Genomic DNA, 56,882 nt, shown 5'->3' on the forward strand with positions numbered 1-56,882 from the left:
CCGTTCTTGTTCTGGGCTGGCCTTGTCGCCGTGCTGTACACCATGTTCGCCTGGTGGTCCGAGGTTGTGGCTGAAAGCCGCGCTGGTGATCACACGCCGGTGGTACGCATAGGTTTGCGTTACGGGTTCATCCTGTTTGTGATGTCCGAGGTGATGTTCTTCTTTGCCTGGTTCTGGTCGTTCTTCAAACACCGCATGTACCCGATGTACGATTATGCCGGTACGGAATACATCCAGCCGGATATCCACGCGGTCGACCCGTTCCACCTGCCTCTGATCAACACGCTGGTTCTGCTGCTGTCGGGCTGTGCAATCACCTGGGCACACCACGCGCTGGTCCATGACAATGACCGCAAGGCGTTGATCAACGGTCTGGCCATCGGCATCGTGCTGGGTATCGCGTTTACCTTCCTGCAGGCGTTTGAATACTATGAACTGCTTGCCCACGAAGGTTGGGAGTTTGGAGGCGATCAATTCTATTCGAATTTCTTCATGGCGACCGGTTTTCACGGTGCACACGTGATCATCGGAACGATCTTCCTGAGCGTCTGTCTGATCCGAGCACTGCGCGGAGACTTCACTCCTGAAAAGCATGTCGGATTTGAAGCAGCGGCATGGTACTGGCACTTTGTTGATGTCGTCTGGCTGTTCCTTTTCTTCGCCGTCTACATCTGGGGTCAGGCCCCGCTGATGTAACGCCAGTCAGGCTATTAAATTGCAAAAGCCGCCCGCGGGGGCGGCTTTTTCTCTATCCGGGGCGCAAGATTGCGCCCCATACAATTGCATGGTTGCAATTGCGCCTGTGCAGCCCTTAACAAGACGCCGGTTCTGATCCCTTTTGTGCAACGAAACTTGGTTCTGACATGCGCCGTATCCTGTTCCTGCTGATTTTCGGAGTTGCCGGTCTGGCTATCCTGTTGTCGCTGGGCGTGTGGCAGGTAAATCGGCTGTCGTGGAAAGAGGGTTTGCTGGCTGATATTGACGGCCGTATTGCCGGAGATCCCATGCCGCTGCCTGCGGAGCCCGACCGTGAAGTTGACAGATATCTGCCCGTTACGATCTCGGGGCAGATGCTGCCGGGCGAAGTTCACGTCTTGGTCTCGGTCAAACAGGTCGGCCCCGGCTATCGCATCATTGCACCTTTTCAAACGGGTGATCGCACCATTTTGGTGGATCGTGGGTTCGTGCCCACTACGGCCAAAGCCGCGGAACGTCGAATTGGAGCGATGGACGTGACGGGTAACCTTCATTGGCCAGAAGAGATTGATGGCTATACGCCCGAGGCCGATTTGGACGACAACATCTGGTTCGCCCGGGATGTACCCGCATTGGCTGCCGCGTTGAATACGGAACCTGCGATGCTGATCGCGCGATCGCGCACCGACGCGGAAATTACCCCTCTGCCTGTTGACTCCGCAGGCATTCCGAATGACCACCTGCAATATGCAGTGACCTGGTTTGGTCTGGCTCTGGTCTGGGCCGCGATGACCGTTTACTTCCTGTGGCGCAGCCGCGCCCCTTCAAAGAGTGAAGCGCAATGAAATACATCTCGACACGTGGCCAAGCGCCGGAACTGACATTTGAAGAGGCGATGCTGACCGGGCTGGCCCGAGATGGTGGTCTGTACCTGCCCGCCGAGATCCCGGTGATGAGCCAGGATGAGATCGCGGCGCTGGCAGGATTGCCTTATGAGGAAATCGCCTTTCGGGTGATGTGGCCCTATGTCAGTGGGTCCTTTGCCGAAGATGAGTTCAAGGCGATTATCGCTCGCGCGTATGAGGGATTTGGTCATGATGCCCGCGCTCCGCTGAAGCAACTGAACGAGAACCACTTCCTGCTGGAGCTGTTTCACGGTCCAACGCTGGCCTTTAAGGACTTTGCCATGCAACTGATCGGTCAGTTGTTCCAGGTGGCGCTGAAGCGACGTGGAGACCGCGTGACCATCGTGGGTGCCACCAGTGGAGATACCGGCTCGGCAGCTATCGAAGCGTTTCGTGGGCTCGACGCCGTAGACGTGTTCATCCTGTTCCCCCATGGTCGCGTGTCCGAGGTGCAGCGCCGCCAAATGACCACGCCTGCTGACAGCAATGTGCATGCCTTGGCCGTTGATGGTGACTTCGATGATTGTCAGGCCGCCGTGAAGGACATGTTCAACGATTTCGACTTTCGCGATGGGGTGAAACTGGCGGGTGTGAACTCGATCAACTTTGCTCGGGTTCTGGCGCAGGTTGTTTACTATTTCTCGGCGGCGACCAACCTGGGGGCGCCGCATCGCAAGGTCAGCTTCACCGTGCCGACCGGCAATTTCGGAGACATTTTCGCGGGCTACATTGCCAAGTGCATGGGTCTGCCTATTGATCGTCTGGTTGTGGCGACCAACCAGAACGACATCCTGCACCGCTGCCTGTCCGGCGAAGGGTACTTCAAGGGCGACACCATCCCCTCGATCAGCCCGTCGATGGATATTCAGGTCAGCTCGAATTTTGAGCGCGCGCTGTACTATGCCTATGGCGAGGATGGTGCTGTCGTGGCGCAATTGATGGATGAGCTCAAGAATGGCGGCTTCAACGTCAGCCAGGGCGCGACGGAAACGCTGCGCGAGAATTTCGACTCGGGCCGCGTGTCCGAGGGTGAAACTCTGGCCACGATCAAGGCTACGCTAACCCATAGTGCCGAGTTGGTTTGCCCGCATACCGCCGTGGGCATCAAAGTTGCCGAAGATCACTGCGCGGCGGATGTCCCGATGATTACACTGGCCACCGCACATCCGGCAAAATTCCCGGCTGCGGTCGAGAAGGCAAGCGACGTGCATCCGCCTCTTCCATCCCGCATGTCAGATCTGTATGAACGTCCGGAACGGGTGACCCGCATCGCCAATGATCTGGGCGCCATCGAGGATCATATTAAAAGGCATATTGCTGAGTGACTGTCAGACAAGACCAACTGAAGAACGGATTTCGTATCGTCAGTGAGCACATGCCGGGGCTGCAATCGGCGGCCATCGGCATCTGGGTAACCGCCGGTGGGCGGCATGAGCGGATCGAGCAGAACGGTATTGCGCATTTCCTTGAGCACATGGCCTTCAAGGGAACCGAGCGCCGGACCGCGCTGCAGATCGCCGAAGCGATCGAGGATGTGGGCGGGTATATCAACGCCTATACGTCGCGCGAAGTGACGGCCTATTACGCGCGCGTTCTGAAAGACGATGTGGCACTGGCGATGGACGTGATTGGTGACATCGTTCTAAACCCGGTCTTCGATCCGCGCGAGATCGAGGTTGAGCGCGGTGTGATCCTGCAGGAAATCGGTCAGGCATATGACACACCGGACGACGTGATTTTCGACTGGTTGCAAGAGCAGAGCTATCACGATCAGCCCTTGGGTCGCACTATCCTTGGCCCGACCGAGCGAGTCAGCGCCTTTTCGCGAGAGGATCTTTCGGGTTTCGTGGCCGAGCATTACGGGCCGGAACAGATGATCTTGTCTGCGGCTGGCGCCGTGGATCATGATGCGCTGATGAATATGGCCGAAGAGATGTTTGGTCATCTTCAACCACGCAAGGGGCTGATCCCCGAGACAGCGCGGTTCACTGGTGGCGAAGCGCGGCAGGAAAAAGAACTGGAACAGGCTCATTTCGCGCTGGCGCTGGAAAGCCCCGGTTATCGCGACGATGCGATCTACACGGCGCAGATCTATTCGACAGCTTTGGGCGGGGGCATGTCCTCGCGCCTGTTCCAAGAAGTGCGGGAAACGCGCGGGCTTTGCTATATGATCTTTGCCCAGACAGGGGCCTATGCCGATACGGGCACGACCACGATCTATGCCGGAACTTCGGCGGATCAGGTGGGCGAACTGGCCACAATCACCATAGATGAGATGAAGCGTGCCGCCGAAGATATGAGCCCGCAGGAGGTCGCCCGCGCGCGTGCCCAGATGAAGGCCGGGATGCTGATGGGTCTGGAAAGCCCCTCGAACCGCGCTGAACGTCTGGCGCGGCTGGTACAGATTTGGGGACGTGTACCCTCGCTTGAAGATACGGTCGCCAAAATTGATGCGGTTAGCACTGCGGATGTGCGAAGCTTTGCCGAACAGATGGCAGTGAAAGCGCCCGCTGCGCTGGCGCTATATGGCCCGGTGTCGGGCGCGCCGACGCTGGCTGAATTGCAGGAGAGGCGTGCGGCGTGATGCTGTTGGGCAGACGCAAGCTGAAACTCGAGACCGAGCGCCTGAGCCTGCGCCCGCCCGTCCATTCTGACTTCAACGATTGGGCGGCGCTGCGGCGAGCGTCCAAAGAATACCTCACCCCGTGGGAGCCGATCTGGGCCAAGGATCATCTTACGCGCAAGTCTTTCACCAACCGGGTGTATTGGGCGCAGCGTTCAGTGGCCAGTGGCACGGCAATTCCATTGTTCCTGTTTCGCCGCTCCGATGATGTTTTGATCGGGGCGATCACGCTGGACAACGTGCGCCGGGGTCCAGCACAGGCAGGAACGCTTGGCTATTGGACCGGTCAGGCCTTTGCCCGCAATGGGTATATGCGCGAGGCGATTGGGGCGGTTGTCCACTATGCCTTCACCCGTCTGGATCTTAGCCGGATCGAGGCCGCCTGCCTGCCGGAAAACAAACCCTCGCGTGGGTTGCTGGAAAGCTCGGGCTTTAAGTACGAAGGCGTGGCACAATCTTATCTGCAGATCAACGGGCGGTGGCGAACCCATGTTCTGTATGCCAGCCTACGGTCGGACCGGCGCGGCAAGACCGACGCGGGCTAGGGGCTTTGCCCCCGGCGAGGCAAGCCACGCCTCCCTCGGGGTATTTTTGGCCAGATGAACAAGGGGCATGACTTGTTTGCGTTCTGCGCTACACTACTCCCATGCGCTGGATTGTTGCGGCATTGATGGTGATCTCGGGCGGGGCTGCAGCGCAGGAGCGGCAGCCGAGCCATTGTATCGCCATCGCGGATGCCGCGCCGGGGATTGAATATATTCACAAGGCGGCGTGGCAAGACCCAATCCCGGAATACTCTGTGCGGATCAGCTATATCGCCCACGCCTCTTTTCTGATCCAGACCCAAGGTGGGTTGAATGCGGTAACGGATTTTACCGGCTTCATCGGCAGCGCCGATCTGATTCCGGATGTAGTTACCATGAACCATGCCCACAGCACCCATTGGACGGCTCATCCCGATCCGGCGATCCCGCATGTTTTGCCGGGGTGGGGAGAGTTCGGGCAGGGGATAGAACACTACCTCGATCTGGGCGAAATGCTCGTTCGCAATGTCTCGACCGATATCCGATCTGCGTATGGTGGCGTCGAAGAGCGTGGCAATTCAATTTTTGTGTTCGAGGTCGAAGGGCTGTGCATCGGCCATTTGGGCCATCTGCACCATATCCCTTCAGACGAACAATTCGCGGCGCTAGGGCGGTTGGACGTTGTAATGGCGGCCGTGGATGGGGGAACGACGATGCCTCTGCCCGAAATGATTTCGGTACTGAAACGGCTGGAAAGCTCGGTCATCATTCCGATGCACTGGTTCTCGGGCTTTTCGCTGGACCGGTTTCTGGTCGATATCCGCAATGATTTTCCGGTCGAACGCAAGGGAGTGACCGAGATCACCGTGTCGCTGCGCACTCTGCCAAGCCAGCCGACTGTGGTCGTGTTGGAGCCACGCCACCTGATTGATCTGGAATAGGGGTTGTCGGGACGCACCTGCTTGGGCGATGAAGTGGCATGACACTGAATCCTGCCGATGAGAATCTGGCCCGTCTGATCCGGGCTGATCTGGGCGATCACATTCTGCGCCCGGTTGCGGAACGTTATCTGGAAGAGCCGCGTCGGCGTTTTGCCGGACATGTGGGTTTGTTAGCCTTACCGCGCACGGTTGACGAAGTGTCGACATTGGTGCGTCTGGCCGCAGACATGCGGGTGCCGGTGGTACCTTATGGCGGCGGCACAGGGTTGGTGGGCGGTCAGGTGATGCCGGACGGGCCTGCGCCTCTTGTGATCTCACTGGAACGGATGACGGCCATTCGGGCGGTGTACCCGACCGAGAATATTCTGATTGCCGAGGCGGGTGCCATTCTGGCTGATGTACAGGCCGCAGCGGAAGAGGCCAACCGGCTTTTCCCCTTGGCCCTTGCGGCGCAAGGATCGTGCCGGATCGGGGGCAACCTTGCCACCAATGCGGGTGGGGTCAACGTGCTGCGCTATGGCAATGCGCGCGACCTCTGTCTGGGGTTGGAAGCGGTTTTGCCCAGCGGTGAAATCTGGCACGGGCTCAGCCGGTTGCGCAAGGACAACACCGGCTATGACCTGCGTAATCTGCTGGTCGGGGCCGAGGGCACGTTGGGGATCATAACAGCAGCTTCGTTGAAGCTGTACCCGCAGCCAGAGGCGGTAGGGACCGCGATGCTGCAGGTTGCCTCAGCTCAAGCGGCGATTGATCTGCTGTCGTTGGCCCACGATCAACTGGGCGATGGGGTCAGTACATTTGAGCTGATCCACAGACAGGGATTGCAATTCCTGACCGAGGTTCTGCCGGATGTGCGCCAGCCGTTTGCTACGCAGCCCGAATGGTGCGTTCTGATCGAACTTGGATTGTTTGCGGGGCATTCGACTTCGGAGGCGCTGGAAAAGCTTTATGTCGCTGCAGACGATGCTGGCCTTGTCGGCGATGCGGTCATTGCGCAGAATGAGGCACAGCGTAGGGACCTGTGGGCCGTTCGCGAACGTATTCCTGAAGCCAACCGACTGATTGGGTCGGTATCCAGCCACGATATCTCGGTCCCGATATCACGAATTCCCGAATTCATTCAGCAGGGCGCCGAGGTGGTGGCCGCGCTTGGGCCATTCCGTATCAACTGCTTTGGGCACGTTGGCGATGGCAACCTGCACTACAACGTGTTTCCGCCCTCGGGACACAATCGTTCGGAATTTGATGACGAAAGGCAGGCTGTCAAACACGCCGTACATGATCTGGTAGATGTGTTTGGCGGCTCGGTAAGTGCCGAGCACGGGGTAGGACGTTTGAAAGCCGATGATCTTGAAAGGTATGGCGACGCGACAAAGCTGTCTACAATGCGCGCCATCAAAACCGCGCTGGACCCGCAGGGGATCATGAATCCAGGCGCGGTTTTGAGGTCTTAGACACGGCCCGGCATCACCCAGGCCGTGCCGGGGCATTTACGAGTTCGGCAGGATGACCTTGTCAATCACGTGGATCACACCGTTTGACGTCTCGATGTCGGCTTGTACGACATTGGCATCATTCACCATCACACCGTTGTCCAGATCAATGGTTATGTCTCCGCCCTGTACGGTCGCGGCGGTCATGTCATCAGACAGATCGCCCGACATCACCTTGCCCGGAACCACGTGATAGGTCAGGACCGCGACGAGCTGATCTTTGTTTTCAGGCTTCAGCAGCGTCTCGACGGTGCCTTCTGGAAGGGCGGCAAATGCCTCATCCGTGGGTGCGAAGACGGTGAATGGGCCTTCACCCTTCAGCGTATCCACCAACTCGGCGGCTTGAACGGCGGCGACGAGAGTTTCAAAGCTGCCGGCGCCGACGGCGGTGTCAACGATATCCTTTGAGTGACCATCTGCGTGTGCCGACGTGCTAACGAGCAGGCCGACAACTCCGGCGATAGCGAGTTTGCGAAACATGTTACAATTCCCTTGTTGGAATGCCTTCGACGGCATCAACAAAGGTACGGCTGATCTTAGCAATAAGATCAATGAATGTGTCTATGAGATTGGGTTGAACTTGGGCGGTGCCGCGCTAAGCCCGTGTCTGTTCAGAAGTCTATTCACGATTTTGTGAGATTGAGCGTTTAAAGCCCCTCGAATTCGCACAAAATATGCACGTCCATGCCCATGTCCTCTAGCAGTTTGCGGCCGCCCAGTTCCGGTAGATCAATGATGAAGGAACACGAGACAATCTCCCCCCCCAGTCGTTCAATCAGTTTGATCCCGGCCGCGGCGGTGCCGCCGGTGGCCAGGAGGTCGTCGACGACCAGGATTTTCTCACCCGGCAGAATGGCGTCATCATGTATTTCAACAATGGCCTCACCATATTCCAGTTTGTAGTCCTGGCTGATGGTGGTGCCGGGCAGCTTGCCTTTTTTGCGGATCGGTACAAATCCAACGCTCAGCTGGTGGGCGATGGCGCCGCCCAGAATGAAACCGCGCGCCTCAAGGCCAACCACCTTGTCAATTCGTTCACCTGCGTAAGGGTGCAACATCTGGTCGATTGCCATGCGGAAGCCACGTGGGTCGGCAAACAGGGTAGTGACGTCCCGGAACATGATTCCCTCATGCGGGAAATCGACGATGGTTCGGATGTAATCCTTGACCGACTTGTTTCTGGACATGGCCAACCTCTCTGGCGTCAAAACACGCGGGCGTGTTTGGCCGATTGGGGGCAGCCTTGCAAGAAAAGATTGCCGCCGTCTTACTTGCGACGGTCCGGATTGGCCTTTGGCAGTCCGTAATACCGATACAGTGCCGTGGGCAACCACGACAGATGTGGTTTACGCCAATTGCGTTGGTCTCGCAAAAGAAATGCCTGAGCAGCATGAAGGTTCATTGCCATAATCCTTTTTTATTGTTAGGTGCTCGATAACTACAATTTCTATGCGATGTATATACAATGCATCTCAAATAGAATCAAGAGTTGGACGGGGAAAAGACGGATGGCGAAGAAAGACGGTAAAGGGTCTAACAAGAAAAACAGTCAGTTAGTCCTGCGTCTGGATAAGGATGAACGGGACGCGTTTGTGGAATTGTGCAGGGAATTGGATACGTCAGCCGCGCGCGAAATACGGCGGTTCATCCGTGGGTTCATGAAGGAACACGAAGCGAGTTGAACCCTCAGGCCGGGCGACGCAGCACCGCTGTCGCAACCCCCATTCCGATCAAAGTCAGTCCTCCGAACCGGGTCATTGCGGTGATGACTCCGGCGCGTCCGATCATCCGGCGGAGCCGATCCGCCAGCAGCGCATAGGCCAGCGCGTTAAGCCAGGCTAGGCCCACAAACGTGGCAATCAAGATGGCGAACTGTGGGCCCAAGGGGTCCGACGGGCGCAGGAATTGCGGCACGAAGGCAATGAAAAATGCAATGGACTTAGGGTTCAGCGCCGTAACGGCGGCGGCATGACCGAAGACGCTGTGGGCAGTAACATTTCGTCCAGTGTCTGGTGTTTCCAAACCGCCTGAAGGCGCGCTGCGCAACAGCTTGATACCCAGCCAGACAAGATAGGCCGCGCCCACCCATTTCAGTACTGAAAACAGCGTGGCCGAGGCCAATACCAACGCCCCCAATCCCAGCAGCGAGGCAGTCATCGCCACCAGATCCCCGACCGCGACACCGGTAGCCGAAGCTACGGCGACGCTGCGCCCCTTGGACAGGGCATAGCTGAGCACCAGCAACACGGTCGGGCCGGGGATCAGCAGCAAAGCGGTCGATGCGGCCACGAAGGTTAGCCAAAGGTCGAGGGACATGGGGTTTCCTGTTTTGATGTTGCCCTCACCAAGCCCCGACGCGACGGCGAGGTCAAGCCTTTCGTGGCTCGGTCGCGCGACGCATCAACGCCTCAAGCGGTCCGCGCTTGAACCGGCGGAACCACAAAAGGGCGAATGCCGAGGATAAGACGCAGAATCCAAGCGCATAGCCCACGATCTGCGGCGGGCTGAGCGAGCCATTCAGCAAGCCCAGCTCATCCAGTATCCCCATCCCGATCAGGATATGCGCCACGTACAATGTCAGGCTCTGCCGCCCCGGTGCAGTCAGGGCAGGACCAAGGCGCAATGTTTTGATCCTGCGCCACAGCTTCAACAACAGCCCGATCACCACGCAGGCCGATCCGGTACCGGATAGGATATAAAATGGCCCCGGCGGAATTGATGCGGTGCCTAGATAAGCAACCAGTTCTGGGTCAGAAACCATTCTTTGCGGAAACAGGGCCAGCACTGCGGCGCCAAAACCCCACATGATCAGACGATGCTGAATGCAGAGCGTGTGTAGCTCCGATCGCCCAATCGCCATGCCGATCAAAAGGAAGGCGGCCCAAGGCAAGACCGGGTGCCAGCCGTTGAACAGCGCATTGCGCAGAAAACCGGGCAGGGTCCAGAGGTCAGCATAGCTGAGCGTGGCCCAGTCCCAGCCACGTTCATAATCAAAAATCAGATTGGCAAGAACAGCCAGTGTAACGATCCCCAGCGCCCCCAGCCACAGCATACGATCCGAAGCCGTAAGAAACGCCGCCCCGACCACAAAATACAGCGCGTAGAAATGCAGAATATCGGCGTCGAACACGGTCATGTTTATTAGGCCAAGCCCAAACAGAAAGACCGCGCGTCGCAACAACACACCCGACGGGATTTTCGAAAGCCCTAACCCGATCCCCGCCAGAACGACGAATAGGGCGGCGGCCCGCCCCTCTAGTACGTCGATTAGGCCCGAGGCCCAGCCATTGCTCGGAGCAACCTGCGCGGCGATGCGGAAGTTCACCAGAACCATGCCGCAGAATGCTAAAAACCGGGCGGCGTCCAAGGCTTCGAGTCGTTTCATGATGCTCCTTTGTTTCGGGGTGTACTGACCTGTATTTGTGGCACAATTGCGTTTAACGGACTGTTCTGGATAAACATTTTGCGAGAATTAATGCTGCCTAACCAACCTTATGGGGTGTTTCTTGCCCGGTTTGCGCAACTTAAAGATTGCGTTAAAGCGTGCGTATCGTCCTTGAAACACCGGTCTGGTCCTCCAACCTTGGGCGTATCACAGGATTGGAGGCGAAGGTGACGCAGACACATCCCGACTATTCGAAGTCGTTCAAAGATATGTCCCGCTCAAATGACGGGCGGTTGAAACGTGTGTTGATCCTGTTGATCCTGATCAGCGTGGTGATTTACGCTGGGATCGTAGGGTACATGTACGCCAATCAAGACTCGCTTTTGTACAAACCTTCCGGAGAGTTGACCGACCCCAAAGAGGTCGGGCTGGCCGATGTTGACGTAATCTCTTTGCCGATGTCCGATGGGGTGGTGTTGACGGTATGGTCTGCTCCTCCGGCTACGGAGGGTGCTCCGACGGTTCTTTTTTTTCACGGTCAAAGCGGCAATCTGGGTGATCGTGCTGACCGGCTGCGGGAAATCCTGAACAGTGGTTTTGGCCTGCTCGCCCCCAGCTATCGCGGTTTTCCGGGTAGTGAAGGCGAACCCTCGGAACTGGCGCTGATCTCGGACGGGATTGAGATGTTCGACCGGTTGGATGCTGAGGGTGCGTCGGTTGTCCTGCACGGCCAAAGTCTTGGAACCGGCGTGGCGGCTGCAGTTGCCGAGGAACGCCCCAATGCGCAGCTTCTGGTGCTTGAGGCACCATTCACAGCGACTGTGGATGTGGCGGCCGAGCGGTATCCGTTTCTGCCGGTCTCGGCCTTAATGAAGGATCAGTTCGCGACACGAGACTTTATTGCCGACGTTACGGTGCCCACGCTGATCTTCCACGGTACCGAGGATGAAACCGTTCCGGTACATCACGGCCAAGCGCTGGCGGCGATGTCGGGCGACACCGCCGAGCTTTACGTCATCCCTAACGGCACCCATAACGACCTGTGGTCGCATGGGTTGTGGGACGAGGTTCAGAGCAAGCTTGCGCAGTAACGTGCGTTAAAGAATCCGCCCGGCAACCGCATCCAGCTTAGCCAGCAGCGCTGGATCACGTTTCTCGGGTGCGGTCAGGATCGCGTATTCCAACGCCCGATCGCATCCATGCGGGCAAGGCGCGCGTTCGGCCCCCAGCAGGTTGGGTAGACCTTTGACCAGCGCCCGGCCTTTTTCTGCATTCCCGGTCAGTGTGGCGATGATGGCAGAAACGTCGACCTCTCCGTGATCGGGATGCCAACTATCGTAATCGGTGACCATGGCGATCGAGGCATAGCAAAGCTCGGCCTCGCGGGCGAGTTTCGCCTCGGGCATGTTGGTCATGCCGATGACGTCACAGCCCCATTGCTCGCGATACATCTTGGATTCGGCCAGTGAAGAGAACTGCGGTCCCTCCATCGCCAAATAAGTGCCGCCGCGATGGATGGTAATGCCTGCGGCCTTGCCTGCAGTCTCACAAGCGTCCGACAGGCGGGGGCATGTGGGATGGGCGAGGCTGACATGGGCAACGCAGCCAGTGCCGAAAAAGCTTTTCTCGCGCGCAAAGGTCCGGTCGATGAACTGGTCGACGATCACGAAGTCTCCCGGTGCCATATGCTCGCGGAAGGACCCGCAGGCAGAAACCGAGATTACGTCCGTTACTCCCAACCGTTTAAGCGCGTCGATATTGGCGCGGTAGGGCACCTCGGTCGGTGAATGCACATGACCGCGCCCGTGGCGCGGCAGAAAGGCCATTTCGACGCCGCTCAGAGACCCGGTCAGGATCTGGTCCGAGGGGGCGCCCCACGGCGTTTCAACCGTAACCCATTCCGCGTTTTCCAGCCCGTCAATATCGTAGATACCTGATCCGCCGATGATTGCGATTTTCGTCTGGGTCATGGCTGTGCTCCAATTGGAAAAATACGTTGCAAACTGTCTGAGGTGCAGCAAAGGATTTGGCAAGTGGGTTCAACGGTTTGTGTTGATTGATGGTCCGGTATGCGTTTGGCGCATATCTGGGTCCCGCCTGACGCGGTATCTCAGGCAGGGTTTGCCCGCTAAAAGGCCCCTTTCGCGCGAACACAAAAGACCAACAGGACCGTCCCATGCCCCGAGCCATGCTGGCAAGCTTTGCCAATCGTATCGCCAAACCCGATCTTCGCTGGGTGCCGGACGAAGGCTTGACCGCCTCGCGTCTGCGGATCGAGCTGCTGTCCGGTTTGACCGTGGCACTGGCACTGGTGCCCGAAGCGGTGGCCTTTGCCTTTGTGGCCGGTGTGCACCCGCTGGTTGGTCTGTACGCGGCCTTTATGGTTGGTCTGATCACTGCGCTGATCGGAGGCCGTCCGGGCATGATTTCTGGCGCGACTGGGGCGCTGGCCGTTGTGATGGTGGCGCTGGTGGCGGAACACGGGGTTGAATATCTGTTCGCGACCGTTGTGTTGATGGGAATTCTGCAGGTGATCGCCGGCGCGATGCACTGGGGCCGGTTCATCCGACTGGTGCCGCACCCGGTGATGCTGGGCTTTGTAAATGGTCTGGCGATCGTGATCTTTCTGGCGCAGTTGGGCCAGTTCAAAGTGCCAGGCACCATGCAAAACACCGGCCATGGCGTTGGTGGCGGTGAATGGCTTTCGGGTCTGCAGCTTTACACCATGTTGGGGCTGGTCGCGCTGACCATGGCGGTGATCTGGGTGATGCCGCGTATCACGCGCATCATCCCTGCACCGCTGGCGGGTATTCTGGTTGTCGCAGCGCTGGTGATCGGCTTTGGTCTGGACGTTCCACGCGTCGGCGATCTGGCTTCTATCGAGGGTGGTTTACCGCCGTTCCACATCCCGATGGTGCCGCTGAACTGGGAAACCTTTGAAATCATACTGCCCTATGCCGTCATTCTTGCCGCCATCGGCCTGATTGAATCCCTGCTGACGCTGAACCTTGTGGGTGAAATCACCGGCAAGCGCGGCGGGGCCTCGCAGGAATGTATCGCACAGGGTGTTGCGAACGTGGCCACCGGGTTCTTTGGTGGCATGGGTGGTTGTGCGATGATCGGTCAGTCGATGATCAACGTGAAATCCGGCGGACGGACCCGCATCGCCGGGATCGCGGCGGCGCTGTTCCTGCTGGTGTTCATCCTGTTTGCGTCCCCCTTGATTGAACAAATCCCGCTGGCCGCGTTGGTCGGGGTGATGTTCATGGTAGTGATCGGAACCTTTGCCTGGAATTCGTTCAAGATCATGCGCAAGGTTCCGTTGATGGACGCATTCGTGATTGTTCTGGTGACCGTCGTGACGGTGATGGAAGACCTCGCGGTTGCAGTTGTGGTCGGTGTGATTGTTTCGGCGTTGGCCTATGCGTGGAACAACGCAAAACGCATCCATGCGATTACGCGTGAATCTGAAACCGAAAAAGGCGCAAAAGTCTACGAAATCCAAGGACCTCTGTTCTTTGGCTCATCAGAGGGGTTTGTCGAACTGTTTGATGTGCCGAGCGATCCGAACACGGTTATCGTAGACTTCGCTGAAAGCCGGGTTGTGGATCAATCGGCGCTGCAGGCCATCGAAAACGTTGCCGCAAAATATGAGGCCGCTGGCAAACGAGTTATGCTGCGCCACCTCAGCCGCGATTGCCACAAGCTGCTGAACAAAGCAGGGCATCTGATGGTCGATAGCGACGATGATCCCGATTACCAGCTGGCTGTGGATTATTCAGTTCGTACTGGAATCTTGGGCGGCCACTAAGCATTTTACGATGTGTAGTATCTCTAAGGATATCGATTGAGAGGCGGCGGGGGTAACTCCCTCGTCTTTCAGTCGTCCGGGCGGTTGAGAGAAAACAATTCAGTGACGACAGAATAGTCCCGATACCCAAGCCGGGCGAGCGGGTTGAAGGTGGTCACATCAAAAATTCCGTCCTTGAGGCAATCGTCACGCAGGTGAATACCGGTTACCTCACCGAACACGACCCGATTGGCTTCGCCCGGCAGAGCGACAATCTTGGTCAGTTTGCATTCCAGAGCTGCCGGGGCACCTTCGACCCGAGCACAGGGAATGGTCTCGCACTCAATCGGTGTCAGGCCAGCATGTTCGAATTCGTCGTGATGTTTGGGCAGGCCCGCTGAACTGGCGTTCATTGCATCGCGGTGTGCGTGTGCCACCACGTTCACGCAGAATACGCCGGTCGCTTCGATGTTCGAGACGCTGTCCTTGCCGCCGTCCTGATCGTGCTTGGTGCCCGTTGACGCGAACATCACCTGCGGAGGTGTGTAGGCGACCCCGTTGAAAAAGGAATAAGGTGCCAGGTTGTTGATCCCATCCGGGCCGCGGCTGGAAATCCAGCCGATCGGGCGGGGCGTTATGACGGCGTTAAAGGGGTTGTGCGGCAGGCCGTGGCCGTCTTCGGGTCGATAGAACATCTTTACTCCAAGCGTTTGCCCAAGGCGTAGCGAAGTGCTAGGGCGAATGCCAGCAAGGAAAAGAGGGCCGGGGTGCAGCAGTTCGGGATCAGGCCGGAAGAGCCGGATGATTGGTGGGAGGTCGAGGCCCTCTATGACCTGTGCTTTGCGCCCGGGCGCGAGGCGCTGTCTTCCTATCGTCTGCGTGATAGCGTGCCGCCGGTTGCGGGCTTGTCTCTGGTCGCGCGTGACGGGCAGGGCATTCTGGCGGGGGCTATCCGGTTCTGGCCGGTGCATGTGGGTGATCACGACGCCCTGTTGCTGGGGCCGGTGGCCGTACACCCCACCCATCAGGGCGAAGGGTTGGGTGGTTTTTTGATTCATGAAGGTATCCAAGCCGGTCGAGCATTGGGCTGGGATCGGGTCATGCTAGTTGGCGACGCGCCTTATTATGCCCGGTTCGGGTTTTCCCGTCTGAGCGGGGTTGAGATGCCGCCTCCGACCAACCCAGATCGCGTTTTGGGGCTGGAAGTATCCCCGGGTGTCTGGGATGGGGTCAGCGGTCTTGTCACCCGCTGGACTCGCTGAGCTATTGAAACCTTGATCATAAATCCCGATGTCTTAAGGGCAGGAGGATGTTTATGCAGGACGTGGTTCTTGTTGAAAAACTGGATGCCGAGGCGGAGCTGGACCGACTGGCCGGGTATTACCGGACGGCCGGAGGGCCGGGTGTCAAGCTGTTGAATGGTCTCGGCGGTTCAGCTGAATCCTTGCTGGAACAATTGCCCGAGCCAATCAGGCAGGGCCTGACAGGGGCGACGGAACAGGCGCTGTGGCTGGCAATGCACGCCGCCGAAGGATCACGGCGCGCGGTGCCAGATCAACACCCATGGGTGAACACCGCAGTGACTACGGCCATGGGCGCGGCCGGAGGGCTGGGCGGCATATCCACTGCCTTGATGGAATTACCCGCGACCACCGCGATGCTGCTACGCGCCATTCAAGGGGCGGCTGCTCGGGAAGGGTTTGATCCGTCAGAAGATGGTGTGAAATTCGATTGCGTGCGCGTCCTGTCCGCCGCCGGGCCTTTGTCCAATGACGATGGCGCCGATCTGGGGTTCTTCTCGGTCAGGTTGACCCTTACAGGGCCTGCCATGCAGAAACTGATCGCAGCGGTCGCTCCGCGGTTGTCGGTTGTGTTGGGGCAGAAATTGGCAGCGCAATCCGTGCCCGTGTTGGGGGCCATCGCCGGAGGCGGCACCAACTACGTCTACACGCGGTATTACCAGCAGATTGCCCGAGTGCATTTCGGCCTGCGCCGTTTGGCTGTTGACGCCGATATTCCACACGATGAACTGGTGCGCAAACTCGCCGCCCGAATGTGATTTTTCTTCAAAGGCTTGGAGAAAAACGCCTCATATGGTATTGATCGTCCGAGTGCCCGCTAAATAAGCGAAAACAACGCGGGCAAACAGGCAAAATTCATATGAAAGGCGGCTCGGCGTGATTGACGCAAGGCTTTCGCCGCATGATTCCGAAAAGGTCCGGCACCTGCCAGTGCTGCCGCAGTCGGCTGCTCTGTGCTACCGGGTTGTGCAGGGCCAACCCGAGGTATTGTTGATCACTACCCGCAAATCTGGTCGATGGATCATCCCCAAAGGGTGGCTGATAGATGGGCTCACCGCGTCGCAGACCGCACGGCAGGAGGCGTGGGAAGAAGCGGGTATACAAGGTGAATGCGATCCGCACCCGATCGGGCGGTTTTGTTACCGCAAACGCCATCAAAAAAAGGGTGCCGTGATGTGTGTCGTGGATGTATTCCCGCTTTTGGTGACTTCGGTCGCAACTCGGTTTCCAGAATTCAAGCAGCGGCAGAGACAGTGGTTTGCGCCTAAAAAGGCCGCCTTTCGCGTCAATTTCCCTGAACTCGGGCAAATGTTACAGAAACTTGAGCCGATTGGACATTAAGATACACTTGGCGGGGCTTGATATTGCTATGCCTCTCGGTATCAATTCGGCAACCGACATTTGGACAGATCATGATTCAATACGCATTGAAATGCACTAACGGCCATACATTTGACAGTTGGTTTCAATCGGCAGCCGCTTACGACAAACTGGCATCCTCAGGGATGGTAACATGCGCGGTGTGCGGGTGTTCTGATGTTGAAAAGGCAATCATGACGCCGCGCGTCCGCCCTGCCCGCAATACTGTGACACAAGCCACGGCCCCTATGCCCGAGGCCGAAACAATAGATGTGGCCGCCCCGGCTCCTGACGTTGAAAAGGTACTGACCGAGCTGCGCCGCAAGGTCGAAGAGAACTCAGATTACGTCGGCAAGGAATTCGCCAACGAGGCGCGGAAAATTCACCTGGGCGATGCGCCCGAGCGTGCGATCTATGGCGAGGCCAAGCCAGAAGAGGCGCAGGCCCTTATCGACGATGGGGTGCCGGTAGCGCCTTTGCCTTTCGTTCCCAGCCGAAAGACCAATTAAGCCGTGCATGTTGTTATTACCGGGGTCAATCGAGGCATTGGCCGAACGCTGGCTAAAAACTATCGGACTCGCGGGGATAAATTGACTGGCACTGCTCGGGATGGCAGCGCGCAGGTGGTTCTGGATGTCACCAACCCTGCGCAGTATTCTGATGTGGCCACGCATCTGGCTGACCAGCCTGTCGATCTGCTGATCTGTAATGCTGGGGTTTATTTGGAAAAAGGTCAGAGCATTGATGGCTATCCCGCCGACATGTGGGCGCAGAGCTTTGCCATCAATGTGACCGGCGTGTTTCTGACCGTGCAAGCCTTGCTGCCGAACCTGCGTGCCGCGCGGGGGAAAGTTGCGATTATTTCGTCGACAATGGCCTCGCATACCCGCGCACCTGGGGGCAGCTATATCTATCGCGCGTCAAAGGCGGCAGCCTTGAATCTGGGGCGCAACCTGGCCACCGATATGCGCGATGACGGGATCGCCGTTGGTATTTATCATCCCGGCTGGGTGCTGACCGATATGGGCGGGCCCGAGGCTGAGATCACCCTGGATCAGGCCGCAGAGGGCCTGATCGAACGGTTCGATGCACTGTCACTGGAAACAACGGGTTGTTTCGAAAACTGGGACGGTCGCCCCCACGCTTACTGACGTTTCAGCGCTGCAGTGGGGATTTCGTAGACCTCATCCGGATCGATGAATATTACTGTCAGGTCGCCACGTGTCTCATGGCTGATTTTGGCGGGCGAACTGCTGGAGTTGGGCACTCCGTCGGTGAAATAGATGCTGCGCACCTCGCCACCGCCCAATGACACAGCCAGTGTCGTGGTGCCGTCGTCATGGTGGCGCAACTCGGCATGGCAGCTGTCAAGCGGCGCTCCGCCCGTGGCGCAGGGAACCGTGCCCAAAGCATTTTTGCCGTCGGTTGCGGCCAGCGTGGAAACCTGTGCAAGGGCGGGGGAAGTCAGCAGAGCAGCTGCGACGGCAAGGCGGAACATGGAAAACCTCATGAAAAAATTTGACGCCTAAGGCTGGCACCCCCGCTGCCGGATGTAAAGCTGCCCCATGCGGCACTTGGGGCAGTTTTGAACCCTTGCCCTTGCGGCCCCCCTCGCATAAGACGCACGGGACCTGAATTCCAAGGCGCGGAGAGACCACCCCCATGCCCGTACTCGTAATGAAATTCGGTGGCACATCGGTTGCCAACCTTGACCGCATCCGCCGCGCGGCGAAACGCATCGGTGTCGAGGTGGCCAAGGGCTATGACGTGATCGTCATCGTTTCGGCCATGTCGGGCAAGACCAATGAACTGGTGGGTTGGGTCGACGAGACATCTCCGTTGTATGATGCGCGCGAATACGACGCCGTAGTGTCCTCGGGCGAGAATGTGACCGCCGGTTTGATGGCGTTGACCTTGCAGGAAATGGATATCCCGGCCCGCAGCTGGCAGGGCTGGCAGGTGCCGCTGATGACCACCAGTGCCCACAGCCAGGCCCGGATCGAAGAAATCCCGACCGAAAACCTGACCCAGAAATTCGACGAGGGCATGAAAGTGGCCGTTGTCGCAGGTTTCCAGGGCATCAGCCCCGAAGGTCGTATCACCACGTTGGGTCGGGGTGGGTCGGACACGACCGCCGTGGCCTTTGCGGCCGCGTTCGGCGCCGAGCGCTGCGACATCTATACGGATGTGGACGGCGTCTATACCACTGACCCGCGCATCTGTGAAAAGGCGCGCAAGCTGGACCGCATATCGTTCGAAGAGATGCTCGAACTGGCCTCGCTGGGGGCCAAGGTGCTGCAAACCCGCTCGGTCGAGCTGGCGATGCGGTATAAGGTGAAACTGCGCGTTCTCTCAAGTTTCGAAGAACAATCCGACGATGCCGGTACGCTGGTCGTTGACGAGGAGGATATCATGGAATCCAATGTTGTGGCCGGTGTGGCCTATTCCCGCGACGAGGCCAAGATGACCGTCGTTTCGGTGGCGGACCGTCCCGGTATCGCCTCGACCATCTTTACTGCGCTCAGCGATGAGGGCGTGAACGTCGACATGATCGTCCAGAATATCTCAGACGAGGGACGCACGGATATGACCTTTTCCTGCCCGACCGATCAGGTGGCACGTGCCGAAAAAGCTCTGCTGGCGATCAAAGACGCGGGCGAGCTGAACTATGCCGAACTGGTTGCGGATGAGGATGTCTGCAAGGTCTCGGTTGTGGGTATCGGAATGCGCTCTCAGTCCGGCGTTGCAGCCAAAATGTTCAAGGTACTCTCGGATGAGGGGATCAACATTAAGGTCATTACAACCTCTGAGATAAAAATTTCCGTCCTTGTGGATCGGAAATACATGGAACTTGCGGTTCAGGCACTGCATGATGCTTTTGAACTGGACAAGGCGGCCTGAGCATTTCAGCCAAGGATCTCGCCTGACACACTAATTTGGGTGGGCCATGGCGGACGGCACCGAAACAGAATCCCGAAAGCTGCTGGGGCGGCTGCGCGAGGAAATGGCGAGCGAAGCCGCCGGTCAGGAACGTCTTGACCGGATCACACATCTGATTGCCGACAGCATTCGGGCCGAGGTCTGCTCGATCTATTTGTTCCGTGATGAGGACACGCTGGAACTGTGCGCCACCGAAGGTCTGGCACCCGAAGCGGTGCACAAGACTCGGATGCGCATGGGAGAGGGTCTGGTTGGTCGCGTTGCCCAATCCGGCAAGGTCGTGAACACGCCTGACGCGCCATCGGCCAAAGGCTTCCGTTATATGCCGGAAACCGGCGAAGAACGGTTTTCATCCTTTCTGGGCGTGCCGGTTCAACGGCTGGGTGAAAAACTGGGCGTTCTGGTGGTGCAATCCCGTGAGGCGCGCAAGTTTTCGGCGGATGAAGTCTATGCGCTAGAAGTGGTCGCCATGGTTCTGGCCGAGATGGCCGAGCTGGGTGCCTTTATCGGCGAGGGCGCGGCCCTGTCGCCGCTGCACCAGCAATCCGTGCAGCTAAGCGGTGGTCCCGCACAGGAAGGCTACGCTGAAGGTCATGTCTGGCTGCATGAGCCCCGAGTTGTTGTCACCAACCCGATTGCGGACGATCCGCATCGCGAGCGTGAGCGCTTGAATGAAGCGGTCGAAGAACTGCGCGTTGGCGTCGACAAGATGCTTGAAATCTCGCAGGGCGGCGACAAAGAGCAGCTTCAGGTCCTTGAAGCCTATCGGATGTTCGCCAATTCCAAGGGCTGGATGCGTCGGATGGAAGAGGACATCGCCCTGGGCCTCAGCGCCGAGGCAGCGGTGGAAAAGGAGCAATCGCAGGCCCGGGCCCGAATGGGTCAGGTGACTGATCCCTATTTGCGCGAGCGGCTGGCCGATCTGGATGACCTGTCCAACCGGTTGCTGCGTATTCTGACAGGGCAGGGCAACACAAATGGTGCTGACCTGCCGCCCGATCCGATTCTGGTCGCTCGCAATATTGGCCCCGGCGATCTGCTGGAATATGGCCGGTCGTTGAAGGGTATCGTGCTTGAGGAAGGCTCGGTCGGCAGTCACGCCACCATCGTGGCGCGTGCACTGGCAATCCCGCTGGTGGTGCATGTGGGCCGGATTACGACCGAGGCGCTGAACGGCGATCACATTCTGGTCGATGGGGATCAGGGCATTGTCCATCTGCGCCCCGAAGACACCGTTGCAACGGCTGTACGCGATAAAATCGCCATGCAGGCCAAGGCGCAGGAACGCTACGCCTCTATCCGCGAAACCCCGACGGTAACGCGGGATGGGGAGCGGATCAATTTGGTAATGAACGCAGGCCTGATGGCCGATCTGCCTTCGCTGGGCAATTCGGGGGCTGAGGGCGTGGGCCTGTTCCGGACCGAGCTGCAATTCCTGATCCGCAACAAGATGCCCAAGCGATCAGAATTGGTGACGCAATATCAACGGGTTTTGGACGCCGCTGAAGGCAAGCGCGTGATCTTTCGCACGTTGGATATCGGGTCCGACAAAGTTCTGCCCTATATGAAGCACGTGGCGGAACCGAACCCTGCGCTGGGCTGGCGTGCGATCCGTGTAGGACTGGACAAGCGCGGCGTGATGCGGATGCAGCTGCAGGCCCTTTTGCGAGCCGCCAATGGCCGCCCCCTATCGATCATGTTCCCCTTCGTGGCGCAGGCTGACGAATTTTACGAGGCTCGCTGGGAGGTCAACAAAACCATCGAGCGTGAAAAACGTCTGGGCCACGTCCTGCCGGAATCGCTTGAGGTCGGGGCGATGCTGGAGACCCCGTCGCTGGCCTTTGCGCCGCAGAAATTCTTCGACGAGGTCGACTTTGTTTCCGTCGGAGGAAACGACCTTAAGCAGTTTTTCTTTGCTGCCGACCGGGAAAACGAACTGGTGCGCCGTCGCTATGACACGCTGAATGTCAGTTTCTTAACGTTCATCGAGCGGATTGTAGAACGCTGCAACACCTCTGACACGCCATTGTCGTTCTGCGGCGAGGATGCGGGCCGCCCGGTCGAGGCGCTTTGTCTGGCCGCGATGGGCATCCGAACGCTGTCGATGCGTCCGGCCTCGATCGGCCCGGTCAAAAGCGTGCTGCTGCGCGCCGACCTGCAATCATTGCGCAAGATCATCGCGGACGCGCGGCACCGGGGCGAGCAATCGGTGCGCCCGGCTGTTATGGAGTGGCTGCGCAATCAGGGCTGACATCCCAAATCCGGGCTTGCTTTCTGCGTGTGCATTGCCTATTCAGATCGCAGATGTTAGCGATAACATTCCCCATGTCACGGGCGCTGCAGTTCTGTGGTGCTATGTTGGCTCAGGTGAGAACTGAAGGAGCCCTTCGATGGTTTCACGCGTAATTCCGGTTAACCCGTTCGATCTGGTGCTGTTCGGTGCGACCGGCGATCTGGCGCAGCGCAAGATATTACCGGGCCTGTATCACCGCTTTGAAGTCGGACAGATGCCTGAAGACGCCTGTATCATTGGCTCGGCCCGTTCGGATATGGACAGCGATGCGTTCCGAGATCAGATACGGTCCTCGATGGCGGAATTCGCGCCGGAATTCAAAAAGGATGTTCTGGATCGCTTTCTTAGCCGGGTCTCGTATGTGCCTGTCGATGCGTCGGGTGATGCTGGCTGGGCGGATTTGGCCAAGGCTTTACGCCCCGACGTTGTGCGCGCGTTCTACCTGTCGGTGGGGCCCAGCCTGTTCTCAGGCATTGCGCACCGGTTGAACGAACACGAACTGGCCACGCCAGACAGCCGTATTGTCGTGGAAAAGCCCTTCGGTCACGATCTGGCATCCGCTAAAGCGCTGAACGAAGGTCTGCGCGCCTGTTTTGAAGAGCATCAGATTTACCGGATCGACCACTATCTGGGCAAAGAGACGGTGCAGAACCTGATGGCCCTGCGCTTTGCCAATTCACTATTCGAACCGCTATGGAACTCGACGCATATTGACCACGTCCAGATCACTGTGGCCGAAACCGTAAGCGTCGAAGGGCGAGGTGCCTATTACGACCAGTCCGGTGCCATGCGGGATATGGTCCAGAACCACTTGGTGCAACTTTTGTGCCTGACCGCGATGGAACCACCGTCGAAATTCGCCCCTAACGCGGTGCGCGATGAAAAGGTCAAGGTGATCGAGGCGCTGGAGCCCGTGGAGCCAAAAGATATTGCGCGCGGCCAGTACCGCGCCGAACATGGGCAGGGTGGTTATGTCGATCATGTCGGCAACCCCGCCAGTCGTACGGAAAGCTTCATCGCGCTGAAGGTTCATCTGGGCAATTGGCGATGGGCGGGCGTGCCGTTTTATCTGCGCACCGGCAAGCGTTTGCGGGCGCGGGAATCCGAGATCGCAGTGTTCTTCCGTGACCCACCGCATACGATTTTCCCGAATGTTGGCCCGCTGCATGGCAATGTACTGGTGATCCGTCTGCAACCGGACGAGGGCATTACCCTGCGCACCACTATCAAAGATCCGGGTCCGGGCGGGTTCCGCCTTTCAGACGTGGCGCTGGACATGAGCTTTGCGGATGCATTGGGCGTCGAGGCCAGCGCGCCGGATGCCTATGAGCGGCTTGTGATGGATGTCATCCGTGGCGACCAGACCCTGTTCATGCGTGGGGACGAGGCCGAGGCCGCCTGGGCTTGGGTCGACCCCATCATTCAAGGTTGGGAAGATCGCGGCGATCGACCCGCACGCTATGACCAGGGAAGCTCGGGCCCTGAAGAAGCATTGATGCTGATGCACCGCGACGGGCGTCGCTGGCGTCAGATCGGAGGTTAACCATGGTTCATTCTGTTATCACCGATGTCACCCAGCGGATCATCGATCGCAGCGCCGATCTGCGTGGTCCGCATCTGGAACGGATGGAGCAGGCCAGATCCAAAGGACCCGCTCGCGCGCACCTATCGTGCAGCGGTCAGGCTCATGCCTATGCCGGGGCTGGAACGGATCAAGAGGCCATGGCGACCGGCACTGCCGGAAATCTGGGCATCGTCACTGCTTACAATGACATGCTTTCGGCGCATCAACCGTTCGAGCGTTATCCCGGCCTGATCCGCGACGCGATCCGAGCAGCTGGAGGTACCGCGCAGGTCGCAGGTGGTGTTCCCGCTATGTGTGACGGCGTAACCCAAGGCGAAGCTGGGATGGAGCTGTCGCTGTTTTCGCGCGATGTGATTGCCCTGGCGACCGGCGTGGCGCTGAGCCACAATACCTATGACGCGGCTGTGTTCCTTGGCGTTTGCGACAAGATTGTTCCCGGTCTGGTGATCGGTGCGCAGGCTTTTGGCCATTTGCCCGCTGTGTTCCTGCCCGCCGGCCCTATGACCAGCGGCCTGCCCAATGACGAAAAGGCCAAGATCCGCCAGAGATTCGCGGCCGGAGAGATTGGGCGCGACGAACTCATGGCCGCCGAAATGGCCGCCTACCACGGCCCCGGCACTTGCACCTTCTACGGCACTGCCAACACCAACCAGATGCTGATGGAGTTCATGGGCCTGCACCTGCCGGGCTCCAGCTTTATCAACCCCAACACGCCATTGCGGGATGCGCTGACCGAAGAAGGTGCGCGCCGGGCCTTGTCGCTGAGTGCGCTGGGCAACAATTACACACCGGTCTATCAAGTTCTGGATGAACGAGCCTTTGTGAATGGCATCGTCGGTCTGATGGCCACTGGTGGCTCGACCAACTTGCTGATTCACCTGATCGCAATGGCGCGGGCGGGGGGTATCGTGTTGGATTGGGAGGATTTTTCAGACATCTCCGCCGTAGTACCGCTGGTCGCGCGAGTCTATCCCAACGGTCTGGCGGATGTGAACCATTTCCACGCGGCAGGCGGGCTGGGCTATTGCATTGGCACGCTGCTTGAGGACGGGCTTCTGCACCCCGACACCCTGACCGTCGCAGGGCAGGGGCTGCAAAATTACACCAAAGAACCCAAGCTGAAAGACGGCGATCTGATCTGGGAAGAGGGCGCCGGCCACAGCCTGAACGACAAGATCGTCCGCCCCGCCAAAGATCCGTTCCAACCTACTGGTGGATTGTCGCGACTGACCGGCAATCTGGGCACCGCCGTCATGAAAGTTTCCGCTGTCGCGCTTGAACATCAGGTCGTCGAAGCCCCCGTGCGTGTTTTCCATGACCAGGCAGAGGTTAAGGCCGCTTTTAAAGCTGGTGAATTCACCGGCGACGTTATCGTTGTTGTTCGCTTTCAAGGGCCAAAGGCCAATGGCATGCCCGAATTGCATTCACTAACGCCAATCTTGTCGATCCTTCAGGGCAGGGGGCAAAAGGTGGCGCTGGTCACTGATGGTCGTATGTCCGGAGCCTCCGGCAAGGTTCCCGCCGCGATCCATGTCTGCCCCGAGGCGCTGGAGGGCGGCGCGATTGCCTATCTGCAGGATGGCGACGTGCTGCGTGTCGATGCGGTGCAGGGTGACCTGGAAATCCTCACCCCAGGTGTGCTGGACCGCGATCCCGCCACTGCCGATTTGTCCGCCAATCAACACGGCGTCGGACGGGATCTGTTCGCCGCTTTCCGCAACAATGTCGGGTCCGCCGACGCCGGTGCTAGCATTTTCGGAGTGTAATCTTCATGTCAAAAACCCTACGAACCCGCGAAATCTGCGGTCTGGCACCCATTGTCCCGGTTCTGGTCGTCGATGACGCCGCCCAGGCCCGGCCCTTGGCCGAGGCACTGGTGGCCGGTGGCTTGCCTGCTTTGGAGGTGACCTTGCGCACTCCGGCGGCACTGGATGCTATCGAGGCCATGGCACAGGTGCCCGGCGGGGTGGTGGGCGCAGGTACGCTTGTCACCCCCGAAGACGTGCGTGCCGCAAAAGAGGCAGGTGCGCAGTTCGGCGTCTCTCCCGGTGCGACCGATATGTTGATTGCGGCCTGCGAAGCCGAAGGTTTGCCCCTGCTGCCGGGCGCTGCCACAGCCAGCGAGGCGATGCGCCTGCTGGAAAAAGGCTATGATATGCTGAAGTTTTTTCCGGCGGAGGCTTCAGGTGGAGCTCCTGCACTGAAAGCCATCGGCGCGCCATTGCCGCAGATCACTTTCTGTCCGACGGGCGGTGTGTCGCCGACCAATGCCCGCGACTACCTATCGTTGCCGAATGTTGTTTGCGCTGGCGGCAGCTGGGTCGCGCCCAAACAGATGGTGCAGGACGGTGATTGGGCCGGGATCGAAGCACTTGCGCGTGATGCCGCAAAGCTGATGGATTGACGCGGCTTTTTGCTTCGCTAGGGTGGGCGTCAATTCACACAGGTTGATCCCATGACAAATCAAATCTCTCTTGCGCAGGGGCGCGAGTATCTGGCGATTCCCGGCCCCTCGGTCATGCCTGACGCGGTGCTGCAGGCCATGCATCGCCCATCACCCAATATCTATGATGGCGAGTTGATCGAGATGGTGCCCACACTGACCCGCGATCTGAAACGCGTGGCAGGCACGGATCACAACGTCGCCATCTATATCGCAAACGGTCATGGCTCCTGGGAGGCGGCGCTTTCCAACGTCATCGCCCCAGGTGAAACGGTACTAGCCCCGGCCTCAGGGCTGTTCACCCATGGTTGGGCTGAGATGGCCAGCGGACTCGGCGCCAAGGTCGAGCTGATCGATTTCGGCACATCCTCTCCTTGGGATATGGATCGCATCGCCGATAGCCTTCGTGCTGACACGGCTCATCAAATCAAGGCTGTTCTGGCAGTGCATGTGGACACGTCCAGTTCGATCAGAAATGACATCCCGGCACTGCGGGCGTTGCTGGACGACCTGAACCATCCGGCGTTGCTGATGGCCGACTGCATCGCCTCGCTGGGCTGTGACCGGTTTGAAATGGATGCCTGGGGTGTCGATGTCATGGTGTCGGCTTGCCAAAAAGGTTTGATGACCCCGGCGGGAGTGGGGTTTGTGTTCTTCAATGACAAGGCACAGACCAAGCGTGCTGCGATGCCGCGTGTCTCGCAGTACTGGGACTGGCAGCCGCGCGTGAACCCGCAGGTGTTTTACCAGTATTTCAACGGCACCGCACCGACGCATCACCTGTACGGTCTACGCGTTGCGCTCGACATGATCCATGCAGAAGGGATCGAGAATGTATGGTCCCGTCATGAACACCTGGCCACTGCAATCTGGGCGGCATGCGAAATATGGACCGAAGGTGGTGCGCTTGAAATGAACGTGACTGACCGCGCCCATCGCAGCCACGCGGTAACCGCCCTGCGCCTGACGGATGGCCGGGGAACGCCGCTGCGCCAGTTTACCGAGAGCCACCTGGGCCTGACCCTTGGCATTGGTCTGGGGATGGAGGATCACGCCGGTTGCTTCCGTCTGGGGCATATGGGTCACGTGAATGGCCAGATGGTTATGGCCATGCTGGGCGGCGTAGAGACCGCCTTGGCTGCCCTGAACATCCCGCGCGGCTCGGGCGCGCTTGAGGCCGCTGCTGCAGCGCTGGCAATTGAACCCTTACAGAAGGCCCGGGTCAGATAGTGGCCTTCGCCGCGGCCAGCGCCTTTGGCAGCGCTGCGGCAAAGGCGTCCAGATCCGACGTCGCGCCACAACTGACGCGGATACAACGGTTTTGAGGTGCAGCAAATGGCATGCGCACAAAAATACCTTGCGCCACCAATGCCTCAAGCACTGCTTTGGCAAACTCTCCATCACGCCCGCAATCAATCGCCACGAAATTGGCGGCCGAGGGCAAGGGCTCCAAACCGTTGTCCGTTGCGATCTGGCTGATCCGGTCGCGAGCCGCCGCAATCAGTGTCTGAACCTGCGACAGCCAGTCGGTATCCTGCAAGGCCGCCAGGGCTCCGACTTGAGCGGCTCGGTTCATCCCAAAATGGTTGCGGACTTTGTTGAAGGCTTCGATCAGCCCCGGCGCGCCAATCGCGTAGCCAACCCGCGCCCCGGCCATACCGTACACTTTGGAGAACGTGCGCATCCGGATCACACGCGGATCATCTGCCGATACTGGGGCCGCAGTGCCCTCGGGTGCGCATTCCACATAGGCTTCGTCCAACACCAGCAAGCATCCCGCGGGCAGGGCCTCCATCGCGTCCACGATATCCATGCCGCTGTGCCAGCTGCCCATCGGGTTGTCAGGGTTTGCCAGATACACCAGCTTTGCGTTCACTTCGGCGGCCTTGGCGAATAACGCCTTGGGGTCCTCGTGGTCGTCGCGATAGTGCACTTTGTGCAAGACACCTCCAAACCCGGCCACGTGGTAATTGAAGGTAGGATAGGCCCCGTCCGACGTCACAACCGCATCGCCGGGGCTGACCAACAGCCGCACAAGATAGCCCAGCAGGCCGTCTATGCCTTCACCAACCACGATATTCTCCGGCTTTACCCCGTGATGATCGGCCAACGCATGTCGCAGGTCATAATTTTCGGGATCGCCATATTTCCAGATATCCGTCGTTGCCATCGCTTCAATGGCGCGGGGTGAGGGGCCAAAGATGCTTTCGTTCGCCCCCAGCCGCGCAACAAAAGGCGCGCCGCGCTGACGCTCCTGCGTTTCCGGCCCGACAAAGGGCACCGTTGCGGGCAGGGACAGGGCAAGCGGGGTATAGCGTGGGTCAGTCATGGTGCGAGATAAACCTATGGCCACCTGTCAGGCAACCACCTGCAACACGCGGGCAGACTTGCCCCAACGTTGAGGTGGAACTTGGCAAACCTTCCGGGCATGGTGTCGCAACAGTATCAGGAGGCTCGCATGCCACGCGTATCCGTCGAGTACAAAGATCACATTGCCCATGTCACACTGACGCGCGGCGACAAGATGAACGCGCTGGACGACGCGATGATCAAAGCGCTGCTGTCTGCCGGGCAAGAGGTCGCGGCCTCGAACGCACGCGCCGTGATCCTGTCGGGCGAAGGTAAAAGCTTTTGCGCCGGGCTTGATATGGCCAGCTTTGCCAAGATGGCGCATATGGACCCGACCGAATGGCTGATGACCCGCAGTCACGGGGATACCAATGAAATGCAAGAGCTTGCCTTGATCTGGCGGCGTGTTCCGGTTCCGGTGATCTGCGTCATTCAGGGTGTGGCTTACGGTGGTGGGCTGCAAATCGCACTCGGCGCGGATATTCGTATCGCTCATCCCGAAGCCAAGCTGGCGGTGATGGAGATGAAATGGGGTATTGTCCCCGACATGGGAGGGATGGTGCTGCTGCCGCAATTGGTACGTTCAGACGTGCTGCGCCTGTTGACCTACACCGCCCGTCCCATTGGCGCGCAGCAGGCGGCGGACTGGGGGCTGGTAACGAAACTCTCAGATGATCCGCTGACTGAGGCACTGGCTCTGGCCGAAGACATCGCGGGCAAAAGCCCCTCTGCCATTCGTGCCGCCAAGCGCCTGATTGAAGTGGCCGAAACCAAGACTCGTGCCGAGGTTCTGGTCGAGGAATCCGCCGAACAGGTCGAATTGATCGGCAAACCCGATCAAATGGAGGTGGTGATGGCGCAGATGCAGGGGCGAAAACCTGAATTCAAGTGACTAGCGCATAAAGGCCCGTCGCGCATCGCGCGCCATGTTGTACCGCATCTCTAGTTCGGCGATGCGAGCCATTGCGGCTTTGCGCGCATCCGGATCGGTCAACTCGGCGTAATCCTTTCGGGCGGCATCAAGCTTTTTTCTGATCTCGAATTCTTCCGGTAGTACGCCTGCCTGCGCCATGATCCGGTGCCCAGCGGCAATGGCCGGATCACTTTGCGCTTCGCCAGATCGATCCGGCAAGGGTTTCCCTTCGCCCTCAAGCCCCTGCAACTGGCCCTCGGCCTGTGCCTTTTTGATCTGGCGTTCGATCAGTTTTCCAAGTGATCCAAGCATGGCCAATCTATATCCCAACCCGAGTTAGTGTCGCTAGCGAATTCGCTTGGTGACCAGATAGGCAATGCCACCAGCCAGCAAACCCCAGACTGCCGCGCCCAGACCAAAGACCGAGATACCTGAAGCGGTGATGGCAAATGTCAGAATAGCGGCTTCTCTCTCTGCCGGAACATCAAGCGCGGCGTGGGCGGCGTTTGCCAATACCCCGATCAACGCAATCCCTGTCAGGGTGCCCATCAAAAGCGGATCAGCGTGCACGGCAAACCCGGTGATGGCCACGGCGAAGACGCCAAACAAGCAATAGAACACGCCTCCTATCACAGCCGACCAATAGCGTTGGGACGGGTCCGGGTGACTGTCCTCATTCGAACACATGGCCGCGGTGATTGCGGCCAGGCACGTGGCTGGCGCTCCGAACGGAGCCGACAGGATGCTGGCCGCACCGACCGAAGAGAACAACCTGCCTGGGGCGGGCGTATAACCAAAGCTGCGCATTACTGCGATGCCGGGAATGTTCTGTGTGGCCATGGTGACAATAAACAGCGGCAAGCCGATACCGATGGCCGAGGCCAGTGAGAAACTCGGCATTGTCCAAACCGGTGCGGCCACCAGATGGGTCGGAGTGACCGAGGTTTCACCCGCTTTCAAAACCACAACAACCGCCGCGGCAACGACCGCCGCCGGAACCGCGCACAGCCGATTAACCCGCCCGGCGATGAACCAAGTCAGGATCACAGGCAAAGCCTGCCACGGCAGCTCGACCGCAGCTTTGAAAGGCTGGATACACAGGGGCAGCAGAACGCCGCCAAGCATTGCCTGGGCCAATGTTGTCGGGATGGCCGCCGCCAGCCGTCCCAAAGGTCGCCAGAGACCGGCCAGCACGGTTAGCGCGCCTGCACATAGGAACGCGCCGACCGCGTCAGAAAATCCGGCTGCAGGTGTTGCAGATACGGCCAGAAGGGCAACACCCGGTGTGGACCACGCAACGCTGATGGGTTGGCGGTACCACAGGCTAAGACCGATGGCCGTCAGCCCCATGGCGATGGCCGCCATCATCAGGCCCGAAGCGGATTCCTGCGCTGAGGCCCCCATGGCCGCCAGACCCTGCAATACGATAGGGAAAGAGCTGAAGAACCCGACAATGGCCACGACCAACCCGGTCGAGATGGTTTGGATCGGAGGGAGTGCGCGTGCCATTTTGACCTCGGAGGGGCTGGTAACCTGCACTTGCTAACAAGGGTTAGCCTTTGGGCACAAGTGCTTTGGGTCAAAAGAAAACCCCGCCGCTGGATATGCGGCGGGGTTTGGGTTTTGAGTATTTGGGAAAAGATGAAGATCAGGCGATTTCGGCCAGACGGGCAAGCGCTTCGTTTAGCTTTGCCTCTTCCTCTTCACGGGCTGCGAGGTTGGCTTTGGCTTCGGCGACAACCTCTTCCGGGGCTGAGGCCACGAATTTGGGGTTGTTCAAACGCCCGCGCAGGCCGCCCAATTCCTTGGCCAGTTTGCCCTTGGCTTTCTCCAACCGTTCCTTTTCCGCACCGATGTCGATGATATCAGCCAGTGGCAAGCCAAAGGTGGCACCGGGGGCGGCGATGGAAATCGTCCCTTTGGGCAGTTCATCTACCTTGGTTAGGCTGTCGATCCGCGCGAGACGCTTGATCAGCGCCTCGTTGCGATCCCAAGCGGCCTGTCCGTGCGCGTCGATCTCGGTCACCAGCATCGGCACATAGAGGCCGGCCGGAACCCGCATTTGCGCACGTGCGGAACGCGTGTTTTCAATCACCGAGATCACCCAATTCATCTCGCGATCCGCATCCGCATCAACCAGTTCGGTGCCGTATGCCGGCCAATCGGCGTGCACGACCATCTTGGCGCGGTTGCCGGTCAGGCCCCACAACTCTTCGGTGATGAAGGGCATGATTGGATGCAACAGGACCATGCACTGATCCAGAACCCAGCGCATGGTGGCGCGGGTTTCGGCCTGCGCCTCGGCATCTTCGCCCTGCAGCAGCGGTTTGGACAGTTCGACGTACCAGTCGCAGACCTTACCCCAGACAAAGGCATAGAGCCCGTTGGCCGCGTCGTTGAAACGATAGCTTTCTAGTGCTGCGTCGACCTCGGCCCGCACGCGGGCGGTTTCGCCGATGATCCAGCGGTTCACGGCCGCTTTGGGTTTCAGGTCGGCCACGTCCAACTGCGGGACGGTGTCGGTGAAGACCTCGTTCATCTCGGCAAAGCGGACGGCATTCCAAAGTTTGGTGCCGAAGTTGCGATAACCGGTGATACGCTCCTTGGACAGTTTCAACACACCGCCAATCGCCGCCATCGAAGCGTTGGTAAAGCGAAGCGCGTCGGCGCCGAATTCGTCCACGATCTCCAGCGGGTCTATGACGTTGCCGGTGGTCTTGGACATCTTCTTGCCCTTCTCGTCGCGGACGAGCTGGTGCAGGTAGACGGTGCGGAACGGGATCTGATCGACCACGGCCAGTTGCATCATCATCATCCGGGCAACCCAGAAGAACAGGATGTCGAAGCCGGTGATCAGGACGTCTGTGGGGAAGTAGCGCTCCAGTTCTTCGGTCTGCTCGGGCCAGCCCAACGTGCCGATGGGCCAGAGGCCGGACGAGAACCATGTGTCGAGGACGTCAGGGTCACGCCAGACCGGGTAGACCAATTTGGTTGGGTCTTGTTCGACTGCGTACTGAGCAAGGCTTTCGGCGAATTGATGGATTGCTTCCTGCTTGTCGGCGACTTCGATAACGGTTGCGTGGCTCAGCGGGCTAGGAATGTTGGCGTTGTCATCGAGGAACTTTTCGGTAACGGCTTCAAGGTTCGCTGCGCACTCCATGACATTGCCACGGTGAAGCATGCCGCCTTCGTTCAACAAACGGCCCAATTCGACCAGATCAAGGTCGCCGTCGTTTTCATCGTCGATGAAGTCATCGGCGGACAGGTCGAGACCATACCAAACTGGAATCTGATGCCCCCACCACAACTGGCGCGAGATGCACCAGGGCTCGATGTTTTCCAGCCAGTGATAATAGGTCTTCTCGCCCGACTCGGGGATGATCTTGACCGTGCCGTCCTTGACCGCGTCCAGCGCGGGGCCGACGACCTTTTCGGCGTCAACGAACCACTGATCGGTGAACATCGGCTCGATCACGACTTTCGAGCGGTCGCCGAATGGTTGCATGATCGGTTTGCTCTCGACCAGTGGCACCAGTTTGTCTGAACCTTCGTGCTCTGGCTTCAGAGCCGTCGAGCCCAGACGCGTGTCATCGGCACGGCACATGACGGCCAGACCGTCCGCGGTGATTTCTTCAACCACCTTCGAGCGGGCCTCAAACCTGTCGAGCCCGCGCAGGTGATCGGGGACGAGGTTGATCGCGTCGATCTCGTTCTCGGTGAACTCACGCCCACGGGCGTATTCCTGCGCCTTGCCAGCCTCGTCTGCATAAGGCGCGCCATCGGCCCGCATCGCGCCTTTAGTGTCCATCAAGCGGTACATCGGAATACCGCCGCGCTTGGCGACCATGTTGTCGTTGAAGTCATGCGCGCCGGTGATCTTTACCGCACCCGAACCGAAATCGGGATCAGGGTAATCATCGGTGATGATCGGAATCTGGCGGCGATGTTCTTTAGGGCCAACCGGGATTTCGCAAAGTTTTCCTACAATTGGCGCGTAACGTTCATCCGAGGGGTGAACCGCAACTGCGCCGTCGCCCAGCATGGTTTCGGGGCGGGTTGTGGCAATCGAGATATAGTCGCGCTTTTCCTCAAGCACGACATTTCCGTCCTCGTCTTTCTCGACGTAGGTGTAGGTCTCGCCCCCGGCGAGCGGATATTTGAAGTGCCACATGTGGCCCGAGACTTCGATGTTCTCGACCTCAAGGTCCGAGATCGCGGTCTCGAAATGCGGGTCCCAGTTGACCAGTCGCTTGCCGCGATAAATCAGGCCCTTTTCGTACATGTCGACGAAGACCTTGATGACCGCGTCGTGGAAATTGGCCGAGTTCTCATGTCCTGTGCGTGGATCGCCCGCCGCACCGGCCATGGTGAAGGCGTTGCGCGACCAGTCACAGCTTGATCCCAGACGTTTCAGCTGCTCGATGATCGTGCCACCGTATTCGCCTTTCCATTCCCAGACTTTCTCAAGGAATTTCTCGCGACCCAGTTCCCGGCGTCCGGGCTGTTGAGTGGCCGCAAGCATCTTTTCCACTTGCATCTGGGTGGCGATACCGGCGTGGTCCTGTCCGGGCTGCCACAGCGTGTCAAAGCCACGCATACGGTGCCAGCGAATAAGTATGTCCTGCAGGGTGTTGTTGAACGCATGGCCCACGTGTAGCGCGCCCGTCACATTGGGCGGCGGGATCATGATGGTAAAGCTTTCGTCGCGCGATTTGTTCGCGCCTGCTTTGAAGGCTCCGGCCTGTTCCCAGGCTTCGTAGATGCGGGCCTCGGCCTCGGCCGCGTTGAATGTCTTTTCCATCGCCATGGGGTGCGTCCTGCGTCATCAATCTTGGGTCAGCGCCTGCAATAACGAATGCGCAGAGGAAGGGGAAGGGTCTGCGGATACTCTGGACAACGAACCGCCGCAGCCTAAAGTCGCCCCTACAGGCCGAGGCAGGAGCACCCAATGGACAAGTTCGGAAAAAGTCAGCCGGTGAAACGGACCGAGGATCAGCGGTTTCTGACCGGGCAGGGGCAGTACATTGACGACACGGTGCCGGGTGATGCCCTGTTTGCGGCTTTCTTTCGTAGCCCGGTTGCGCATGGGCGGATCACAGCGTTGGATCTGGGTGCAGCACGTGAGGCGGATGGCGTGCGACTGGTCATGGCACTGGACGATCTGACTGAGGCAGGGATCGACACAGTTTTAAACGCGGCGCTTGTGTCTAACCGGGATGGCTCAAAAGCAGCGGCGCCGGATCGTCATATGCTGGCAAAGGACCGCGTGCGTTATGTGGGTGAGCCGGTCGCAGTGGTGATCGCCGATACTCAGGTGCAGGCTCGAGATGCGGCCGAACTGATCTGGATGGAAACTGACGACCTGCCCGCCAAATTGGATCTGGACGCAGGCGGCGAACCGCTGCACGCCGAAGCCCCCGACAACCGTGCCTTTGACTGGGGTATGGGCGATGAGGCGGCGACCGAGGCTGCCTTTCAAGCCGCTGCCCATAGAGTCAAATTGAACGTTGCGGATAACCGGGTGATCATTACGTCGATGGAGCCGCGAGGTTGTCAGGCCAATTGGTCCGGCGGTCGATTGCACTTTGCGTATAGCGGACAGGGTGTCTGGGCCATGCGCGGTCAGTTGGCGCATAAGTTAAAGATGGAACCTGAAACCATTCGCGTCACGACGCCAGACGTTGGTGGCGGGTTCGGCATGAAGGTGATGCCGTATCCTGAATATTTCTGCGTCGCGGTCGCTGCGATGAAACTGGGGCAGCCCGTCCACTGGATGTCGGACCGGTCCGAGGCGATGCTGTCGGATCACCATGGCCGCGACCTGACCTCGCTGGCCGAACTGGCATTTGATGAAAATCACCGGATTACTGCGTATCGGGTGCACAGCAAGGTCAATCTTGGCGCCTATAATAGCCACTTTGGGCAGGCCATTCAGACCAACCTGTTCAGCAAAGTACTTATGGGGGCTTATGACGTGCAGGCCACCTATCTGCGGGTCGAAGGGTTCTTTACCAACACCACTCAGGTCGATGCCTATCGCGGCGCAGGGCGGCCCGAGGCGATCTATGTGCTGGAACGAGTCATGGACCGTGCAGCGCGAGAGCTGGGTGTCGATCCGTGGGAGCTGCGGCGCAAGAATTTCATCCGACCCGAGGCCTTCCCCTATAAAACGGCTACGGGTGAGGTCTATGACGTCGGCGATTTCGACATGGTCTTGACCCGTGCCCGCGAACAGACACAGGGATTTGCCGCCCGTAAGGCAGCCGATGCCGAACGTGGTCTGATCCGGGGACAGGGCATTTGTTACTATATTGAAAGTATTTTGGGTGACCCTTCCGAGAACGCAAAGATCGCATTCAACGAGGATGGCACCGTGAACCTTTATGTGGGTACGCAATCAAACGGTCAGGGCCATGAGACGGCCTATACCCAGTATCTGTCGGACCAGATCGGCGTTCCAATGGATCAGATTACGGTAATTCAGGGGGACAGCGATCAACTGCCGAACGGCGGCGGCACCGGTGGGTCGCGCTCTGTTACAGTCCAAAACACCGCCACGCTGGCCACCATCGACGTCATGATCGCCGCATTCACGCCTTATCTGGCCGATAAGATGGGAGTGAAGGAGGCTGACGTGAGCTTTGATCACGAAACATTCCGCGCGCCGGGGTCGAACCTGACACCCACATTGATCGAAGCGGCCGAGATGGCCCGCGCCGATGGTCGTACCGACCTTCTGCAGCACGAGGCGCGCATTACGCTGGACGCGCGCAGCTTTCCGAATGGCGCGCATGTTGCCGAAATCGTTATTGATTATAACACCGGCGAAACATGGGTCGACTGCTATACTGTCGTTGACGATTTTGGAAATCTTATCAACCCGATGCTGGCCGAAGGGCAGGTGCATGGAGGTGTTGCGCAGGGCATCGGTCAAGCGCTGTCCGAGCATGTTGTACATGATGCGCAGGGGCAACTGCTCACGGCTTCGTTGATGGACTACGCCTTGCCCCGCGCGTCCGAGATACCCATGATAAAGTTTACCTCGGCGCCGGTTCCGTCAACTTCCAACCCGATGGGGATGAAAGGATGCGGAGAGGCCGGCACCGTGGGCGCGCTGGCCGCAGTGGCGAACGCGGTACAGGACGCGCTTTGGGAACATGGGGTGCGGCAGGCGGATATGCCGTTCACACCCCTCAGAGTTTGGGAATCGCTGACGCATGTTTCTGTCGCGGCTGAGTAAAAAGGTACTGGGATGGCTCGGGCGACCTTTACGGTCCGAACACTCGGCCGAGGGGCTGCACCGCGAACCGATCAGCCATGTCATTATCCTTGACGGCACCATGTCGACGCTGGAACCGGGGTTTGAAACCCATGCGGGCCAGACGCTGCGGCTGTGTCGCGAGATGGGTGCTAAGGTCTCGGTTTTTTACGAATCCGGCGTGCAGTGGGAAAGCTGGAAATCCTCGCTGGACGTGATGATGGGGCGGGGCATCAATCGGCAAATTCGACGCGCTTATGGTTATCTGGCGTCCCGCTATAAACCCGGCGACAAGATATTCTTCATTGGTTATTCGCGCGGCGCATACGGGGTGCGTAGCCTTGCGGGTGTGATCGACATGATCGGCTTGCTCAAGGCGGAACACGCGACCGAGCGCAACATCAAACAGGCCTATCGCCATTATGAATGTACGCCTAATGGTGAGGCAGCTCGTGAATTCCGTGATAAGTTCTGTCATGATGAGATCGCCATCGAGATGATCGGCGTCTGGGATACGGTCAAGGCGCTGGGCCTGCGCCTGCCGCTGCTATGGCGCTGGGCCGAAGATAAGCATGCGTTTCACAACCATGAACTCGGTCCCGCCACCCGGCACGGCTATCACGCCATGGCGCTGGACGAGACGCGCGAAGTGTACGAGCCAGTGTTGTGGAAATGTACACCCGAGTTCCAAGGCCATGTTGAGCAGGTCTGGTTTCGCGGCACCCATGGCGACGTGGGCGGGCAATTGAACGGTTTTGAAGAGGCGCGTCCCCTCAGCAATATTTCCCTGATTTGGATGCTGGATAAGGCCGAGCAGCATGGATTGCCGCTGCCCGAAGGCTGGCGCGACCGATTCCCAACCTCGACAACTGCAACTTCGGTCGGAACCTGGCGTGGATGGGGCAAAATATTCCTGCTGCGTAAGCATCGCAAAATCGGGACGGACCAGTCCGAGCATCTGCATATCTCGGTCGAACCTGATGAATTGCCCGGTTGGGTACCGATGCCGGATCTACCATCGCATCCGGCTCAATAGGTCAATCGAACAGAGTTTGGGTTTGACCCGTTGAATGGGCGCGGAACGCCGCTGTGACATCCGCGTGAATATTTCGCGCCAATGATAGTGCAGGTACTTTGTCCGGAGGAAAGAAGGCCGCGTCGCTGGTCTCGGCACCCGGCTGCGGGGCGTCCGTACCATCCTCATCGCACAGGAAGAATAGCTTATAAAAATCTCGCGCATCTGGCGGATAAGGATGCCGTGCCTTGTGACGCAGAGCATAGAGATGCCTGGCACGGACCTGCAGTCCGGCCTCTTCCCAGACCTCGCGTTCGATGTTTTCTGCTGGAGAGCTACCAATATCAGCAAATCCACCCGGCATAGCCCACAGCCCGTCCAAGCGTTCGCGGACCAGTAGAATACGACCGTCGCGGATTACTGCGCCGCGAATGTCGATGCTGGGCGTGGCATAGCCACCTGCATGATCCGAGATCAGCCCCTCGATCCGCGACAGAGGCACCTGACCCAAATCTGCCAGCATGGCGCGGGCCATCCCTGCGATTTCGTCATAGCGTTCGCGGTCAAAAGGATCTTTGGTGAAATGCTGGCCGGTTTCGGCCAGCGCCAACAAGCGTTTTGCCCGGGTCAGCCAGGTATCCTCCAGTGTAGTCGGATCCTGGCGCATCCGTTTTACCGCCGCCGGTCGCGGCGCGAGCTCATCGGTTGGAAGGCCACGCCAACATGCGCCTCGCAATAGGGTTTGCCGGCTTCAACCGGCAGGCCGCAGAACCAGAAATCCTCGGTCGCGGGGTCGCCGACGGGCCATTTGCAGGTCTTCTCGGTCAGTTCCATCAACGTTAGTTTCTTGGCCTTCTTCTCGATCTCATTGACCTTGGCCAGCGCCTCGGGGCTGATTTCATTGGCCGAAGGCTGCGGTGGCAGCGGCTGACCAGCCGGAATGATCTGGCGGCGGGCGGGCACGGCGGGTTTGGCATCGGCCGCAGGCGCGGGGGCCGGGCGGGCCGGTTCGGTTTTGGGGGCCGGCTTCGGCTTGGCCTCGGCCTTGGGCGCGGGGGCCGGTTTTTCCTTACGCTCGGCCTTGGTCGGGGAGGCGCCGGTCGCACGGTTCGACAGGCCCAGACGGTGCACCTTGCCGATCACGGCGTTGCGGGTTACCCCGCCCAATTCCTTTGCGATCTGGCTGGCCGACTGGCCTTCGCCCCACATCTTCTTCAGCAGTTCTACACGCTCGTCAGTCCAGGACATCATTTGCCTTTCAAAAGCGGAAAGCGGCCCCGGATTCGGGCCGCCTTGGGAAATCGTCTCAGCCCCCTATTCTAATCACTGCGCCCCGAGTTACAAGCAGTCTTCGAATCAGGTTGAGGTCATATGATGCAGTTACCCCTTGAGCAGAACGAACACCGTTTCGGAGCGGTCAACTGGATGGGTCTTTATACGTTGGCTCAACGCGAGACATTGCGATTTCTGGCGGTCTGGACCCAGACCCTGCTGGCGCCGCTGGTGACCGCGGGTCTGTTTCTGCTGATCTTCAATATCGCCATTGGCCCCAGCCGGTCCGACGTGATGGGGGTGCCGTTCCTGACCTTTCTGGCCCCGGGCATCATGATGATGACCGTGATCCAGAACGCCTTTGCCAACACCTCGTCTTCGATGGTGATTGCCAAGGTACAGGGCAACATCGTTGATACTCTGATGCCGCCGCTGTCCCCGCTGGAGATTTTGCTGGGCTATTTGGCTGGAGGGATCGTACGAGGGGTTCTGATCGCCTGCGTCGTCGCCATTGCACTTGCACTGGTGTTGGGGCTGGTGCCGCAAAACCCGTTGATTGCGCTGCTGTTTGTCATCCTCGGAGGCGCCTTTATGGGCGCGTTGGGTCTGTTCGCCGGAATATTCGCCAACAAGTTCGACCAGATGGCAGCAATCACCAATTTCATCGTTACGCCGCTGGCCTTCCTGTCGGGCACTTTCTATTCGGTCGAGGCACTGCCGCCTGTTCTCAACCGCCTCAGCCATGTGAACCCGGTGTTTTACCTGATCGACGGGTTAAGAAATGGCATGATCGGAGTATCTGACAGCTCGCCTGCGTTGGGATTTGTGGTTTGCAGCGGCGCAACTCTGATTGTCTCCGCAATCACATGGCAGATGTTGCGCAAGGGATATCGGCTGAAGGCGTAGCGCCAACTATCGGTTTGCCGGGGTTTGGACATCGCAATCCCGAACATGCAGGGCTAGGCGGTTCGGACACGCGCCTCGCGCCAGACAAGGATCAATCCGCCTGTCAGGATGATCGCGGACCCTATCTGACTGACCACGTCCGGGATAACGCCGAACACCGCAAAGTCATAGAGGGCGGCAAAGATCAATGTGGCGTAGCTTATTGGCGCCACGAACGAAGCATCCGCGCGCGCCATGCCATTGACGAAACAGGCTTGAGCACAGGCCATCAGAACCCCGATCGCCACTAGAGCGACCCATTGTTCGGGCGTTGGCATCTGGAACACAAAGCTGACGGCGACCGAAGCAATAGTCAGCCCCATCGCGTTGTTGATCAGCAGAATTTGGATCGGAATCTCACGGCCTGCGAGTTTTTTGATGAAGATCAGCTCCATCCCGATCACCGCCGCTGCCGTCAGTGCAAGCAAGGCGGCGGGCTGGAAGCTGGCTGGTGTCGGACGCAGCAAGATCAGTGCGCCGGTCAGGGCCACGGCAGCGGCCAGCCAGCGCCACGGTCCGACACCCTCTTTCAACAGCGGGATGGCCAGAACCATACCAAAAACGGGGTTCAGAAAGGAAATCGCGGTGGCATCCGCAATCGGGATGAACGCAACCGAGGCGAACATCAGCGTGATACCCACCCAGCCAAAGCTCGTTCGCCCAATATGCAGGCCCCAATGCGGGCGGCTTAAACGTGGGCGCAATACACCCACCGCGCTGACGATTACTAGAAAGGCAAACAGGAACCGCCCGTGGCTGATCTGCATCGGATGCAGCGCCGGGCCCAAGGTGCCCGTCCCCAGCGCCTTGGCCAGCAGCGTGGTCGCCGCGAGAAAGGCGCTGGCGGTGACGATCAGCATAGCTGCTAGGGCAGGGTTCTGGCGCGCGGGTGTCATGCCCAAGCGGTGCGTCACTGCGTCGTAAATGGCAAGCGATAAAAGTTGAGTTTCAAAGTGAAGTTTCCGGTTTGTAAAATTCGGGGTTTTCAGACGCCACGCACCCGACTATACGGCCCGCATGATCAAACACGCACATATCCTGCGCCTCCGACGCCGACGCTTTACCGCGTAACCGGCCCGTTTGATCCATTGTGCGTTGTAAATCCGCGCAAATCCCACCAAATCTGTTGACGAATCCGGCCTTCGTGTATCACTCACGGGGCTTAACCTAACGAAAAGGATGATCCGATGATCCCGTCCGTTCTGCCGACCTATAATCGCGCGCCCCTGACTTTCGTGAAGGGCGAAGGCGCCTGGCTGACCGAGGCGGATGGCCGACGTTTTCTTGACCTTGGCGCTGGGATTGCGGTGAACGCGCTGGGCCACGCGCATCCGGCGCTGGTCAACGCGCTGACTGAACAAGCACACGCGCTGTGGCATGTCTCGAACCTGTACAACATCCCGCAGCAGCAGGCGCTGGCGGACAAGCTGGTCGAACATACCTTCGCCGATACGGTGTTCTTCACAAACTCGGGCACGGAATCCTGCGAACTGGCCGTGAAAATGGCCCGCAAGTATTTCTATGACAAAGGTCAGCCCGAGCGGGTTGAGATCATCACCTTTGACGGCTCGTTCCACGGACGGTCTTCGGCTGGAATCGCGGCTGCCGGGTCCGAGAAGATGACCAAGGGCTTTGGCCCGCTGCTGCCCGGTTTTGTACATGTGACTTTCGGCGATCTGGATGGCGTTACCAACGCGATCACTGACAAGACCGCTGCGATCCTGATCGAACCGATCCAGGGCGAGGGCGGCATCCGCCCGGTGCCCGACGCGGAACTCAAGGCCCTGCGCCAGATCTGCGACGACAACGGCCTGCTTCTGATTCTCGATGAAGTACAATGCGGCGTTGGTCGGATGGGCAAGCTGTTTGCCCATGAATGGGCGGGAATAACGCCTGACATCATGATGGTTGCCAAAGGCATAGGCGGCGGCTTCCCTCTGGGTGCTGTACTGGCCACCGAAGACGCCGCCAGCGGTATGACTGCGGGCACCCATGGCTCGACCTATGGTGGTAACCCACTGGGCTGCGCCGTGGGCTGCGCAGTGATTGATCAGGTGGCGACGCCTGCTTTTCTTGAAGGCGTGAACCGGAAGGCGGGGATGCTGCGTCAGAAGCTCGAAGGCCTGATCGCCGACCACCCTGACGTGTTCGAAGAGGTGCGCGGCGCGGGGCTTATGCTGGGTCTGAAATGCAAGGCGACCAATACTGATGTGGTCAACGCGGGTTATGACAATGAGGTCATCACTGTCCCTGCCGCCGACAACGTCATCCGCCTGTTGCCACCTCTGACCCTGACCGAGGATGATATCGCCCAGGCCATGATCCGCCTCGACAAGACCGCCGCACAGGTCGAAGCCAGTCTCGAATCTGCCTAATCTTAATCATTTCCCAAATACTCCGGAGATCTGGGGGCAGCGCCCCCAGCGACCGACAGCCAAAAGCGAAACGATATGAACCATTTCCTTGATATCCACAAAACCGATGCAGGCGATCTGCGGACGATGATCGATCAAGCCGGCGAGATGAAACAAGCCCGTCTGGGCAGCCCCAAGGCCGCGCTGGATGATGATCAACCACTCAAGGACCGCATGGTCGCGTTGATCTTTGAAAAACCCTCAACCCGGACGCGCGTGTCATTTGATGTCGGCGTTCGGCAAATGGGCGGGCAGACTATGGTGCTGTCCGGCAAGGACATGCAACTGGGCCATGGTGAAACCATCGCCGACACGGCCCGTGTCCTGTCGCGCTATGTCGACATGATTATGATCCGGACTTTTGATGAGACCATCCTGACCGAGATGGCAGAATACTCCGACGTGCCGGTAATCAACGGCCTGACCGATCGCACCCACCCCTGCCAGATCATGGCCGACGTACTGACTTTCGAGGAGCATCGAGGCCCTATCGCTGGCAAAAAGGTTGTCTGGACCGGTGACGGCAACAACGTTTGCGCCTCTTTCCTGCATGCCGCAGGCCAGTTCGGGTTCGATCTGACTTTCACTGGCCCCGCACAGTTCGACCCCGAAGAAGAATTCATGGGGTTTGCCCGTCAGAAGGGTTCGAAAATCGTGGTTGAGCGTGATCCCTACAAAGCGGTTGAAGGCGCCGATCTGGTGGTCGCCGATACCTGGGTTTCGATGCACGATTCCCAGTCGGCCAAGGAACGTCGGCACAATCTGCTGCGCCCCTATCAGGTGAATAACGAACTGATGTCGCATGCCAAGCCGGATGCGCTGTTCATGCATTGCCTGCCCGCGCACCGCGAGGAAGAGGCGACATCCGAGGTCATGGACGGACCGAACTCGGTGATCTTTGACGAGGCTGAAAACCGTCTGCACGCCCAAAAGGCGGTTATGCGCTGGTGTCTGGGCGTCTAACCGCGCCGCCGGATATCCCACACACGCAATCTGGCGAGCGTTCGGACGCTCGCCAACAGAACCAACACGCAGAGGGCGGTTTTGGTCATGATCTCCATCGACCCCTCAATCAGCATCGCATGCACGACACTGCCGGCAATGGTCACGGAAACCAGCCCTGTATGGCCCAATCTCCAGATACGATATCGCAGGGTTAGACGCAGTCTGTAGATGCCCAGAAAGGCTGCTGCAAAGGCGGTCCACATTGCAACGACGCCCCAGGCTGAAAACGGGGTGGGTGAGACGAACAGCAAAGCATCTACAACGTCCGGGGGACTGGTAATCCACAGCCCACCTACATGTATCACAATGGCGGCGACCAGCGTTATGCCGACCCTTCGATGCCAGCGACGACTAGCCAAAGGGGGCAATCCGGGCAGGTCACGCCCGGCCAGCAAAGGTTGCAGCAACAAAAGCCCCATGCTTAGGACGCCAGCGAACCCGGCCACGATGTAAACCGGATTGCGCCAAGCCAATAAGGGGCTGTTTACCGCTGCAAACAGCGGCATAGTCACGGCGGCGATCACAGCCGCCCAGATCAAAAGGTTGCGGATCACTTAAGTCAGACGGGTTGCAGGACGAAATGCGCGGCGAGGGTTTTGTCCTTCGAGCTTGCCATGATCGGGCGCAAGAAAACCGTCTCAAACTCGCCGCTGTCATAGGCCAGATGCCCGTGCGGCTGGCCAAACGCGGGCACGATCTGCGGCATCTCTAAACGGAACTCTCCATTGGCGTCCGTCAGGGTCGCGCCATGGCTTTGCGGGTCACGCTCATGCCCTTCGGTCGTGTGGGCCCAGATCTGTATGCGCTGGCCGGGTAGGGGGGCACCATCCCCCGCGCGACGCACTGTGCCGGTCATCCAGAACCCGCCGCCGCCGATCCGCTCGACGATGGGCGCGCCGGGGCGGTAATTGTTCGACCCACCGCGCATGGATGGTGTCGGTGCCAGTCCGGCGGCGCGCGCGGGCAACAGCAAGCCCGAGCTGCCAGTGGCCAGGGCTGCCCAGCCCAGCGCCATCACGGACCGACGGGAAAAGCGTGAATTCGTCATGTCGGGACCTCCTGCAAGGTGTCATCCAAAGCTACCAGAACGCGCCTAAGCGCAAAGATAGCACGGTTCGGATCAATTCCGAGATGATCTTCACCACCCTGTGATCGTCCCGCACCCCGGCGAATTTCTTTGACCCTGCGCGGGATAGGATGTCATCTTCGATCCAGCGATGCGAAGGGCTGTACAAATGGACAAGACTCAATCGGTTTCACCCGACGAAATCGCGGCCTTCAAGCGCGATGGGGCCGTTGTTTTGCGTTCGAAATTCTCGGAATATTGGTTGGACTTGCTGAGGGATGGTATCAGCGCTGACCTCGCCAACCCGACCGAAAATTTCACCCGCCACACCAAGGACCCAGACGCCCCGGCTTATTTTGAAGATTACTGGGCGTGGAACAAGATCCCACAATTCACCGATTTCGTACACAATTCGCCATGTGCTCCGTTGGCGGCAGGGTTGCTGGGCGCTCCGACAATCAACCTGGTTATGGATAACTGGTTCCTGCGCGAGGCAGGCTCCACCTCGCGACCGCCCTTTCATCAGGACCTGTCTTACTTCGATTTCGAAGGCACCATGTGCGTCCTGTGGCTGCCGCTTGAGCCGGTAACGAAAGAGAACGGTATCGCCTTCGTCAAAGGCTCGCACCTGTGGGGCAAGCTGTTCATGCGGGTCCGGTTTGCAGACGGACATCCCAGCCTTGAGGCGGCTGAGGTCGCAGGCCGGACATATCATCAGCCGCCGGATATCAATGCCGATCCTGATGCCTATGATCTGCTGCAGTGGGATATGGAGTTGGGGGATTGCATCTTTTTCGATATGCGGACCCTGCATGGCGGTCTGTCCTCGGTCACGCCGTCTGACACAGTACGTCGGTTTACTTTACGAATGACGGCACCGGACGGGATCATCCGGTATCGCGGAGATTGGGCGAAAGACGAACGGGCACAGTTCGAGGAAGCCGGTTACCGTGAAGGCGACCGCATTGACGGGTCGTTTTTTCCAAGGCTTTGGCCAAGAGATGCAGTTTAATGTGCGTTGAATGAATTAGCGTAAAGCCCGCACTCTACCTGTGCAAAATTGCGAATACTCTGTTTGAAAATTCTGTGTATCCTGCATCAGTGAACGCATCGATCTAACCGCAGGAGAGTAGCAATGAGTTGGAACCCAACCCACAGCCCCGAGTGTCTTTCCGAAAATACGGCGCTGGACACATTGATCATCCCGCGCGCCCGCGATTTGGGCGGGTTCGAAGTGCGCCGGGCGCTGCCCTCGGTCCAACGGCAGCTGGTCGGGCCGTTCATCTTTTTCGACCAAGCGGGCCCGGCCGAATTCCTAACCGGTGAGGGTATTGATGTGCGCCCGCATCCGCATATTGGCCTTGGAACGGTGACGTATCTCTATCAAGGCGAGTTCGAGCATCGCGATAGTCTTGGCACACATCAAATGATCTATCCCGGCGAGGTCAACTGGATGGTTGCCGGACGCGGTGTGACCCATTCCGAACGGACAAGCCAAAAAACACGCGGCGAAAAACACAGCTTGTTCGGCATCCAGACATGGATAGCACTGCCAGAAGCGCACGAGGATATGGCCCCGGATTTCGAGCACCACAAACAAGGCGCGTTGCCGCATATTCAGGACAACGGCGTCAGCGCCCGACTGATCCTTGGTTCTGCTTACGGTGAAACCAGTCCGGTCACGATGCTTTCGGAAACCTTCTATCTGGATGTGCGGCTTGATCCCGGTGCGTCGTTCCCTTTGCCGGATGATCACGAGGACCGCGGTGTTTATGTCACCCAAGGTTCGGTCGAAATCGCGGGCGATACGTTCCAGGAGGGGCGCATGATGGTGTTTCGCCCTGGCGATCACCTGTCGGTTAAGGCCGGGCCGCAAGGCGCGCGGCTGATGTTGCTGGGCGGCGCGACATTGAACGAAGAACGCTTTATCTGGTGGAACTTCGTGTCATCCTCGAAGGAAAAGATCGAGGCTGCCACCCGTGAATGGAAATCAGCCGATTGGATCAAAGGCGCGTTCCATCTGCCGCCGGGCGACGATCAGGAATTCATCCCAATCTCGGATGAATTGGAGCGTACGCGCCCAAGGCGTGCGCGCTGACGACACGTCAGGGGGCCTTGCCCGCGCCCTTGTTCCCGGCGATCCTTTGCGCCGGGAGGGATGCCATGAAGATCGTGATCGCGGGTGCTGGAAGTATCGGATGTTATTGCGGTGCCTTGCTGGCGCATTCTGGGCATGATGTCACCCTGTTGGGTCGTCGACGTATTCTGGACCCGATCCGCGAAAAGGGGCTGGCGGTCACGGATTTTTCGGGCTTGAACCGGCATGTCGCTGTTCAGAATCTGACCCTGACAGAGGGCGCAGGCTGTCTGAGCGGTGCCGAGGCCGTCATCGTGGCCGTCAAGACCGGTGCTACCGCAGAAATGGCCACACAGATCGCGAAACACACGACGGTCTCAACCCCCGTATTATCGTGGCAAAACGGTATGGATAATGCTCGCACCCTGTGCAAAGCCCTGCCAGAGCATGATGTGCGGGCAGGGATGGTGCCGTTCAATGTTGTTCCAACCGAACCGGCCAGTTTTCACCGAGCGACCTCTGGTGACATTGTTATCCAAAGCGGTCCCGGTGCGTTGGGTCAAGTTCTAAGCAATGCAGACATGTCGGTTATCGAAAGCGATGATATCGAGGCGGTTCAATGGGGGAAGCTGGTGATCAACCTCAACAATGCGCTGAACGCGCTTTCGGGGCTGACATTGAAGGAACAACTGCTGGACCGGAACTGGCGTCGCCTGATGGCAGATCAGATGGCCGAGGCTCTGGTTGCTTTGAAAGCTGCGGGTCATCAAGTAGCTTCGACCACTCCGCTGCCGGCATGGATGACACCGCATATTCTGCGACTGCCGACGCCGATCTTTACCCGGATCGCCGGGCGCATGCTGACCATCGACCCCAGCGCGCGAACCTCGATGGCCTATGATCTGCAGGCGGGCCGCCCGACCGAAATTGACAGCTTGCAAGGTGAGATCATTCGCCTGGGCACGCAATGCGGGGTAGAGACTCCGATCTGTGCCAAGGTCAGGGCTTTAATCGAGCAAGAGCCGAAAGCCGCGTTGTCTCCGCGCCAGATCGTGCCCTAAGTTCAAGCGAAGGCCGTCAGGATAACGAAAATGGTCGCTGACATCGCTGCGGCTGCGGGCACCGTGACCACCCAGGCGGCCACGATTGTCATGAAATGCGAACGGCGCACCAACTTGCGGCGTCGATGCTCTTCCCGCGCCAACCGCTGCTCGACCGGGCGTTGCCGGTTCGACTGTTTCCACCGACGGTCCGAATGCCATTCGCGGTAGAACCCAACCCCAAACACTGCACCTACAGCGATATGAGTCGAGCTGACCGGCAGGCCTAGCCAGCTGGCCACGATAACTGTGATGGCCGCAGACAGCGCCACGCAGAAGGCCCGCATTGGATTCAATTTGGTGATCTGGCTGCCCACCATCCGGATCAGCTTGGGTCCGAACAGAAACAGGCCGAACGATATTCCAAAGGCCCCGATAACCATCACCCAGTTGGGGATCGAGACTTTCGAGGCGAAGTCGCCGAATTCTGCCGCATGAACGATAGCGGCCAGCGGGCCAACTGCATTGGCCACGTCATTAGCGCCATGTGCAAAGCTAAGAAATGTGGCCGAAATCACCAGAGGCAGGCCAAATAGAGTTTTCAGCGATTTGGTGCGATTTTCCATCCTTTCGGATTTGCGTCGCACCCAGGGTACTGTGATCGACCAGACCACCAACCCCGAGGCAAGGCCAATCAGCAGGGCCATCTCTAGTTCGATCTTCACGATACGCTTGAGGCCTTTGACGGCGAGGTAGGTAGCAAACGCTGCCGCCATCACCGCTACGAGGATCGGCAGCCAGCGCCGTGCTGCCGCAATTTTATCGTCTTGATACTGAATTTTAGTTTTGATCAACGCCAGAAAGCCAGCCGCGATCACGCCGCCCAGAACCGGTGAAATCACCCAGCTTGCGGCAATCGCGCTCATCGTGCTCCAGTTGACGGCACTCAGACCCGCAGCTGCTATACCGGCCCCCATCACACCACCGACCACCGAGTGCGTGGTCGACACCGGTGCCCCGACCCAGGTTGCAAGATTAACCCACAAGGCCGAGGAAATTAGCGCGGCCATCATGGCCCAGATAAATACATTGCTGGTCTGAACTGAGGCCGGGTCGATAATCCCCTTGGAGATAGTTGAAACGACATCTCCACCCGCCAACAATGCGCCTGCACTTTCGGCGACAGCGGCGATTAGGATGGCGCCACCCATGGTCAGGGCATTGGCTCCAACGGCCGGCCCCATGTTGTTGGCTACGTCATTGGCGCCGATATTGATTGCCATGTAGGCCCCGAAGGCCGCTGCCGCGGCAACAATCAGCCCGCCATCTGCTTTGCCGAACAAAATCGCCGCTGACAACCCGGCCAGCGCGATGAAGGCCAGTGAAATACCTGGGGCCAGCAACGGGCGCGCAACATGAGCATTGGCATTCTCAACGCGTGAGATACGGTGAAGGTCGCTGTCCAGAGCCTGCCAGCGGGATTTCGAGGTCAAATTCGACATGATCTTTTTTCGAGCAGCCTGTGCATTTCGGCACGCGGCTAGACGGTTTCCCCTTTGGGGACAACAGTTATGTCATCAATTTTTTGCGAAACTATCACAGTTGCAGCAGCAAATCGCGCAATTCCGGTTCATTGACCCGTTCCGCAGCGGCTGAAGGCGAAACCCAGACCCGCTCGCGCTTACCGACTTCGGGAAAGTCATCCTCCAGATCCTGAACGTCGACGCGGTAGACATTGGTCAGCACAGGATATGCAGTGCCGTCGTTCAGGATTTTATCGTAGGTATACTGTCCGATTGGTTCTTTTGAGGGGTTAGGCGCACGCACGCCTGCCTCTTCCCACGCTTCCTGCAGGGCGGTTTCGGCACCGTCCATGCCGTCGACTGGCCACCCTTTCGGAATGATCCAGCGCCCGGTATCGCGGCTGGTGATCAGCAGAACCTCTGGCCCTTCCGCGGTTTCACGGATGCACAGGGCTGCAAACTGCACCCGTTGCGGGCGTAGGAAAATAGGTCGGGCGACCTCATCCCAGATTTTACGCAGCCATTTCGTCATTGGTCGATCAGTCCTGTGCTTTTCTTGCCTGAAACGTCGGCACATAGCAGTGAAACAAGGCTGATACAAACAATTGCCTGTTAAATTGCTATTACGGTTATCTGTGTCCGGGTCATTTTCGTCGTTTGGCGCGCAGCGTCGGGTCGGCCTGTGTCGGGTCTTCGGGCCAGGGGTGTTTGGGATATTGTGCGCGCATATCCTTGCGAACGTCGGCGTAAGAGCCGGACCAAAAGCCCGGCAGATCCCGGGTGATCTGGATCGGGCGCTGCGCCGGTGAAAGCAGGGTGATCTTCAGCGCCTCGCCCCCCACCATGGGATGCCGTGTGACGCCGAACAATTCTTGCAGGCGCACCGAAATCTCGGGCACTGTGCCGCCATAGTCTATCGGCACCTTGCGACCCAATGGCGTTTCAAACGATCCCGGGGCGCGGCGATCCAGCTCTTGCGTCTGGTTCCAGTTCAAACGGGCACGCAGGGCGGGCAACAGGTCGAACCGTTTCCAATCCTCGGCGTTGCGCACGCCCGAGAGCATGGGCAGCAACCAGTCCTCAAGCGTCTCTGTCAGCCCTTCGATGGTAAAGTCAGGTAAATCTGCCCCTTCGCCCCGCACCAGTTCAACACGTGCCGCCAATCTGGCCGCTGCCCCTTCCAGACGCAGCCCGAGGTCGCGCACGCCTTCCAGCATGGCCTGCGCCACGGCCTCGTCCGGCACGTCCTTCCACAGACGGTCACTCAGAGTGATCGCGCCAAACCTTTCTTGTTTGCGAGCCACCACCCGACGGTCGCGTTTGGACCATGCGCAACTGTCAACCCAGTTGATTTGCCCGGCAAACAGATCACGGATTTCCCCTTCGCTGATCTGGGCGGCCATGCGCACCCGTGCCTCACGCGGATTTCCATCAGTGTCCGTAACCACCAGATAGGGTGCGGCGGCCAGCGTATCGCCGCTGTCCAGTACCACCCCTTTGCCGCCCGACAAAACATAGCGTGGAACGTCACCCTTGCGGCGCTGTCCGATCCGGTCGGGATAGGCCAGTGCGGCCATGGCGGCGGGGCTCAGATCACTGGTGGCACCCTTGGCGCGCAGCCGTTTGGTTTCGGCCTTGATGCGATCCACTACGCCGGCATTCACTTGCCAGACCCGATTGCGTTGAAACGCGCGCAGGTCGCGCAGCGCCTCCAATCGCAGCAAAATGTCTACCGGCGCGCCTTTAAGTGGATCGCGTTCGGCCATCAAGGCCGCCAAGGCCGCGGCGTCCGGTCCGGCGCTTACCAGCATGTGACCCAGACGCGGGTGTAAGGGCAGGGCAGCCAGTGCGCGTCCGTGATCGGTAATCCGCCCTTTGGTATCCAGAGCCCCCAGCATAGCCAGCAGAGCCTTAGACTCGACCATCGTGCCCTCGGGCGGCGGTGTCAGAAAGGCAAGGTCACCCGGTTCTGCACCCCAAAGCGCCAGTTCCAGTGCCAGGCCGGTCAGGTCTGCGGCCTCGATCTCAGCCGGAGGGTAGGCGGACAGCGCACCTTCCTCACCCTTGGCCCACAGGCGATAACATTTACCCTCGGCCACACGCCCGGCGCGGCCTGCACGTTGGGTGGCTTCGGCGCGGGTCACACGCTCGGTCACCAGCCGGGACATGCCCGAGCCGGGATCGAACCGCGCACGCCGTGCTTGCCCCATGTCCACCACAACCCGAATGTCTGGGATCGTCAGTGAGGTTTCGGCAATCGACGTGGCCAGTACTACTTTGCGCCCATGTTCCACCGGTGCAATCGCGGCGCGCTGAGCTGCAAAGGGCATTGCACCGAACAGGGGGCGCAGCACGCAATCGTCCGGAAGGCGCTTGGACAGGGCGGCTTCGGCCCGACGAATTTCGCCCTCACCGGGCAGAAATACCAAAACCCCGCCGCCAGTTTTGCGTGTGTCCTGCTCGGCCTGAGCCACTAGATCGACCAGAGCGTCCAGCCGTCGCGCCTGCGCGCCCAAAGGTCGGTCCAGCCAGAAGGTTTCGACCGGATAACTGCGCCCCTCGGATGTGACCAGAGGTGCACCCATCAGTTGCCCGACCGGTTCAGCATCCAGCGTCGCTGACATGGCCAGCAGCATTAGGTCATCCCGCAGCGCTCCGGTGACTTCTAGACAAAGCGCCAGCCCCAGATCGGCGTTCAGAGACCGTTCGTGGAATTCGTCGAAGATTACCGCACCCACACCGGGCAAATCCGGGTTGGATTGCAGCATGCGGGTCAGGATGCCCTCGGTCACGACCTCGATCCGGGTTGTTTTTGAAACCTTCGCCTCGCCCCGCACCCGGTAGCCAACGGTTTCACCCGTATGCTGACCCAAAGTGTCCGCCATCCGTTCGGCAGCGGCCCGCGCGGCCAGCCGGCGTGGTTCCAGCATTACGATCTTACCGTCGCACAAGCCCGCCTCAAGGATCGCCCAAGGCACCCGAGTCGTCTTACCCGCCCCCGGAGGGGCTTGCAAAACGGCGCGGCCCGAAGTCTTGAGGGCCGTAAGTAATTCAGGGATCGCGTCGTCGATGGGCAGGCGTATCATGTGGGCTTTATCCGCCAACGGCGCGGCAAGGTCCAGTTCCGCCACACTGCGGCAATTCTCATGGCGCTTGGTACTGGACAAACCCCGTTCTGCTGCGTCATCAAGACGAAAATCGAGTAGAGGGCCGCGCATGAATACCGCTGAGCTGGGTGATAGGATTTTGAACGGTGAGCGCCGCGCGTTAGCTCGGGCAATCACTCTGGTCGAAAGCGGCCGTGAGGATCACCGGGCGCAGGCAACCGAGCTGCTGACACACTTGGCCAAATCCAATCGGCAATCGCTGCGTATTGGCCTGTCGGGTACGCCCGGGGTAGGCAAATCCACCTTTATCGAAAGCTTTGGCATGATGCTGATCGGTCAGGGGCTGCGGGTAGCGGTGCTGGCAGTTGATCCCAGCTCGTCCCGATCGGGCGGTTCGATTCTGGGCGACAAAACCCGGATGGAACGCCTGAGTCGGGAGAAAAACGCTTTTATCCGCCCATCCCCCAGCCAATCCCATTTGGGTGGCGTGGCCCGCCGCACGCGTGAGGCGATTGCCCTGTGCGAAGCCGCCGCATTCGATGTGGTGCTGATCGAAACTGTGGGTGTGGGCCAGTCGGAAACCGTGGTGTCCGAGATGTCTGACTTGTTCCTGTTACTACTAGCCCCTGCGGGTGGAGACGAATTGCAGGGCGTCAAACGCGGCATCATGGAAATGGCCGATATGATTCTGATCAACAAGGCGGACGGTGACCTGAAATCCACCGCCATCCGTACCTGCGCGGATTATTCCGGTGCCTTACGTTTATTGCGCAAACGCCCGCAGGACCCCGAAGGGTTTCCTATGGCTATGACGGTCTCGGCGGTGGAAGAACACGGGTTGGACGATGCGTGGTCTCAGATGCAATCGCTGACCCAATCTCGGCGGGACAGCGGCCACTGGGAAGCCAACCGGGCCGCACAGGCGCAATATTGGTTCGAGCAAGAAGTCCGCACTGCGCTGTTGGCGCAATTGTCGACCACGCAGGCGCGGGCCGAAATGGAGCAGTTAGGTGGCCAGGTTCGCGCGGGCGGTCTCAGCCCGTCGGCAGCTGCTGAAACAATGCTGGCCTCACTAATCGCTCGGTAAAAAATGTGCCACGTTCCGGCATAAGCGCATTTCCACTAAAAGTTGTGCGACGGACTGACCGAAGTGTAGAAACGTGATATTCTGGCCCCGTTGAATTATTGGATTTGCCGGAATGCCCCGAATTAATGGGACAAATAACGATGACGATATTGACGTCACCGGTGACAGCGGGACGCTGAACGGGGTTCCGCAAGGATCTCCGATCGACAATATCCGGGGTAGGGGTGGCGATGATGACATCGACGTCATCAACAGCACCATCGCCGATAACGTGCTCGGCAATGCCGGAAGTGACACCATCACCGTTACCAACAGTACTGTCGGTGGTCGCGTGGCAGGCGGTGCGGACGCGGATACGGTTGACATTAGTGGCTCGACCGTTGGTTCCATTCGGCTAGGATCAGGCAACGACACGCTGAACTTTAGCAGCACTTCGGTGAGTGGCGATATTCGTGGTGGTGCCGGTACTGACACCCTGAACCTGCCGGTCGGGACTGTGATCAACGACAACACCTTTGGTACCACTACGGTTGAAGACGGTGTTGGGTATTCGGTGTCCAGCGGCACCTTCACCCTGCCGTCGGGCATAGTGGTGACGTATTCAGCCTTTGAAAACGGTTCGGGGATGCCGTGCTTTACCAGCGATACCCTTATTTTGACCAAAAATGGAGAGCGCCCGATTCAGACATTGAGTATCGGCGATCTGATCCCGACCATGGAAAACGGAGATCAGCCTATTCGTTGGATTGGCCGTCGCAGGTTTAACCGGTCAGCATTGCAGGCCAATCCACGATTGTGGCCTGTGCGCATATTGGCGGGAGCGCTGGGGAGCGGACTGCCCGGGCAGGACTTGCTGGTGTAGCGTCAGCACAGGATGTTGGTGCAATCAAAAATCGCCGAGCGGATGTTCGGCACGTCCGAAGTATTGATCCCGGCGATCAAACTCACCGTCCTGCCTGGGGTTTATTTCGATGAAACAGTGCCAGAGATTGAGTATTTTCACCTGCTGTTCGACGACCATCAAGTGATCTTTGCCGAAGGTGCCCCAACCGAAAGCCTGTTCACGGGGACAGAGGCGCTGAAAGCCCTTGGTGCGGACGCCCGTCGCGAGATTTTTGAAATTTTCCCCGATCTGATCGAAAAGTCGCAGACGCCGCAGCCTGCCCGCTATATTCCGCGCGGGCGACAGCAGGCGCATCTACTGGAACGCCATCGCAAGAACAAAAAACCGCTGTTGCGGGCACATATCCAACCAACCGATGAGACCCGAGCAAAGATTTCGCGCGATCCGTCTTGACCCTTCCGACGATTCCCACTACACGCATCCAACCAGTTTTCGGGCGCGACTTCGGGTTGCGCCCCTTGTGATTTGGCCGCTGGCATCATGCCCGGCCTCCAGAAACAAAGGAAGAAACCATGTCGCGCCGTTGCGAACTGACCGGAAAAGGCCCGATGACTGGCAACAATGTCAGCCACGCCAAAAACAGAACTCGTCGTCGTTTTCTACCGAACCTGAACGACGTTACCCTGCAGTCCGAAACTCTGGGCCGTGGCGTCAAGCTGCGCATCTCGGCGGCTGCACTGCGTTCGGTCGACCACCGTGGTGGTCTGGACGCGTTCCTGGCCAAAGCCAAGGACGAAGAGCTTTCGGCAAACGCGCTGAAAGTGAAAAAGGAAATTGCCAAGGCACAAGCTTCGGCCTAAGCCTTTTTTCCTTTAAAGAATTCAACCCTGTACCGAAAGGTGCAGGGTTTTTTCTTGCGTAATCTGCTCCTGAAGCGGAATTAAATATTCAGGAACGGTGATGTTGTTCACATACCCTGCGCTGAGACTGTTTTATGTTTAGTCATATTCATCTGGCGGAGTTTGCCCCCATGTCTTTAAAATTGTCTGATTTCTTCTCCCTGTTGGCTGCCTATTTTGGCAAGACGTTTGGGACATGCTTTCGGATGCAACGACAGGTGAACAGGTTGCATACGAGCCTGACCAAAGGTTCTGTCAAACGTCCTAGTGTAGACAGCTGACAAGCATCCCTTAGTGGCGGGTTTCGGGCGTATCGATTGCGCTTGAAGCCCGCTTTAAGTCCGGCCTATATCAGGCACAGGATGAAACCCGTTCTGAACAGATTTCTGCCTTTGGCGCTTTCGCTGCTCGTCATTCTGACCGGGCAGGGGGTGGCTGCATCGCGTGGAATGGACAGGGCGGTGGGGCAGATGGTGCTGTGCACCGGTACAGGTCCGGTGGTGGTCTATATGGACGCCGACGGCCAGCCGACTCAGCCCCCGCATTTCTGTCCAGAATATGCGCTGATTTTGTTGGGGGCGATTACCGTCTCAGCCACCGCCATACCTGTCGCGCCGGATAAGGTTCAACCTTTACCCTTGCGCAAGGCGACCAATCTTATTGCCCTGCCTGTTCCTTACAGACCGGCCCGTGCGCCTCCGGTTGTGATCTGAAGAGCCATTTTCTACCAGACACTTAATCAAGGAGAGGCACGATGTCCCTCAAATCCAAACTTCTGGCCACACTGGCCGCTGCGACTCTAGCCACATCTGCTTTTGCGCAGGACACGATTGCCGTTGATGACGCTTATGCGCGGTCTGCGGGCAAAGCGGCCAAAGCCGGTGCTGCTTTTATGATGATCAAGAATACGGGCGAGTCCGACGACCGGTTGATAGGCGTGCAATCAGATGCGTCTGCGCGTGTCGAATTGCATACCCACAAGATTGATGACAACGGCGTGGCCAAGATGATTCACGTCGAAGAGGGCTTTGTCATTCCGGCGGGCGAGACCCACATGCTGAAACGTGGCGGCGATCACGTGATGTTCATGGGTCTGACTGCTCCGTTCGAGCAAGGCGCCACCGTCCCAGTGACGCTGATTTTTGAGAAGGCCGGAGAGGTCGAGATCGAAGTGCCGGTTGACCTGGAGCGCGAGGACTCCGGCGGCCACGGCACACATTCGAACTGAGGCCACGCCTGTCTTCAGGCCGCGTTGCGGCCCTCATCCATTCGTCAGGTCGGGCTTTGTCCGGCCTGTTGCCATTTTCGACGGGTGTCAGCGATTAACCACGCGCATCGCCACCCGGTCATGGGCGTGTTTGAACCGGGCGGTCAGCCAGAACATCACCGCCGAGAAGGCCAATGCTCCGAACGCAATGGCCCAACCCAACGCCACCATCCCGCTGCCGGGCCAGAAGATCAGCGCTAACCCAATCAGCAACGCAATGACCCCGGAATTACGCACGGAGGGCGCATCTGGGTGCTGATCCGACATTTGCCGCCAAGCCATCAGAGAGCCAACTCCGATGATCAGGGCCCACGCGCCCAATAGGAAAAAGGTCAGCCTGGCGACGCCCTCGGGCCAGATGAGCAGCACCAACCCGATCAGCAGGGCACCGACGCCGACGCCCCCGATCAGCCCACGCCGACCGAAGCCGAGCAAGGTCAAGCCGCCGTCGACGATCAGCAGCAGGCCGACCAGGCGCAGCAATAATGAGATGCTGCCTGTCGGCCAGAACAGGGCCGCGATT

54 protein-coding genes and 1 pseudogene (2 of these 55 running past the window's edge) are annotated in these 56,882 nt (G+C 58.9%); 35 read left to right on the forward strand and 20 right to left on the reverse strand.

Annotated features, from left to right (window positions below; translation table 11 throughout):
* From ACR0DT_RS09210 to ACR0DT_RS09240, 7 genes are all read left to right on the forward strand, one after another.
* Positions 1–696: the 3' portion of a cytochrome c oxidase subunit 3 gene (locus tag ACR0DT_RS09210; RefSeq protein ID WP_480710442.1), read on the forward strand. 120 nt of this gene lie to the left of the window's left edge; the window shows 696 of its 816 coding nt (coding positions 121–816); its start codon lies beyond the left edge, outside the window; it ends in the stop codon at positions 694–696.
* A gap of 167 nt (positions 697–863) precedes the next feature.
* Positions 864–1,541 (forward strand): SURF1 family protein, encoded by a 678-nt coding sequence (locus ACR0DT_RS09215; protein ID WP_480710443.1) that lies wholly within the window; start codon positions 864–866, stop codon positions 1,539–1,541.
* Complete coding sequence (gene thrC, locus ACR0DT_RS09220; protein WP_480710444.1) at positions 1,538–2,926, forward strand: threonine synthase; 1,389 nt, start codon at positions 1,538–1,540, stop codon at positions 2,924–2,926. Before ACR0DT_RS09215 ends, thrC begins: the two co-directional genes overlap by 4 nt.
* Positions 2,923–4,185: a M16 family metallopeptidase gene (locus ACR0DT_RS09225; RefSeq protein ID WP_480710445.1), complete on the forward strand. Its 1,263-nt coding sequence runs from the start codon at positions 2,923–2,925 to the stop codon at positions 4,183–4,185. Before thrC ends, ACR0DT_RS09225 begins: the two co-directional genes overlap by 4 nt.
* A complete protein-coding gene (locus tag ACR0DT_RS09230; RefSeq protein ID WP_480710446.1) occupies positions 4,185–4,769 on the forward strand; it encodes a GNAT family N-acetyltransferase in 585 nt (194 codons plus the stop codon). Before ACR0DT_RS09225 ends, ACR0DT_RS09230 begins: the two co-directional genes overlap by 1 nt.
* Positions 4,770–4,870: 101 nt before the next feature.
* A complete protein-coding gene (locus ACR0DT_RS09235) occupies positions 4,871–5,689 on the forward strand; it encodes an MBL fold metallo-hydrolase (RefSeq protein ID WP_480710447.1) in 819 nt (272 codons plus the stop codon).
* Positions 5,690–5,727: 38 nt separating this feature from the next.
* Entirely contained in the window at positions 5,728–7,143 is a 1,416-nt protein-coding gene (locus tag ACR0DT_RS09240; protein WP_480710448.1) for an FAD-binding oxidoreductase, read from the forward strand.
* Between the two features lie 36 nt (positions 7,144–7,179).
* On the opposite strand, the gene ACR0DT_RS09245 is transcribed toward ACR0DT_RS09240, so the two are convergent.
* A complete protein-coding gene (locus ACR0DT_RS09245; RefSeq protein WP_480710449.1) occupies positions 7,180–7,662 on the reverse strand; it encodes a fasciclin domain-containing protein in 483 nt (160 codons plus the stop codon).
* Positions 7,663–7,829: 167 nt separating this feature from the next.
* A complete protein-coding gene (locus ACR0DT_RS09250; protein ID WP_480710450.1) occupies positions 7,830–8,369 on the reverse strand; it encodes an adenine phosphoribosyltransferase in 540 nt (179 codons plus the stop codon).
* A 321-nt stretch (positions 8,370–8,690) separates the two neighbouring features.
* Between ACR0DT_RS09250 and ACR0DT_RS09255 the strand changes: the two genes are divergently transcribed.
* Positions 8,691–8,864, forward strand: a complete 174-nt coding sequence (locus ACR0DT_RS09255; RefSeq protein WP_480710451.1) for a hypothetical protein — start codon at positions 8,691–8,693, stop codon at positions 8,862–8,864.
* 4 nt (positions 8,865–8,868) lie between these two features.
* Here the strand turns inward: ACR0DT_RS09255 and ACR0DT_RS09260 are convergent, their stop codons facing one another.
* A complete protein-coding gene (locus ACR0DT_RS09260) occupies positions 8,869–9,498 on the reverse strand; it encodes a LysE family translocator (protein WP_480710452.1) in 630 nt (209 codons plus the stop codon).
* 52 nt (positions 9,499–9,550) lie between these two features.
* The gene (locus ACR0DT_RS09265) at positions 9,551–10,567 is read right to left on the reverse strand and encodes a DUF418 domain-containing protein (RefSeq protein WP_480710453.1); all 1,017 of its coding nucleotides are present in this window, start codon (positions 10,565–10,567) and stop codon (positions 9,551–9,553) included.
* 227 nt (positions 10,568–10,794) lie between these two features.
* Here ACR0DT_RS09265 and ACR0DT_RS09270 point away from each other — a divergent pair, with 227 nt between their 5' ends.
* On the forward strand, positions 10,795–11,658 hold the full coding sequence (locus ACR0DT_RS09270; RefSeq protein WP_480710454.1) for an alpha/beta hydrolase: 864 nt from the start codon (positions 10,795–10,797) through the stop codon (positions 11,656–11,658).
* A gap of 6 nt (positions 11,659–11,664) precedes the next feature.
* Here ACR0DT_RS09270 and ACR0DT_RS09275 read toward each other — a convergent pair whose 3' ends face one another.
* Positions 11,665–12,537: an S-methyl-5'-thioadenosine phosphorylase gene (locus tag ACR0DT_RS09275; protein WP_480710455.1), complete on the reverse strand. Its 873-nt coding sequence runs from the start codon at positions 12,535–12,537 to the stop codon at positions 11,665–11,667.
* Positions 12,538–12,743: 206 nt separating this feature from the next.
* Here ACR0DT_RS09275 and ACR0DT_RS09280 point away from each other — a divergent pair, with 206 nt between their 5' ends.
* On the forward strand, positions 12,744–14,378 hold the full coding sequence (locus ACR0DT_RS09280; protein WP_480710456.1) for a SulP family inorganic anion transporter: 1,635 nt from the start codon (positions 12,744–12,746) through the stop codon (positions 14,376–14,378).
* A gap of 68 nt (positions 14,379–14,446) precedes the next feature.
* Here the strand turns inward: ACR0DT_RS09280 and ACR0DT_RS09285 are convergent, their stop codons facing one another.
* A complete protein-coding gene (locus tag ACR0DT_RS09285) occupies positions 14,447–15,052 on the reverse strand; it encodes a flavin reductase family protein (RefSeq protein ID WP_480710457.1) in 606 nt (201 codons plus the stop codon).
* Between the two features lie 72 nt (positions 15,053–15,124).
* On the opposite strand from ACR0DT_RS09285, the gene ACR0DT_RS09290 reads away from it, so the two are divergent.
* From ACR0DT_RS09290 to ACR0DT_RS09310, 5 genes are all read left to right on the forward strand, one after another.
* Positions 15,125–15,619, forward strand: a complete 495-nt coding sequence (locus ACR0DT_RS09290) for a GNAT family N-acetyltransferase (RefSeq protein ID WP_480710458.1) — start codon at positions 15,125–15,127, stop codon at positions 15,617–15,619.
* 53 nt (positions 15,620–15,672) lie between these two features.
* On the forward strand, positions 15,673–16,416 hold the full coding sequence (locus ACR0DT_RS09295) for an EcsC family protein (RefSeq protein ID WP_480710459.1): 744 nt from the start codon (positions 15,673–15,675) through the stop codon (positions 16,414–16,416).
* A 118-nt stretch (positions 16,417–16,534) separates the two neighbouring features.
* Positions 16,535–16,999, forward strand: a complete 465-nt coding sequence (locus ACR0DT_RS09300) for an NUDIX hydrolase (RefSeq protein ID WP_480710460.1) — start codon at positions 16,535–16,537, stop codon at positions 16,997–16,999.
* A 71-nt stretch (positions 17,000–17,070) separates the two neighbouring features.
* On the forward strand, positions 17,071–17,526 hold the full coding sequence (locus ACR0DT_RS09305; protein WP_480710461.1) for a DUF1178 family protein: 456 nt from the start codon (positions 17,071–17,073) through the stop codon (positions 17,524–17,526).
* A gap of 3 nt (positions 17,527–17,529) precedes the next feature.
* Positions 17,530–18,168, forward strand: coding sequence for an SDR family NAD(P)-dependent oxidoreductase (locus ACR0DT_RS09310; protein WP_480710462.1), 639 nt, complete (start codon positions 17,530–17,532; stop codon positions 18,166–18,168).
* Here ACR0DT_RS09310 and ACR0DT_RS09315 read toward each other — a convergent pair.
* Positions 18,162–18,515, reverse strand: coding sequence for a hypothetical protein (locus ACR0DT_RS09315; protein WP_480710463.1), 354 nt, complete (start codon positions 18,513–18,515; stop codon positions 18,162–18,164). The two genes, ACR0DT_RS09310 and ACR0DT_RS09315, sit on opposite strands and share 7 nt — an antisense overlap.
* 164 nt (positions 18,516–18,679) lie before the next feature.
* Here ACR0DT_RS09315 and ACR0DT_RS09320 point away from each other — a divergent pair, with 164 nt between their 5' ends.
* The 6 genes from ACR0DT_RS09320 (at position 18,680) to ACR0DT_RS09345 (ending at position 27,508) form a co-directional block, all read left to right on the forward strand.
* Positions 18,680–19,918 carry an aspartate kinase gene (locus tag ACR0DT_RS09320; protein ID WP_480710464.1) on the forward strand — a complete coding sequence of 413 codons (1,239 nt, stop codon included), beginning with the start codon at positions 18,680–18,682 and terminating at the stop codon, positions 19,916–19,918.
* Positions 19,919–19,964: 46 nt separating this feature from the next.
* Complete coding sequence (gene ptsP, locus ACR0DT_RS09325; RefSeq protein WP_480710465.1) at positions 19,965–22,208, forward strand: phosphoenolpyruvate--protein phosphotransferase; 2,244 nt, start codon at positions 19,965–19,967, stop codon at positions 22,206–22,208.
* Positions 22,209–22,347: 139 nt separating this feature from the next.
* Positions 22,348–23,793 carry a glucose-6-phosphate dehydrogenase gene (gene zwf, locus ACR0DT_RS09330; protein WP_480710466.1) on the forward strand — a complete coding sequence of 482 codons (1,446 nt, stop codon included), beginning with the start codon at positions 22,348–22,350 and terminating at the stop codon, positions 23,791–23,793.
* Positions 23,794–23,795: 2 nt separating this feature from the next.
* Positions 23,796–25,601, forward strand: coding sequence for a phosphogluconate dehydratase (gene edd / locus ACR0DT_RS09335; protein WP_480710467.1), 1,806 nt, complete (start codon positions 23,796–23,798; stop codon positions 25,599–25,601).
* A gap of 5 nt (positions 25,602–25,606) precedes the next feature.
* Entirely contained in the window at positions 25,607–26,239 is a 633-nt protein-coding gene (locus tag ACR0DT_RS09340) for a bifunctional 4-hydroxy-2-oxoglutarate aldolase/2-dehydro-3-deoxy-phosphogluconate aldolase (RefSeq protein WP_480710468.1), read from the forward strand.
* A 51-nt stretch (positions 26,240–26,290) separates the two neighbouring features.
* Positions 26,291–27,508, forward strand: coding sequence for a pyridoxal-phosphate-dependent aminotransferase family protein (locus ACR0DT_RS09345; protein WP_480710469.1), 1,218 nt, complete (start codon positions 26,291–26,293; stop codon positions 27,506–27,508).
* Here the strand turns inward: ACR0DT_RS09345 and ACR0DT_RS09350 are convergent.
* Positions 27,501–28,607 carry a pyridoxal phosphate-dependent aminotransferase gene (locus ACR0DT_RS09350; RefSeq protein ID WP_480710470.1) on the reverse strand — a complete coding sequence of 369 codons (1,107 nt, stop codon included), beginning with the start codon at positions 28,605–28,607 and terminating at the stop codon, positions 27,501–27,503. The genes ACR0DT_RS09345 and ACR0DT_RS09350 overlap by 8 nt on opposite strands.
* Positions 28,608–28,736: 129 nt before the next feature.
* On the opposite strand from ACR0DT_RS09350, the gene ACR0DT_RS09355 reads away from it, so the two are divergent.
* On the forward strand, positions 28,737–29,519 hold the full coding sequence (locus tag ACR0DT_RS09355) for a crotonase/enoyl-CoA hydratase family protein (protein WP_480710471.1): 783 nt from the start codon (positions 28,737–28,739) through the stop codon (positions 29,517–29,519).
* On the opposite strand, the gene ACR0DT_RS09360 is transcribed toward ACR0DT_RS09355, so the two are convergent.
* The 3 genes from ACR0DT_RS09360 to ACR0DT_RS09370 form a co-directional block, all read right to left on the reverse strand.
* Positions 29,520–29,852, reverse strand: coding sequence for a DnaJ family domain-containing protein (locus ACR0DT_RS09360; protein ID WP_480710472.1), 333 nt, complete (start codon positions 29,850–29,852; stop codon positions 29,520–29,522).
* 33 nt (positions 29,853–29,885) lie between these two features.
* A complete protein-coding gene (locus ACR0DT_RS09365; RefSeq protein WP_480710473.1) occupies positions 29,886–31,049 on the reverse strand; it encodes a benzoate/H(+) symporter BenE family transporter in 1,164 nt (387 codons plus the stop codon).
* Between the two features lie 139 nt (positions 31,050–31,188).
* Entirely contained in the window at positions 31,189–34,347 is a 3,159-nt protein-coding gene (locus ACR0DT_RS09370; protein WP_480710474.1) for a valine--tRNA ligase, read from the reverse strand.
* A 141-nt stretch (positions 34,348–34,488) separates the two neighbouring features.
* Here ACR0DT_RS09370 and ACR0DT_RS09375 point away from each other — a divergent pair, with 141 nt between their 5' ends.
* Complete coding sequence (locus ACR0DT_RS09375; protein WP_480710475.1) at positions 34,489–36,780, forward strand: xanthine dehydrogenase family protein molybdopterin-binding subunit; 2,292 nt, start codon at positions 34,489–34,491, stop codon at positions 36,778–36,780.
* Complete coding sequence (locus tag ACR0DT_RS09380) at positions 36,758–37,834, forward strand: DUF2235 domain-containing protein (RefSeq protein ID WP_480710476.1); 1,077 nt, start codon at positions 36,758–36,760, stop codon at positions 37,832–37,834. The genes ACR0DT_RS09375 and ACR0DT_RS09380 overlap by 23 nt, the downstream gene beginning before the upstream one ends.
* Position 37,835: 1 nt before the next feature.
* On the opposite strand, the gene ACR0DT_RS09385 is transcribed toward ACR0DT_RS09380, so the two are convergent.
* Together ACR0DT_RS09385 and ACR0DT_RS09390 are read right to left on the reverse strand one after the other, a co-directional pair.
* Entirely contained in the window at positions 37,836–38,480 is a 645-nt protein-coding gene (locus ACR0DT_RS09385; protein WP_480710477.1) for an NUDIX hydrolase, read from the reverse strand.
* Positions 38,481–38,485: 5 nt separating this feature from the next.
* The gene (locus ACR0DT_RS09390; protein WP_480710676.1) at positions 38,486–39,061 is read right to left on the reverse strand and encodes a GcrA family cell cycle regulator; all 576 of its coding nucleotides are present in this window, start codon (positions 39,059–39,061) and stop codon (positions 38,486–38,488) included.
* A 123-nt stretch (positions 39,062–39,184) separates the two neighbouring features.
* On the opposite strand from ACR0DT_RS09390, the gene ACR0DT_RS09395 reads away from it, so the two are divergent.
* Positions 39,185–39,991 (forward strand): ABC transporter permease, encoded by an 807-nt coding sequence (locus ACR0DT_RS09395; protein ID WP_480710478.1) that lies wholly within the window; start codon positions 39,185–39,187, stop codon positions 39,989–39,991.
* A 53-nt stretch (positions 39,992–40,044) separates the two neighbouring features.
* Here the strand turns inward: ACR0DT_RS09395 and ACR0DT_RS09400 are convergent, their stop codons facing one another.
* Positions 40,045–40,926, reverse strand: coding sequence for a DMT family transporter (locus ACR0DT_RS09400; protein WP_480710479.1), 882 nt, complete (start codon positions 40,924–40,926; stop codon positions 40,045–40,047).
* Positions 40,927–41,217: 291 nt separating this feature from the next.
* Between ACR0DT_RS09400 and ACR0DT_RS09405 the strand changes: the two genes are divergently transcribed.
* Complete coding sequence (locus tag ACR0DT_RS09405; RefSeq protein WP_480710480.1) at positions 41,218–42,405, forward strand: acetylornithine transaminase; 1,188 nt, start codon at positions 41,218–41,220, stop codon at positions 42,403–42,405.
* 75 nt (positions 42,406–42,480) lie between these two features.
* Positions 42,481–43,407 carry an ornithine carbamoyltransferase gene (argF, locus tag ACR0DT_RS09410; protein WP_480710481.1) on the forward strand — a complete coding sequence of 309 codons (927 nt, stop codon included), beginning with the start codon at positions 42,481–42,483 and terminating at the stop codon, positions 43,405–43,407.
* On the opposite strand, the gene ACR0DT_RS09415 is transcribed toward argF, so the two are convergent.
* On the reverse strand, positions 43,404–43,955 hold the full coding sequence (locus tag ACR0DT_RS09415; protein WP_480710677.1) for a ferric reductase-like transmembrane domain-containing protein: 552 nt from the start codon (positions 43,953–43,955) through the stop codon (positions 43,404–43,406). The two genes, argF and ACR0DT_RS09415, sit on opposite strands and share 4 nt — an antisense overlap.
* Before the next feature lie 53 nt (positions 43,956–44,008).
* A complete protein-coding gene (locus ACR0DT_RS09420; protein WP_480710482.1) occupies positions 44,009–44,497 on the reverse strand; it encodes a twin-arginine translocation pathway signal in 489 nt (162 codons plus the stop codon).
* 187 nt (positions 44,498–44,684) lie between these two features.
* Here ACR0DT_RS09420 and ACR0DT_RS09425 point away from each other — a divergent pair, with 187 nt between their 5' ends.
* From ACR0DT_RS09425 to ACR0DT_RS09435, 3 genes are all read left to right on the forward strand, one after another.
* Positions 44,685–45,527, forward strand: coding sequence for a phytanoyl-CoA dioxygenase family protein (locus ACR0DT_RS09425; protein ID WP_480710483.1), 843 nt, complete (start codon positions 44,685–44,687; stop codon positions 45,525–45,527).
* 123 nt (positions 45,528–45,650) lie between these two features.
* Positions 45,651–46,613 (forward strand): pirin family protein, encoded by a 963-nt coding sequence (locus ACR0DT_RS09430; protein WP_480710484.1) that lies wholly within the window; start codon positions 45,651–45,653, stop codon positions 46,611–46,613.
* A 65-nt stretch (positions 46,614–46,678) separates the two neighbouring features.
* Positions 46,679–47,653 carry a 2-dehydropantoate 2-reductase gene (locus ACR0DT_RS09435; RefSeq protein WP_480710485.1) on the forward strand — a complete coding sequence of 325 codons (975 nt, stop codon included), beginning with the start codon at positions 46,679–46,681 and terminating at the stop codon, positions 47,651–47,653.
* Between the two features lie 2 nt (positions 47,654–47,655).
* On the opposite strand, the gene ACR0DT_RS09440 is transcribed toward ACR0DT_RS09435, so the two are convergent.
* The 3 genes from ACR0DT_RS09440 to hrpB form a co-directional block, all read right to left on the reverse strand.
* A complete protein-coding gene (locus ACR0DT_RS09440) occupies positions 47,656–49,134 on the reverse strand; it encodes an inorganic phosphate transporter (RefSeq protein WP_480710486.1) in 1,479 nt (492 codons plus the stop codon).
* A 94-nt stretch (positions 49,135–49,228) separates the two neighbouring features.
* Positions 49,229–49,687, reverse strand: a complete 459-nt coding sequence (locus ACR0DT_RS09445; RefSeq protein ID WP_480710487.1) for an NUDIX hydrolase — start codon at positions 49,685–49,687, stop codon at positions 49,229–49,231.
* A 112-nt stretch (positions 49,688–49,799) separates the two neighbouring features.
* Positions 49,800–52,241, reverse strand: coding sequence for an ATP-dependent helicase HrpB (gene hrpB / locus ACR0DT_RS09450; RefSeq protein WP_480710678.1), 2,442 nt, complete (start codon positions 52,239–52,241; stop codon positions 49,800–49,802).
* 130 nt (positions 52,242–52,371) lie between these two features.
* Between hrpB and meaB the strand changes: the two genes are divergently transcribed.
* The 5 genes and pseudogenes from meaB (at position 52,372) to ACR0DT_RS09475 (ending at position 56,320) form a co-directional block, all read left to right on the forward strand.
* Positions 52,372–53,349, forward strand: coding sequence for a methylmalonyl Co-A mutase-associated GTPase MeaB (meaB, locus tag ACR0DT_RS09455; protein ID WP_480710488.1), 978 nt, complete (start codon positions 52,372–52,374; stop codon positions 53,347–53,349).
* 112 nt (positions 53,350–53,461) lie between these two features.
* Positions 53,462–54,646, forward strand: a pseudogene (locus ACR0DT_RS09460) (Hint domain-containing protein).
* A 119-nt stretch (positions 54,647–54,765) separates the two neighbouring features.
* On the forward strand, positions 54,766–55,053 hold the full coding sequence (gene rpmB, locus ACR0DT_RS09465; protein WP_039532366.1) for a 50S ribosomal protein L28: 288 nt from the start codon (positions 54,766–54,768) through the stop codon (positions 55,051–55,053).
* Positions 55,054–55,454: 401 nt separating this feature from the next.
* Positions 55,455–55,805: a hypothetical protein gene (locus ACR0DT_RS09470; protein WP_480710489.1), complete on the forward strand. Its 351-nt coding sequence runs from the start codon at positions 55,455–55,457 to the stop codon at positions 55,803–55,805.
* 41 nt (positions 55,806–55,846) lie between these two features.
* On the forward strand, positions 55,847–56,320 hold the full coding sequence (locus ACR0DT_RS09475) for a copper chaperone PCu(A)C (RefSeq protein WP_480710490.1): 474 nt from the start codon (positions 55,847–55,849) through the stop codon (positions 56,318–56,320).
* A gap of 87 nt (positions 56,321–56,407) precedes the next feature.
* Here the strand turns inward: ACR0DT_RS09475 and ACR0DT_RS09480 are convergent, their stop codons facing one another.
* Positions 56,408–56,882: the 3' portion of an HdeD family acid-resistance protein gene (locus ACR0DT_RS09480; RefSeq protein ID WP_480710491.1), read on the reverse strand. The gene runs 134 nt beyond the window's last position; 475 of the gene's 609 nt are visible here — the last part of the coding sequence; the start codon falls outside the window, past its right edge — the gene reads right to left on this strand; the stop codon is at positions 56,408–56,410.

The organism is Ruegeria sp. BI11 (assembly GCF_056538005.1).

Bases quoted from the DNA above. Each gene is read 5' to 3' on its own strand.
- ACR0DT_RS09470 (WP_480710489.1), top strand. From the start codon at position 55,455: ATGAAACCCGTTCTGAACAGATTTCTGCCTTTGGCGCTTTCGCTGCTC.
- ACR0DT_RS09435 (WP_480710485.1), top strand. From the start codon at position 46,679: ATGAAGATCGTGATCGCGGGTGCTGGAAGTATCGGATGTTATTGCGGT.
- ACR0DT_RS09430 (WP_480710484.1), top strand. From the start codon at position 45,651: ATGAGTTGGAACCCAACCCACAGCCCCGAGTGTCTTTCCGAAAATACG.
- thrC (WP_480710444.1), top strand. From the start codon at position 1,538: ATGAAATACATCTCGACACGTGGCCAAGCGCCGGAACTGACATTTGAA.
- ACR0DT_RS09295 (WP_480710459.1), top strand. From the start codon at position 15,673: ATGCAGGACGTGGTTCTTGTTGAAAAACTGGATGCCGAGGCGGAGCTG.
- ACR0DT_RS09345 (WP_480710469.1), top strand. From the start codon at position 26,291: ATGACAAATCAAATCTCTCTTGCGCAGGGGCGCGAGTATCTGGCGATT.
- ACR0DT_RS09235 (WP_480710447.1), top strand. From the start codon at position 4,871: ATGCGCTGGATTGTTGCGGCATTGATGGTGATCTCGGGCGGGGCTGCA.
- ACR0DT_RS09255 (WP_480710451.1), top strand. From the start codon at position 8,691: ATGGCGAAGAAAGACGGTAAAGGGTCTAACAAGAAAAACAGTCAGTTA.
- ACR0DT_RS09395 (WP_480710478.1), top strand. From the start codon at position 39,185: ATGATGCAGTTACCCCTTGAGCAGAACGAACACCGTTTCGGAGCGGTC.
- edd (WP_480710467.1), top strand. From the start codon at position 23,796: ATGGTTCATTCTGTTATCACCGATGTCACCCAGCGGATCATCGATCGC.
- ACR0DT_RS09415 (WP_480710677.1), bottom strand. From the start codon at position 43,955: ATGCCGCTGTTTGCAGCGGTAAACAGCCCCTTATTGGCTTGGCGCAAT.
- ACR0DT_RS09405 (WP_480710480.1), top strand. From the start codon at position 41,218: ATGATCCCGTCCGTTCTGCCGACCTATAATCGCGCGCCCCTGACTTTC.
- ACR0DT_RS09385 (WP_480710477.1), bottom strand. From the start codon at position 38,480: ATGCGCCAGGATCCGACTACACTGGAGGATACCTGGCTGACCCGGGCA.
- ACR0DT_RS09425 (WP_480710483.1), top strand. From the start codon at position 44,685: ATGGACAAGACTCAATCGGTTTCACCCGACGAAATCGCGGCCTTCAAG.
- zwf (WP_480710466.1), top strand. From the start codon at position 22,348: ATGGTTTCACGCGTAATTCCGGTTAACCCGTTCGATCTGGTGCTGTTC.
- ACR0DT_RS09265 (WP_480710453.1), bottom strand. From the start codon at position 10,567: ATGAAACGACTCGAAGCCTTGGACGCCGCCCGGTTTTTAGCATTCTGC.
- ACR0DT_RS09400 (WP_480710479.1), bottom strand. From the start codon at position 40,926: ATGACACCCGCGCGCCAGAACCCTGCCCTAGCAGCTATGCTGATCGTC.
- ACR0DT_RS09260 (WP_480710452.1), bottom strand. From the start codon at position 9,498: ATGTCCCTCGACCTTTGGCTAACCTTCGTGGCCGCATCGACCGCTTTG.
- meaB (WP_480710488.1), top strand. From the start codon at position 52,372: ATGAATACCGCTGAGCTGGGTGATAGGATTTTGAACGGTGAGCGCCGC.
- ACR0DT_RS09340 (WP_480710468.1), top strand. From the start codon at position 25,607: ATGTCAAAAACCCTACGAACCCGCGAAATCTGCGGTCTGGCACCCATT.
- ACR0DT_RS09350 (WP_480710470.1), bottom strand. From the start codon at position 28,607: ATGACTGACCCACGCTATACCCCGCTTGCCCTGTCCCTGCCCGCAACG.
- ACR0DT_RS09475 (WP_480710490.1), top strand. From the start codon at position 55,847: ATGTCCCTCAAATCCAAACTTCTGGCCACACTGGCCGCTGCGACTCTA.
- ACR0DT_RS09275 (WP_480710455.1), bottom strand. From the start codon at position 12,537: ATGACCCAGACGAAAATCGCAATCATCGGCGGATCAGGTATCTACGAT.
- ACR0DT_RS09370 (WP_480710474.1), bottom strand. From the start codon at position 34,347: ATGGCGATGGAAAAGACATTCAACGCGGCCGAGGCCGAGGCCCGCATC.
- ACR0DT_RS09250 (WP_480710450.1), bottom strand. From the start codon at position 8,369: ATGTCCAGAAACAAGTCGGTCAAGGATTACATCCGAACCATCGTCGAT.
- ACR0DT_RS09380 (WP_480710476.1), top strand. From the start codon at position 36,758: ATGTTTCTGTCGCGGCTGAGTAAAAAGGTACTGGGATGGCTCGGGCGA.
- ACR0DT_RS09365 (WP_480710473.1), bottom strand. From the start codon at position 31,049: ATGGCACGCGCACTCCCTCCGATCCAAACCATCTCGACCGGGTTGGTC.
- ACR0DT_RS09360 (WP_480710472.1), bottom strand. From the start codon at position 29,852: ATGCTTGGATCACTTGGAAAACTGATCGAACGCCAGATCAAAAAGGCA.
- ACR0DT_RS09285 (WP_480710457.1), bottom strand. From the start codon at position 15,052: ATGTTCTATCGACCCGAAGACGGCCACGGCCTGCCGCACAACCCCTTT.
- ACR0DT_RS09420 (WP_480710482.1), bottom strand. From the start codon at position 44,497: ATGACGAATTCACGCTTTTCCCGTCGGTCCGTGATGGCGCTGGGCTGG.
- ACR0DT_RS09315 (WP_480710463.1), bottom strand. From the start codon at position 18,515: ATGTTCCGCCTTGCCGTCGCAGCTGCTCTGCTGACTTCCCCCGCCCTT.
- hrpB (WP_480710678.1), bottom strand. From the start codon at position 52,241: ATGATACGCCTGCCCATCGACGACGCGATCCCTGAATTACTTACGGCC.
- ACR0DT_RS09355 (WP_480710471.1), top strand. From the start codon at position 28,737: ATGCCACGCGTATCCGTCGAGTACAAAGATCACATTGCCCATGTCACA.
- ACR0DT_RS09320 (WP_480710464.1), top strand. From the start codon at position 18,680: ATGCCCGTACTCGTAATGAAATTCGGTGGCACATCGGTTGCCAACCTT.
- ACR0DT_RS09440 (WP_480710486.1), bottom strand. From the start codon at position 49,134: ATGTCGAATTTGACCTCGAAATCCCGCTGGCAGGCTCTGGACAGCGAC.
- ACR0DT_RS09230 (WP_480710446.1), top strand. From the start codon at position 4,185: ATGCTGTTGGGCAGACGCAAGCTGAAACTCGAGACCGAGCGCCTGAGC.
- ACR0DT_RS09390 (WP_480710676.1), bottom strand. From the start codon at position 39,061: ATGTCCTGGACTGACGAGCGTGTAGAACTGCTGAAGAAGATGTGGGGC.
- argF (WP_480710481.1), top strand. From the start codon at position 42,481: ATGAACCATTTCCTTGATATCCACAAAACCGATGCAGGCGATCTGCGG.
- ACR0DT_RS09240 (WP_480710448.1), top strand. From the start codon at position 5,728: ATGACACTGAATCCTGCCGATGAGAATCTGGCCCGTCTGATCCGGGCT.
- ACR0DT_RS09445 (WP_480710487.1), bottom strand. From the start codon at position 49,687: ATGACGAAATGGCTGCGTAAAATCTGGGATGAGGTCGCCCGACCTATT.
- ACR0DT_RS09305 (WP_480710461.1), top strand. From the start codon at position 17,071: ATGATTCAATACGCATTGAAATGCACTAACGGCCATACATTTGACAGT.
- ACR0DT_RS09245 (WP_480710449.1), bottom strand. From the start codon at position 7,662: ATGTTTCGCAAACTCGCTATCGCCGGAGTTGTCGGCCTGCTCGTTAGC.
- ACR0DT_RS09280 (WP_480710456.1), top strand. From the start codon at position 12,744: ATGCCCCGAGCCATGCTGGCAAGCTTTGCCAATCGTATCGCCAAACCC.
- rpmB (WP_039532366.1), top strand. From the start codon at position 54,766: ATGTCGCGCCGTTGCGAACTGACCGGAAAAGGCCCGATGACTGGCAAC.
- ACR0DT_RS09215 (WP_480710443.1), top strand. From the start codon at position 864: ATGCGCCGTATCCTGTTCCTGCTGATTTTCGGAGTTGCCGGTCTGGCT.
- ACR0DT_RS09375 (WP_480710475.1), top strand. From the start codon at position 34,489: ATGGACAAGTTCGGAAAAAGTCAGCCGGTGAAACGGACCGAGGATCAG.
- ptsP (WP_480710465.1), top strand. From the start codon at position 19,965: ATGGCGGACGGCACCGAAACAGAATCCCGAAAGCTGCTGGGGCGGCTG.